Raw genomic sequence first — 55,333 nt, 5'->3', positions numbered from 1 at the left:
CAGCACGGTGGCGAAGCGTTCGCGGTTCACGTCCCCGTGCGACCGCGACAGGTCCCAGGCCGACCGCAGATCGGCCGCCATCTCGCTGCTCTGCCCCAGCCGCTGGTACGCCGCGGCGCGCCACATCAGTGCCTGCCAGCTGTGGCGGTGCGCCGAGGTGGCCCGGCACCGGGCGAGCGCATCGGTCAGCCTGCCCACGGCGCGCAGATCGCTGCCGCGCAGGCAGTCGGTGATGCCCATCGCGGCCAGGGTGATCGCCTCGCCGGTGAGGTCCCGCTCGGCCTGGCGGACCGCCAGCGCCTGCTCGAACGAAGTCTCCGCCTCGGCGTAACGACCCAGGCGGCACAGGACCTCCCCGGCCTCGTGCAGCGCCTGGCTCGCCGCCAGCCGCAGGCCGTGCCGGTCGTAGAGCGCCGCGCCGTCCTTGAGCCGGGCCAGTCCCGTCCCGAGGTCACCTGAGCGGACCAGCGTCTGACCCAGCGCCGTCAGGCAGTCGGCGACGCCGTGCTCGTCGCCGAAGCGGCGCCGCAGCTCGCCCGCCCGCTCCAGATAGGAGACGGCCTGGCCGAACGTGCCGCGGGCCCGGCAGACGGCGGCGAGGCACACCATCGCCTCCGCCTCGGCGTGCCAGGCGGCATCACGCACGGCGACGGCCCGCGACAGCTGGGCCAGCTCGTCCAGGTCGTCCCAGCTGTCGTCGGCCGCGAGGTACTGGTGCAGGCAGGAGAGCAGGAGCGGCACGAAGCGGGCGACGGCGGCGCGCTCGTCGGCCACCTGGCGCGCCAGCGTCAGCAGGTTGGCCCGCTCCTGATCCAGCCACGCCGTCGCCGCTAACGCGTCGGCGAACTCCAGCCGTGGGACGGTCTCGAAGAACCCGTCGTCGCGGGCCGGCCGGAACGCGGGGTGCACCAGTTCCCAGGCCCGGCGCGCCGTGCAGAGATAGAAGCACAGCAGGCGGTGCAGCGCCTCGGGACGGCCCGCGACGGTGAGGTCGCCGGCGAACAGCCGGACCAGGTCGCCGATCCGGAACCGGCCGGGCCCGGTCTGCTCGACCAGGCGCTGCTCGATCAGCTGGTCGAAGGCCGGCGCCGCCTGAGCGGATGGCAGGTCGCCCAGGGCGGCGACCGCGTTGAGCGTGAACTCGTCGATGCGGACCAGGCCGAGCAGCCCGAGCAGGGCCGCGGCGTCGCCGCCGACCGCGCGGAAGCTCAGCTCGACGCTGGAGCGGACGGCCAGATCGCCGAATGCGAGCGTATCGAGCCGGGTCCGCTCGTCGGAGAGCTGCCGGACCAGTTCGCCGATGCTCCACAGCGGCCGGGCGGCCAGACGGGCGCCGGCGATGCGCAGGGCGAGCGGCGACCGGTCGCAGAGCACCGCCAGGCGCGCGGTCTCTGCCGGCTCGGCCGCGATCCGCTCGGGTCCGCACACCGCCGCCAGTAGCTGCGCCGCGTCCTGCTCGGTGAGGCGGTTCACCTCGATGTGGACGGCGCGGTCGATCGTCGCGAGCATCCGCCGACTGGTGATCATGACGACCGTGCCGCCCCCGCCGACCAGCAGCGGGCGGACCTGCTCCGCGCTGGTCGCGTTGTCCAGCAGCACGATCATCTGGCGCCCTACCACGAAGGACCGGTAGCGCGCCGACGCCTCCGCCTCGCTCTGCGGCATCTGATCGGCCGGCACGCCGAGCGTCCGGATGACCCGTCGCAGCACGTCCACCGGAGCCTGGGGCTGCCCGCCGGGTCCGCCCAGGTCCACATAGATCTGGCCGTCGGGAAACGACGGCGCGATCTGGTGGGCGACATGGACCGCGAGCGCCGACTTGCCGACGCCGCCGGTGCCGTAGAAGGCGATGGTCGGCACGTCCGCCAGCGCGCCCGTCGCCATCGCGACCTCTCGGTCCCGCCCCACGAGGCGCGCCACGTCAGAGGGGAGCTCCCGCGGGCGGATCTCCGTCCCGTCGGCGGCCCTCGACTCCGCCAGGAGCGCCGGATCGCGGCTGAGCACAGCCTGGTAGAGGGCGGACAGCTCCGTACCGGGGTCGACGCCGAGATCGCGGACGAGCGCGGAGCGGGCCTGCTCATAGGCGTCCAGGGCGCCCGCGATGTCGCCGGTGCGGTAGAGGGAGACGATGAGCTGCTGCCAGAGCTGCTCCCGGAGCGGGTGCTCGTAAGTGAGCTGCCGCAGTTCCGGGATGAGCTGCGCGTTCTCGCCAAGCTGCTGCCGGGCCGCGACCAGCTCCTCGATGACGGTGAGCCGCTGCTGGTCCAGCCCGGCGAGGCGCGTCGCGAGCAGGCCGGACTGGCAGGTGTCCTCGCCCGCCGGCCCCCGCCATCGCGCCAGCGCCTCCCGGAAGGCGCTGACCGCCTGCCGCAGCTCACCACGGCTCATCGCGGCCCGCCCGGCCGCCGCGCGCTGGGTGAAGACAGCGAGGTCGAACTCATCGTCGGCCGCCGTCAGCAGATAGCCGGGCGGGCGACCGGCGAGCCGGCTGTCACCGTTGCCGTCGGTCAGCGTCAGGCGCAGCTGCGAGGCATAGGTGCGGATGTTCGCGATGGCCGAGGTGGGCGGATCACGTTCCCACAGGGCCGCGATGAGCCGGTTCACGGAGACGACTCGGTTGACGTCGAGCAGCAGCGAGGCGAGCAGCATCCGCTGTTTGACGGAGCCCGCGGCGACGGCGACCCCGTCCCGCCTGAGTTCCAACGGGCCGAGCAGGCGGAACTCCCAACCCATTCACGCCTCCCGATACGTCGCGAATGTCGATACTAGGCGTGCGGTGGCACGACAGGTTCCAGCCGCTTGACCACCAGGCCCCACAGCTGCTCATCGGTGAAGTAACCGCAGGTCCGGGAGTCGAAGCTGAGCTCGGCGTTGTCGCCGACCGCGACGAACCGGCCGGGGGGCACCGCCTGCTCGGCGGTGTCGCGCAGCGCCTCCACCGTGTCCCGCGGCACCTCGTCGCCCGGGACGGCGACCACCCGCTTGATCAGCCAGTCGCCGGTCACGCCGGCCCAGGCGTCATCGGCGACGACGGCGGACTTCGCCACGCCCGGCACGGTCCAGGTGGCGCTCTCCGCCAGCGACGGGCGCGCCACCATGACCACGTCACCGTTGCGTACGCCGTCAAGGGCAGTGCGGCGGACGAGCACGCGGTCGCCCGGGTGCAGCGCCGGAGTCATGCTCTGGCCGTGGACCGTCACCACGGTCAGCCGCCCGCGCATCCGCCGGATCACCAGCGCGACGCAGACGGTGACGATCAACAGTCCGGCACCGGCGATGGTCCACATCGTCCCAGCATGCCGCCGCGACATACAAAACAGATACATCCCTGGATGCGTAGCGCGATCGGCCGGTTCGTGTACGCCGCGGCGTTAGCGTCAGCTACCCGTACGAAAGGAGCTTCAATGATCAAGCTGATCGAGCGTATCAGTGACCGCATGACCGCCTTCGTCGTGCCGAAGGCCGACGCGGCAGCAGCATGCCCGCCCTGCTACGTGACCGGCTGCTACTGCAGCGGGACACGGACGCAGGGTTACCGCTACTGCTACGCCTACGACGGGTACAACTGCTACAAGGTCTACAACGGCTGCGCCAGCAACTACTACAACTGCAACTGACCGGGGCACGGCGTGGTGGCGGCGTGCACTCCGCCCCACCACGCTGCCCGGATACCCATGAGCCGTTGCGAAGTCCGGCGAGTTCGACGCCCGAGTACTGGCCGTGTCGCATCCGCCGCCAAAGTCGTCAAGATCATGCCGCGTGAGTGAAGCTCGTGATCTTTGAGCGCAATTGCCAGCCGAGACCCTCGTAGAGCGCACGTCCTTCCTCTGTCCCGTGGAGTACTGCGGTCACAGCCCCTTGGTCTTTGGCTGCCACCGTCAGTGCGTTCATCACCGCTGTGCCCAAGCCGCGGCGCTGATGTGCGGGCTCGGTGGCGACACGATCCACGACGGCGACACCGTCCACCACGGCGGTGTATCCCGCCGCGGCGACCTCGCCCTCGAAATGTACGCGCACGTTGATGACGCCCGCGTCGGTCGTGGTGCTGAGGTCGTAGCCGGCGGGCACGCTCGACGGGATCTGCCGCAGCGTGGTCGTCATGATCGGCTCTGGCGGCGTGCTTTGCCAGGCCGGCCCGAGCAGGGCGGCTACCGCGTCCTCGGCGGTGACAACGATGATCACACCGTGCGGAGCGGTCGCGGACGTCGCCGCGCTGCGCACCGCGTCGAGGTCGTCGCGAAACACCAGACAGCGGGCACGGGTCTTCGGCCGGACCTCGTCGATCCGCAGGCCCCAGGCGGTCTCGATGGGCACGGAGTTGCGCCTGACTGCGGCCAAACCCTTTGCCCAGCTGCGGAGTACGTCTGTCACTTCATGCGAGATCATCCGCACGAGAGTACTCGTAGGTCAGAGGGCCGCCACCCGTCCACCAACACGAACAGGAATAGGCGCAACCAGGAACGGCGGGGCACCCAAGTCTGACGCGGCGGCCGAATTCCACGCGCGTGGGCGAAGATAGGGCATGACGTCTGGATTCTCCGGAGGCGATCCGCTCGTGGAGCGGATGCGCCCGTTCGGCACGACCATCTTCGCAACCATGTCGGCGCTCGCCGTGAAGACCGGGGCGGTCAACCTGGGGCAGGGGTTCCCCGATACGGACGGGCCTGCGGAGATGCTGTCCGCGGCCGCGGCCGCGCTGCGCGGCGGGTTCAACCAGTACCCGCCGGCTCCGGGCATGCCCGTGCTGCGTGAGGCCGTCGCCGCGCACCAGCGGCGCTTCTGGGGGCTCGAGTACGACCCGGACGGCGAGGTCGTCGTCACCGCCGGGGCCACCGAGGCGATCGCGGCCGCGATCCTCGCGCTGTGCGAGCCCGGCGACGAGGTCGTCTGCTTCGAGCCGTACTACGACTCGTACGCCGCGAGCATCGCGCTGGCCCGGGCGACCCGCCGCCCGGTGACGCTGCGCCCGGGTCCGGACGGGCGCTACGCGTTCGACCCCGACCAGCTGCGCGCCGCGTTCGGCCCCCGTACCCGGCTGGTGCTGCTCAACTCGCCGCACAACCCGACCGGCAAGGTGTTCACCCGCGAGGAACTCCAGCTCGTCGCCGACCTGTGCCAGGAGTTCGGCGCGTACGCCGTCACCGACGAGGTCTACGAGCACCTGGTCTTCGACGACGCCGGCTCACCGCACGTGCCGCTGGCGACGCTGCCCGGCATGCGCGAGCGCACCCTGCGCATCTCCTCGGCCGGCAAGACGTTCTCGTGCACCGGCTGGAAGGTCGGCTGGGCCAGTGGACCGGCATCGCTGGTCTCTGCGGTGCTGCGGGTCAAGCAGTTCCTCACCTTCGTCAATGCCGGCCCGCTGCAACCCGCCGTCGCGGTCGCACTGAACCTGCCCGACACCTACTTCACCGGCTTCACCGCCGGCCTGCAGTCCCAACGCGACCAGTTGCGCGCCGGCCTGGCCGAGGCCGGTTTCGGCGTGCTCCAGGCCGAGGGCACCTACTTCCTCACCGCCGACATCCGCCCGCTCGGCGGCACCGACGGCGTCGACTTCTGCCTGGCCCTCCCCGAACGCAGCGGCGTGGTCGCCATCCCCTCCCAGGTCTTCTACGACGACAAGGACGCCGGCCGCCACCTGATCCGCTTCGCCTTCTGCAAACGCCCCGAAGTGATCACCGAAGCCACAACCCGCCTCAACCCCTGACCCGCCCACCCGCCCACCCGCGGCCCGCGGCCCGCGGCCCGCGGCCCGCGGCCCGCGGCGACGATCTTGCGCGGACTGTGGGTACGACACGCACCAATGCCGCGAAACGGCAGCAGTCCAAGCAAGATCGTCGTGATCATGGGCGGGCGCAGGTCGGCGTGTTCAAGGTCGTGCTTGTTCGATCGTGGTTCGGGCGGGCGATCGGCCGGCGGCGGTCAGGCGTTGTCGTCGGGCGCGGCCGGGGCGTCCATCTTGCGCCGCCATACCTCGTGGTCGTAGAGCAGGCTGGCGACGGCGTGCACCGCGATATAGATCATCGAGACCACCAGCAGGAAGAAGCCGAGGATCCACCCGACTGCGCCCGCCCCGCCGGAAGGGCTGGCGCCGGCGGCGAGCGCGAGCGCGATCAGGCCCGCGACCGCGAGGACCAACGCGGTCGAGCGGTAAATCTTGCTCGCGGCTGGATGCATCCGCTCCTCCTTCGACGACCGCAGCCTAGAACACCGGCGCTAAGGCAGGCCGTCCCACGCGAGTGACCGGCCCGCGCGGCTACGGGACGAAGGAGAGGAACAGGAACACGCCGAAGATGGTCAGGTGGACCATGCCCTGCATCAGGGTGGCCCGGCCGGGTGCGACGGTCAGCGTGGTGACCACGACCGTGATCACGAGCAGCACGATGTCCTTCGGGTCGAGGCCGAGCACGAGCGTGTTCTGGAGCCAGATCGAGGCGATGGCGATCGCCGGGATGGTCAGGCCGATGCTGGCCACCGCGGAGCCCAGGGCCAGGTTGAAGCTGGTCTGGATCTTGTTGCGGGAAGCTGCGCGGACTGCGGCGGCGGTCTCCGGCAGCAGCACCAGCAGGGCGATCACCACGCCGACCACGGCGCGCGGCGCGCCCGCGACGGCGACCACGTGCTCGATCGCCGGGGACTCGACCTTCGCCAGGCCGACCACGGCCACCAGGCAGAGCAGCAGCATGAACAGGCTGACCGCGGCCGCTTTGCGGCCGGGCCCGGCACCGTGGTCGTCGTCGCCTTCGGTCTCCAGCGGCAGGAAGTAGTGCCGGTGCCGGATGGTCTGCACGAAGACGAACGCCGCGTACAGCACCAGCGAGGCGGTGCCGGCGAAGGCGAGCTGCGGCCCGGAGTAGGTCGGCCCGGGACTGCTGGTGGTGAACGACGGCAGCACCAGTGCCAGGGCGGCGACGGTGCTGAGCGTGGCCAGGGTGGCGGTGACGCCTTCGACGTGGAACTCGACTTCGCGATGGCGCAGACCGCCGACCAGCAGGCATAGTCCGACCACGCCGTTGCACACGATCATGAACGCTGCGAAGACCGTATCCCGGGCGAGCGTGGAGGGGCCCTCCGGGCCGGAGGTCATCAGCATGATGATCAGCCCGACCTCGATCGCGGTCACCGCGACGGCGAGGATGAGCGTGCCGAACGGCTCGCCGACGTGGTGCGCGACGATCTCGGCGTGGTGCACGGCCACCACGACGGCGGCGACCAGTGCGATGCCGACGATCACCAGGCCCACGCCGCCGACCTTGTGGCCCCAGGCCGCCACGAGCACGATCACGCACAGCGGCGGGATCAGCGCCCACCACGACAGCGCGCGTGCGGCTTTGAGCATGTACCGAGGCTACGCGGACAAACCTCACCTACCGGCCATAATCCCTGCAACAGGGCAGTGGCTGTGCCCGTGCCGCGCGGTGGCACTAGATTCTGCGGGTGCTCTCACGATCCCTCGCCGCGGTGCCGCTGCGACTGACCGCCCTGGCCGCCGTGCTCGGACTCGCCGCCTGCGGCAGCACCGCGCCGAGCGCGGCCGGACCGTCCGATCCGGTCTTCGTGGCGCCCTCCGGCACGGTCGCGCCCTCATCGTCGGCGGCCGCGAGCCCCAGCGTGAAGCCGTCGCCCACCGCCGGGCCGTGCGGGGTGTTCCCGGCCGACAGCGTCTGGCGGGCGGACGTGTCGAAACTTCCCGTGCACCGCTCCTCGGGCACGCTCGTGAACAGCATCGGCGCGGCCGCGCACATGCACCCCGACTTCGGCGCGGGCCTGTGGGAGGGTGCGCCGATCGGCATCCCCGTCACCGCGGTCAAGCCCGGCCAGAAGACCGTCAAGGTCAGCTTCGAGTACGCGGGCGAGAGCGACAAGGGCCCCTACCCCGTGCCCGCCGACGCCAAGGTCGAGGGCGGGCGCAGCAGCGACGGCGACCGGCACGTCATCCTGTACGACGCCGCGGGGTGCAAGGTGTACGAGCTGTACGCGGCGTACCCGTCCGGCTCGGGCTGGCGGGCAGGCTCCGGCGCGATCTTCGACCTGCGCTCCCACAAGCTGCGACCCGCGGGCTGGACCTCGGCCGACGCGGCGGGGCTGTCCATCTTCGCCGGGCTGGTCCGCTACGAGGAAGTCGCCGCCGGGCGCATCACGCACGCCCTGCGCATCACCGTGCCGCGCTCGCGCGACACCTACGTCTGGCCCGCCCGCCACGCCGCTTCGAACTCCTCCGACGCCGCACTGCCGCCGATGGGTCTGCGACTGCGCCTGAAGGCGAACGTCGACACCTCCAAGATGCCCAAGCAGGCCCGGATCATCGCGGAGGCGATGAAGAAGTACGGCGTGATCGTCGCCGACAACGGCTCGCCCTGGTACCTGTCCGGCTCCCCGGACGACCGCTGGTCCAACGACGCGCTGCGCGCGCTGAAGAACCTGCAGGGCTCCGACTTCGAGGCCGTCGACACCGCCGCGCTGATGGGCAGCAAGAACTCCGGTGCTGTCCGCGGGTGATCTCGTGGCTCAGAGCACGGTCGTGGTGACCGTCGCGGGCAGGCCGAGGAAGCGGCCGTGGTGGTCGGCGGCGGCCCGCACGGCCGCGGCCCGGTCGGCGTCGAGCGGGGCGTAGACCAGCACCTCGATCGCGACGTCGGTGCGGCCGACGGTGCGTTTCCAGTGCCCGGCGACCTGGCTGTCGATGATCAGCACACCGTTGTAGACGGGCCGGTCCCACCGCTGCCCGCCGCCCACGCCGCCGACGTCGAGCAGGTGCTTGCTCTCGGTGTAGCCCACGATGTACTCGTCATACCCCTGCAGCAGGTGCGCGACCGGCCCGTCCGGAGCGGACGGCGGAGGCGGCTCCCCGGCGAACCAATAGGTCAGCCCGTCCACCTCCAGGCTCCGCACGTGACTGCGGACCATGTCCAGGCCGCGGCGGATCTCGGCCTGGGTGAGGCTGGACCACCAGCGGAAGTCCTTCACGGTGGCCGGGCCGTGGCTGGTGAAGTAGCGCAGGGTCAGCTCGGCGAGCGCGGCGTCGGGGTCGAGCACCCGGGCATGCGGCGCGCGCTCTGCCAGCAGCGCATAGGTGTGCTGCTTGCCCCGCATCGCCCCACTGCAGATCAGGCCGTTGAGCTCGGCGTTCATCAGGATGTACGCCATCCGGAAGCCCTCGGTGCCGATGCCCGCCGCCTGGAACAGCGCGGTCAACTCCTTGCGGGTGAGCTGCGTGCCTGCCAGCGCCTCGACCAGCATCGCGTCGCAGCGCCCGCGCAGTTGCTCGTCGAGGCCGAGCTGCCGGTAGTAGTAGGCGTTGAGCTGGTGCACCCGCGGGCCGGTCAGCGCCAGCACCCAGCCGATGTCGTCCGGGGTCAGGAAGTGCCAGGTCGGCCGCAGCGCGTGGGTCCGCAGCAGCGCGCCGTCGCCGAAGTCACGGTGCACCCCGTGCTCGTGGGCGTCCGTGATGCGCTCGCCGAGCGACCAGGTCGCCGGGCCGTAGTCCTGCGACTGCACCGCGCCCAGCCGGCCGACCACGTCCTGGGGCGTGGTGTCGGCAGGGGCGTGCAGGCCGAGGTTGCGCATCCGCCACGAGGCCAGAGCAAGTGCGTCCATCACCGCCGATGCTAACCGCGGCGTACGACAGGGTCGCCGCACCGGACCGCGCCCGCGCGTTCGACGTGGGCCAGCACGCCGAAGGTCAGCTCGTTGGCGGCCGCGACGGCGCGCAGGATCCGCCCGTCGTGCGGCAGCTCCTGCTGCGCGTTGTTGACCATGACGCAGCGGGGCATCCGCTTGGCGACCCGCAGCACGACCTCGTCGCCGACGTGCAGGGCCTGCCCCAGCCAGCCGTCCTCCAGCAGCGCGGACACGCCCGGCACATCGATCACGATGTTGGCGCGGAAGCGCCGCGGGTCGACCGGCCCGCCCAGCAGCGCGGCCAGGTGCCGCAGCGACGCGGTCGTCAGCACGTGCAGCGGACCCTCGTCGAAGTGCGACACGTCCTCCTCCGCGGTCAGCGTCACCGGCTCGCCGATGTGCCTGCTCAGCGCGGCATGCACCGCCGGGTCGTCGCCGCGCACCGACACGCCGGACGGGAACCCCAGCACCGGCACCGCGCCGTCGTACCGCGCGGTCAGCTGGAACAGTCCGTCCATCTGCCGGAACCGGCGGGTGCTCTTGCCGCTGCCGAAGCGGCCGTCCGCGCCGCGCACCGCCCACCGGCGATCCCCGGCGAGCCCGCGCGGCTGCACCACCGCCCCGGTGAGCGTCTCCCCCAGCAGCGACTTGACCGGGAAGCGCCGTAGCTCGCCGATCGTGCCGACCATCATGATCCGATCACCCGAGCAGTATGCCGCGCACGGCCGCGTGCGGCAGGATGGCGGGGTGGAGCTGGAGCCCTTTCTGCGTACGGCCGAGGCGCTGCTCGCCGTGCCGTCGACCGCCGACCGTCCCGACCAGCTGCACCGTGCGCTGGACCTGGTCCTCGACTCGGTCGGGCCGGGCTTCGCCGTGGAACGGTTCGAGTCGGCGGGCAAGCCGAGCGCGCTGCTCTACCGCGACACCGGGGCCGGTCGGCCGGAGTTCCGGGTGATCCTCAACGGGCACCTGGACGTGGTGCCCGCCGCCCCCGAGCAGTTCACGCCGCGCCGTGAGGGCGAGCGCCTGTACGCCCGCGGTGCGCAGGACATGAAGATCTCGGCGCTGGTGATGGCGCACGTGTTCGCCGAGCTCGCGCCGAGCCTGCCGTACCCGCTGGCGTTGCAGCTGGTCACCGACGAGGAGATCGGCGGGCGCAACGGCACCCTGCACCAGCTGGAGCAGGGGGTCACCGGGCAGTTCGTGGTGATCGGCGAGTTCAGCGGGCTGGAGATCGTCACCGATTCGAAGGGCATCCTGCAGGCGCGGCTGACCGCCACCGGTCGCGCGGCGCACAGCGCGTACCCGTGGCAGGGCGACAACGCCCTGCTGCGGCTGACGGAGGCGATCCGGGCGCTGCACGCGGCGTATCCGCTGCCGACGGCGGAGGCGTGGGCCACCACGGTGAACCTGGCCCGGCTGGACACCCCGAACACGGCGTTCAACCAGGTCCCGGCGCTTGCCGAGGCCTGGCTCGACATCCGTTTCCCGCCCGGCGAGCCGGGCTTCGACGGGCGCACCGCCGAGCAGATCGCCGCGCACCTGGGCGAGCTCTGCGGGCCGGGCGTCACGGTGGCGGTCGAGCACGCCGACGCCCCGCACCATGCCGACCGTGACCGGCCCGAGGTGCGGGCGCTGCAGCAGGCGGCGCGGGCGCAGGGCTACCCGGCCGGGTTCCTGCGCAAGCACGGCGCGGCAGACGGGCGCTTCTACTCCCAGCGCGGCGTCGACGCGGTGATCTTCGGAATCGGCGGGGCGGGCCTGCACGGCCCTGAGGAGTACGCCGACCTCACCACGATCGTGCCGTACCACCGGGCGCTGCACACCTTCCTCACCGCGATCTGATGGCCGACCGGATGCGGAAAGTGGCGTTGGTGACCGGGTCGGCGTCGGGGATCGGGGCGGCGACGGCGCGGCGGCTGGCCGCGGACGGCATGACCGTGGTGGTCCACTCACGGTCGAGCCGTGCGGCCGGGACCGCGCTGGCCACGGCACTCGGCGGGACGTACCTGCAGGCGGATCTCGCCGACAACGACGCCGCGGCCGGGCTGGTCCCGCAGGTGCTCGCCGCGCACGGGCGGCTCGACGTGCTGGTGAACAACGCCGGTATCAGCTGGCCGGTCCCGCACGCGGAACTGGACGCGCTGACCGCCGCGGACTGGCGGCGGCTGCTCGACGTGAACCTGATCGCGCCCTGGCTGCTGTGCACGGCGGCGCTGCCCGCGCTGCGGGAGTCGAACGGCTGCGTCGTGAATGTGACCAGCCACGCGGGCGTCCGCCCGAAGGGCAGCTCGATCGCGTACGCCGCCAGCAAGGCCGCGCTGAACCATGTGACCAGGCTGCTGGCCGCCGCGCTCGGCCCCGACGTGCGCGTCAACGCCGTCGCCCCCGGACTGGTCGACACCCCGCTGACCGCCGACTGGGCCGACGCGCACGCGCTGTGGAACACGTCCAGTCCGATGCGCCGCCCGGCACAGCCGTCGGACGTCGCCGACCTCATCGCCGCCGTGATCGGCAACTCCTACCTGACCGGCGAGGTCATCATGCTCGACGGCGGCCTGAACCTGCGCTGACCGGCCCCGTGGCGGTGAGGTGCCACACCGGCGTCGGCCGATGGCCATCGACGGACCGGCGTTGAGGGAAGATGGCAACGTGACCGACGTACCGATCCGCGATGACATGATCCGCCTGGGCCAGTTCCTGAAGCTCGCCTCGGTGATCGAGACCGGTGGCGAGGCGAAACTGCGCATCGCCGCCGGAGAGGTGACCGTGAACGGCGAGGTGGAGGTGCGCCGCGGCCGCCAGCTGCACCGCGGCGACGTGGTCGTCATCGACGGGGAACGCCTGCGCGTCGCCTGAGTCAGTCGTTCGCCGTCACCGGGGCGGCCGCGCTCGGCCGTGGTCGCGCAAGGTTGGTCGCCGCGGCGGCGGCCGCGAGACCGAGTGCGAGGCCGAGCAGCAGGCGCGCGCCGGTGGTGTGCAGCAGGAACGCTCCGGGCAGCTGTGACGCCACCGCCGCCGAGGCCGCGGTGACCGCGACCGCGACGGGCCAGAACAGTCCCGGCCGCACCGGCCGGGCCGGCGGCTCGCCGTGCCAGGCCCGCAGCAGGCGGTGGCGGCCCACGTGCACGGCCAGCGCCAGCGCCGCCAGCGCGCCGCCGGCGGTGGACGCCAGGTCCAGCACCGGCGCGGGTTCGGTGAGCCGATCCCAGACCAGGTGGCTCGCGGCGGCCAGCAGCGCCGACCCCACGCTGACCACCAGCGCGGGCCGGCCCGTGCCGAGCACCCCGTAGTCGCGCAGCGCCAGCGCGGCGGGCCGCCGGGGCAGGTGCGCCGCGACCACGGCCGCCGCACGGCGCACCAGCAGCGCCCCGGCCAGGGTCACCGGCAGGCAGAACAGCACCACGCCGGGCCACTGGTGCGACAGCGGGAACACCGGCAGACCCGAGCCGTCCAGCGCGTACGCCAGATCAGGCGAGGCCGCCCCGACCGTCAGCGCCACGCCGTCGAACCAGCGGGGACGCCACAGTTTCAGCGGCAGTGGCAGCGCGGCATGCGAGGGGAACGTCAGCGGCACCGCCGCAGGCTAACCTCCCGTGTCCCGCCACCACCGCCCGCAAACGGTTTGATCGCCAGGATGCGGCAGGTCAGGATGGCCGGATGAGAATTCGCACCGCGCTGCCCGACGACGCCCCGGCCGTGGTCGCGCTGCGCGCCACCGTGTACCCCTACCTGGTGCGCGGGGTCGCCTCCACGCGGCAGATGATCGCCGAGCCGCCGGACGGGGACTGGACCGCGTTCGTGGTCGAAGCCGGCGGGCAGGTCGTGGGCTGGGTCTCGGCGTTCCGGAACATCACCAGCTCCGAGGCCGGCCTCGGTGAGATCTCGCTGCTGCACGTGCATCCCGAGCACCGCCGCCGGGGCGCCGGCGGGCTGCTGTTCGACGCCGCCGCCGGGCACCTGTCCGCGCTCGGCGTGCAGCGGGTGCGCACCTGGGTGCAGGAGGAATCGCTGGACTTCGCCCGCGGCCGCGGCTTCACGCCCAGCCGCGAGCTGCGCTACTCGGTGCTGGAGACCCGGTTCGCACCGCCCGCCCCGGCCGCGCCGGACGGCGTCACCGTCGTGCCGCTGTCCGGGCTGGACGAGCATGTCCTCTACGCGGCGTACGTCGCGGCCAGCGCCGACGAGCCCGGCGACATCCCCTCGGACGCGATCTCGTTCGACACCTGGCGCTACGAGGTGTGGGACAACCTCGGCCTGGACAAAGACGCCAGCGTCGCCGCCGTGGACGGCGGGCAGGTCGTCGCGTTCACCCTGGTCAAGCGGGACGGGGAGCGGATGTGGTCGGACATGACCGCGACGCTGCCCGAGCACCGCGGCCGCGGCCTGGCCCGGCTCGCGAAGACGGTGGCACTGCACCGGGCCGCCGCCGGCGGCGTCACCGCGGCGTACACCTCCAACGACGAGTCGAACGCGCCGATGCTCGCCGTCAACGCGCGCCTGGGCTACCGGCCCGTCACCGTCCAGTGGTCCTGCCTGGGCACGCTGCCCGGCCCGGACGCCGCCTGATCGCACCGCCAACGCGGTCGCGGCGGCGAGTTGCACCGGCGCGACCGCGTTCCCCCGTCAGCGGCAGATCAGTTGTCGTACTCGTCGTGGCGGCGCCACCAGAAGCCGTCCTCGTTGCGCCCCAGCGGCGCGCGGTCGAGCCACTGGTACATGCCCCAGATCGCGTCCACACCGCGCTCGTAGGTCGAGTACGTGTGGTAGACGACGCCGTCGTCCAGCACGAACGCGCTCATGCCGGGCCCCTGCCGGCGGTAGGTCGGCCAGTCCGTGCCGACGGACGACGCGATCTGATTGAGGAACGGCAGTTCCTCGCCCGACGCCGACGGACGTACGTTCATCGAGCGGAAGTTGTAGTCGACCGCCCCGGACTGCCACTCCTCCTCGGTGTGCGTCACGTGGAAGTCGTGGTTGAAGTCGCCGCCGAACGACGACGCCCACGGGAAGCTCCAGCCCATCCGCTGCTTGTACGCCTGCAGTTTCGGCAGCGGAGCCTCCGACACCGCGTGCAGCGTGACGTCGTGGTTGGCGAGGTGCACGACGGAGCCGTCGAACCCGTCCGCGATCGCCGAGCAGGACGGGCAACCCGCCTCGTAGTCGGGCCCGAACATGAAGTGGTAGACGAGCAGCTGCGAGCGCCCGGCGAACAGGTCCACCAGGGACGCCGGGCCGCCGTCGGTCGCGAAGGTGTACTCCTTGTCGATGCGTACCCAGGGCAGCTCCTGCCGCTGGCGTGCCACCTCGTCGCTGCGCCGGGTCAGCGCCTTCTCGGCCTCCAGCAGCTCCAACCGGGCCGCGAGCCATTCCTGCCTGGTGCCTGTCTTGTGATCGATCATCGTGGTCACCTCTTCTGTCGTCAGTGGTGCGGATGGTGGTGGCCGGTGCCGTCCACGGCCGGAGCCGTCGGCGGGGTCAGCCCGGGGACCGCCGCGGGAGCTGCCGTGATCACGACGCCGAGGGCGACGATCGCCAGCGCCAGCGGCACGTCCACGGCGGCCCGCGCGGGCAGGAGCTTCTGTGCGACGCACAGCACGGTGATCACGCACATCCAGCCGACGCTCATGACCCCCACCGCGACCAGCACCAGCATCAGCCCGATACTCGAACCGACGCAGTGCAGGCCGTACCCGAACCCGGAGCCGGCGTGCTCCCCGCAGCGCTGCCGGAAGTGCCGCTTGACCGGCGTGAGCTCGTAGACGCCCGCCAGGATCACGACCACGCCGGCGGCCACCGGCCCATGCGGCCGGTACACCGCGTACACGGCGATCCCCACCAGGGTCCAGACGGCGAGGTACGACGCGACGAACAGCGTCGCCGCGCCCACGCCGCCACCGCCGTGCAGCCGCCGCACGACCGCCGGAACCGCGCCCGGCAGCATCATCGCCGCGATCATCGAGGCCCACACGGCGACGAAGAACGGGAACGGGCCGAGCGGGGTCGCCGAGCCCATGTCCATGCCGTCCATGAGCCCGATCATCACGATCCAGGAGACGGCGGCGAGCCCCAGTGTCACCGCCGTCGCGGGCTGCCGGAGCAGCATCGTGTCCCTCCCGTCTCTCATGACCCGCCGGATTCCGCATCCGGCGGGGCCGCGCCCCGCTCGGCGGCCTCGGCGATGCGTTTGATGGTCGCCAGGCGCCGGTCCCAGTCGGACGCGAGCGCGGACATCCAGCGCGCTGTCGCGTTGAGCGCCGCGGGCCGCACCTCGTACAGCACCTCGCGACCAGCCCGGCGACCGGCGACCAGACCCGCGGCGTCCAGCACGGCGAGGTGCTTGACCACCGCCTGCCGGGATATCGGCAGGTGCTCGGCGAGTGTCGTCGCGGTCACCTCGCCCAGCTCGGCCAGCAGGTCGAGCAGCTGACGCCGGGTGGGGTCGGCCAGCGCGGCCAGCACGCCGTCGACCGGCGAGACGTCGCCGTGCTGGTCTTCGGTCACACGGAGGACTCTTCGGCGCGTGCCTTGAGCGCGTCCAGCTCCAGCGGCCAGCCGCCGGAGTTTCCCTCCACCGCCCCGCGGCGCAGCTCCTCGGACCCGTTCAGCGCCGCGAACCCGCTCTCGACCACCCGGAGCCGCGTCTTCGCGCCCTCCGCGGTCAGCGTGAACTCGACCAGGGTGCTGTTGTCGGCGCGCAGCTCCTCGCCGGGGAACGCGCTGGCCCAGCGGTAGGCGAGGTACGTCGGCGGGTCGACCTTCTCCACGCGCACCGGGAAGTCGCCGTGCTCGGCGTTCTTCGCGATCATCTCCTCGCCCTCCCTGGCCACCGTGCCGGGCAGGCTCGCCTTGTCGGCCACCCAGAACCCGGGCTGCGCGACCAGCGACCACACCCGCTCCAGGGACGCCTCGATCAGGGTCTCGCGTTCGATCCGGTCCTCGCTCATGAGCAGACTCCTTCAACGCCGTCAATTGATGTGCAACTCCAGAGTTGCACATGATGGCGACGAGGCGCAACCCACGAGTTGCACTTAGCCGTCCATCGGGGCGTCGCACGTCGGTTCTACGCTGCGGGCCATGATCGAACGTCCGACCACCGAGTGGCGCCGCGCGGTGCGTGAGCAGCAGCAGGCGCTCGCCGCAGGCACCCTGTCACCCGACGAGGCCTACGCCGAACGGCTGTGGCCACGCGCCTTCACCGACGCGGTCGACGCCGCGCTCGCCGCGTACGAGGCCGAGGTGGCGGCGCTGCGCGAGCCTTCCGATGACGAGCTGTTCGCCGCAGCCGAGCACGTCGTGCTCGCGCTCAACGACATCGACGAGGAGCACGGCCACATCGAGACCGACGAGCGCGACGAACTCTGCGCGTACATCGAGGACGTGCTGACCGATGCCGGTGTCGACGTACGGGCGCTGTGCGCCCGCCGCGGCGAGGACCGGGAGGCGCTGACCGCCGGCCGGGACTGGTGACGATCAACGCACGCTGCCGGACTCCATGATCCGTTTTTGTGGACGCGGCGCTCGCGGCTCCAAGGCTCGTGCCGCGGCGCGCCTAGACGATGCGGGTGAGCGACACCGGACCTGGTTCGTCCGGTACGGGTGCGAAGTCGTAGCGCACCAGGCGGGGGCCGATCGCGAGCAGGGTGACCGAACTGGAGCCGTAGCGCAGGTCGTCGCCGAAGGTGTGCCGCAGGATCAGCGCCCGCGAGTCCTCACGATCGATCCCCTCCCCCGCAGCCAGCACCGGCCAGCCGCCCCAGCCCTCAGCGGGGTCCGGACGCGGGGTGGCCCGCAGCGCCGCGAGCAGGTGCGCGGCGCGGGGCTCGGCCGGGTCGTCGCCGCTGTTGACGATGACCGTGAACCCCTCCGGCAGCGCCGTGTCGGTCCGGGTCTCACCGTCCCACCCCACCATTGCCGCGCCGGAGATATCTGCCGTGATCAGGTAGAACGGATCGAAGGCGCGCAGGTCACCGGGCACGGGCAGCCCGGCCGCGGCGAGCAGCGGCAGGTCGCCGCGGGATCGGCGGCCGTGTTCGGCGGCCAGCCGCCCGCGCCCGTTGAGCACGAAGGCGGCCCGGCGGGCGGCCGGGTCGACGGCCAGCCAGGTGCCCCCGGCGACCAGGTCGATCCCGCCGAGCACGCCCGGGTGGCGCGGCCAGTGCTCGGCCGGCGGCTCCCAGGGCCGCATCAGCAGCTCGTCACGTACGGCCAGCACCAGCAGCGGCACCGGTGACGACGGCTCGAAACTGACGGCGACCGTACACATGATCGGCACTATATGCCGGGCCGGGCCGGGCCGGCCGATGCGGCGGGATCCGGCCCGCTGCGCTTGCCTTCGCGGTCTGCCGGACAGCGACGGAGGTCAGACGGTGGCGACGCGCGCGGCGGTGACGGCGACGGTGCTGTGCGGGACCGTGACGGTGCCGCCCATCGCGTCGACGGCGTCGCCGACGGCGGCCAGCACCTCGGCGAGCCGGTCCGCCGGGAGCCGGGTCAGGGCGCCGGAGGTGGCCAGCTGGTCCAGCCACTCCTCGCGGGTGTACGTCCGCTCGCCGTCGAACCGCCACTGCTCCGGCTCGTCGAATGCGCCGGCCAGCCGGATCCCCTCGGCGGCTTTGTCGAACATCACCTGGTAGCCGTCCAGCACGGACGCGCCGCCCGGCGGCATGGTCAACGGCGAGTCGGGCATGACGCGCTGAAAGACCTCGCGGGAGGCGTGAGCCAGCTCGGGCGGCGGCTGGAGCACGTGCCAGAACGGCGTCAGCCTGCCCCCCGGACGCAGCATCTGCGCCGCCTTGGCCACCCCCGCCACCGGGTCCACCCAGTGCCAGGCCATCCCCGCGATGACCGCGTCGAAACCGCGGCCGGCGGAATCCCAGTCCTCGAACGTCGAGACCTCGACCTGGACTCCGGTGCGCCGCGCGAACGCCGCCATCCGCGGGTCGGGCTCCACGCCGAGCACCGTGCAGCCGGCGGCCTGGAACTGCCGGGCTGCGATGCCGGTCCCGCAGCCGACGTCGAGGACGGCCGTGCCGGGACTCGCCGCGACGATCTGCTGCACCAGGGCCTCGGGATAACGCGGCCGGGCCCGGTCGTAGCGGTCGGGATCGGTGCCGAAGGACTCCGCCACCTGGCGGTGCCGGTGCGGCTCCGGCCCGGCGGGCTGCGGCTCACGCGATAGAGTGGGCATGTGCCCACAGTAGTGGGCACATGCCCACTCGACAACGGAGTGAGCCGACGAGACAGCGGGAAAGGGCGTTCGATGCCGACCGGGGTGGCCATCCGCGACGTACGCGAGCAGCTGTTCGACGCCGCCGACCGCATCCTGCTCCGGGACGGGCCGAGCGCGCTGACCAGCCGGGCGCTCACCACCGAGGCCGGTTGCGCCAAGGGCGTGCTGCACCGGCACTTCGACGACTTCGACGACTTCCTCGCCCAGTACGTCCTCGACCGCGTCGACCGCATGGTGCCGCAGGCGGCGGCGCTGCGCGAAAGCGCCGGAACCGGTGCCCTCGCCGACAACCTGGCCGACGTGCTGACAGCTGTGTTCAGGTCGGTGGCGGTGGCGATCGTCGCGCTCGTGACCTTCCGGGACGAGTTGCGGGCCCGGCTGCGGCAGACCTGGCCGGCCGGCGTCCCGGTGCTGACCGAGGCCGCAATCATGATCGCCTCGTACCTGCGCGCTGAGCAGGATCTCGGCCGCATCGCCCCCGACGCCGACGCCGACACGCTCGCCGCCATGCTGATCGGCTCCGCGCATCTGCTCTTCGCCGACCGCACCGGCGCCCCGCCGGACGCCGATGCGGTCCGCAAGGTCGTGGACGGCGTCATCGCACCGTTCGCCCGCTAGCAGCTGCCGCGACCAGGCCGCCACCGCGGTCCTCGCCATCGTCGACACTGCACGCAAGCCGGTCCGGCCCGCCCTGGGCAGCAGCTGCGTCACCGACATCGAGGCGAAGCGCAAGGAGGTCGGCGACGACCTCGACCGGTGGCGCGAGCTGTCCGCGTCCACAGCTTCGCCACCACCGGCTGACGGCTGGGCATCAATCCGCCGGCCGCCGGGCGTGTCGTCCGGCGCGGTGGCGCCAGCCTCTACATTGGTCGCATGTGGTCGAATGCGCTCAGTTTCGGGGGCGGTGTGCTGGCGGCGGTGCTGGCCGCGTCCGCCGCCCTGCGCGTCAACAGGACGAAGATGGCCGGCGACACGAAAGCCCGCTGGGAGGCGGTCCTCTTCGACAAGAGCGCCCAGCTCGCCGAGGCCGCGCGGAGCCTGCGCCACCATTCGGAGCGTTACCGCCACAGCAGCGACAAGGACGCCCGGAAGCAGCGCATCGACGACGCGCAGGAGAAGCTCCGGATCGCCATGGAGCAGTTGCGGCTCGTCGGCAACCGGCGGGTACAGGTCGCGGCCCGGGTGGTCATGCACCACGCGTACGCGGTGGCCGTGCAGGGCGTCGACAACCGGGATCCCCGCGCGGACCGGTACACCGACACCCCGCCGATCGCCCGGCTCAACGACGCGCTGCAGGAGTTCTACCGCGCCGTGCGCCAGCAGCTGCGGGCCGCCGACCCCGAGGACGTCCTGCACGACGACGACCTGGCCCGGATCGCCGACGGCCTGCAGCCGCTGACACCCGAGCAGCGCTCCTCGATCGTGTGAACGCCCCGCCGGAACACCGAGCGGAGGGAGCGAGATGGACCTGCAGCTGACCCGGCTCGGCGGCATCGACCCGGCCGCCATCATCTCGCTGATGAACCACCGCTCGGTACGCCGCCACATGCCCCTTGCCGCGGGCGACTTCGGCGCGGTGGAGTGCGCCGCGTTCGTGGCAGCCAAGGAGCAGCTGTGGCGCGAGCACGGGTACGGCCCGTGGGCCTTCCTCGTCGACGGCGAGTTCGCCGGCTGGGGCGGCCTGCAGCCCGAGGACGGTGACGCCGACCTGGCCCTGGTCCTGCATCCGCGGTTCTGGGGCCACGGCGCGGCGATCTGCGACCGGGTGCTGGACGAGGCGTTCGGCACCTTCGGGTTCGGCTCGGTGACCATCCTGCTGCCACCCAGCCGCCGCAGCGCCCACGGCGTCGCCCGGCTCGGCTTCCGCACCGACGGCGAGACGAGCATCGGGGACGACCGCTTCCTGCGCTACCGGCTGCACCGCACCGATCGGCCCCGACGTTGAGGCATCAGCGCACGTAGCGTACGAGCCAGTCGCGGGCCAGGGCGGCGGCCTGCTGGAGGGTGCCGGGCTCCTGGAACAGGTGGGTCGCACCGGGCACGATCTCGACGGCGTGCTCGCAGGTCAGCTGGGCGGCGGCGCGTTCGTTGAGCTCCAGCACGGTGTGGTCGAGACCGCCGACGATGAGCAGCGTCGGCGCGCGTACCTCGGCGAGGTGGCCGCCGGCCAGGTCGGGGCGGCCACCGCGGGAGACCACGGCTGCGACGTCGGCGTTGCCGTTCGAGGCGGCCCACAGCGCGGCGGCCGCGCCGGTGCTCGCTCCGAACAGGCCGACCGGCAGGCCGTGCGCGGCGGGCCGGGCGCGCAGCCAGGACAGCACCTCGGTGAGCCGCCCGGCGAGCAGCCCGATGTCGAAGACGTTGCCGCGGTCGTTCTCCTCTGACTCGTTGAGCAGGTCGAACAGGAGGGTGCCGAGTCCGGCGTCGCGCAGCAGGCGGGCGACGTACTGGTTGCGGGGGCTGTGCCGGCTGCTGCCGCTGCCGTGCACGAACACGACGATGCCGGCGGCCTGCGAGGGTATGGCCAGGTGGGCCTGGAGCGCGGCGCCGTTCACGGGGATGACGACCTCGGCCGCTGTTCCGTTGTCTCCGGACGTTCCTTCGTCCACCTCTCCATCCTTGCTCGCCCGGCGGCCCGCCGCTCGCGTTGAGGACAGATGGCGCATCTTTACCTTCCTGAAACTTGCACGTAATCTGGGTCACACTTTGCAAGAATTTTCAGTCGCCGCTCCCCCGGCCACCACCCCCGTTCCGGGAAGGAAGACCATGCGTCGCCTCTGGAGGTCCGTGCTCGCCGCCGCGCTGGTGGCCGCCGGGTTGTCCCTCGTCTCCCCCACCGCGCCCGCCCAGGCCGGGATCGACACCCTGACGCTGGGCGGCCGCTACTCGGGCGCCAATGTGAACTTCCGGGTGTACTCCTCGCGGGCCACCCGCATCGCCGTCTACGTCTACTCCGCCGCCACCGGCGCGCAGGAGAAGGCGTCCTACCTGCTGACCAAGGGCACCGGGGACGTCTGGGCGACCACGGTCAGCGTGGCGACGCTGCAGGCCGCGGGCGTGACCGGCACCGTCTACTACGGCTACCGGGCCTGGGGTCCGAACTGGCCGTACAGCGCGAGCTGGACGAAGGGGTCGTCGGTCGGGTTCGTCGCCGACGTGGACGCCGCCGGCAACCGGTTCAACCCGAACAAGCTGCTGCTGGACCCGTACGCGCGGGAGATGAGCCACGACACGGCGCTGCCCGACGGGGTGGCGGGCGACTACTCGTCAGGCCCGGCCAAGCGGGCCGTGGACACCGGCACGATCGCCCCCAAGGGCATCGTGCTGGCCGCCGACAGCACGAGCGTCGGCACCAAGCCCACCAGGGCCTTCAAGGACGACATCGTGTACGAGGTGCACCTGCGCGGTCTGACCAAGGCCGACACCTCGATCGCGGCCGCCGAGCGGGGCACCTACAAGGCCGCGGGACAGAAGGCGGCCTACCTGGCCACGCTAGGGATCACGGCGGTGGAGTTCCTGCCGCTGCAGGAGACCCAGAACGACGCCAACGACACCAGCCCGAGCAGCACGACCGGCGACAACTACTGGGGCTACATGACCGAGAACTACTTCGCCCCCGACCGGCGCTACGCGTACGACAAGACGCCGGGCGGTCCGACGAAGGAGTTCAAGGCCATGGTGAAGGCATTCCACGACGCCGGCATCAAGGTGCTGGTCGACGTGGTCTACAACCACACCGCCGAGGGCGGCGCGATCAGTGACAAGAACACGTACAACATCTTCTCCTGGCGAGGGCTGGACAACCCGGCCTACTACTCGCTGACCTCCGACATGCAGGGGTCGATGGACAACACCGGGCTCGGGCACAACTTCAACACCCGCAACCCGACGGCGCAGAACCTGATCGTGGACTCCATCGCGTACTGGAAGAACACCCTCGGCGTCGACGGCTACCGGTTCGACCTGGCGTCGGTGCTGGGCAACACCTGCCAGCACGGGTGCTTCAGCTACAGCCGCACCGACGCGAACACCGCGCTCAACCGCCTCACCGCCGAGATGCCGGCCCGCCCGGCCGGCGGCGGCGCGGGCGTGGACTGGATCGCCGAGCCGTGGGCCATCGGCACCGGCACCTACCAGGTCGGCAACTTCCCGGGGGCGTGGTCGGAGTGGAACGGCATCTACCGCGACACGCTGCGCCGCGACCAGAACAAGCTGGGCGTCGACGCGGTCACCCCGAGTGACCTGGCCACCCGCTTCGCGGGGTCGTCGGACCTGTACGGCGACGACGGCCGCAAACCGTGGCACTCGGTCAACTTCATGGTGGCCCACGACGGGTTCACCCAGAAGGACCTGTACTCGTGCAACGGCAAGAACAACGGCCAGGCCTGGCCGTTCGGGCCGTCGGACGGCGGCAGCGACGACAACATCTCCTGGGACCAGGGCGGGGTCGCCGCCGACCAGCGCAAGGCGGCCCGCAACGCGTTCGCGTTCCTGATGCTGTCGGGCGGCACGCCGATGATGACCGGCGGCGACGAGACGCTGCGGTCGGTCAACTGCAACAACAACCCGTACAACGTCGACTCGTCGGCGAACTGGCTGGACTGGTCGCTGACGACCGACGAGACGAACTTCAAGACGTACACGTCGCGGATGCTCGCGTTCCGCAAGGCGCACCCGGCGCTGCGACCGGCGAACTTCTACACCGCCGCCGACGGCAACGCCAACGGGCTGGGGCAGCTGGAGTGGTTCACCCCGTCTGGCGTCGCGCCTGACGGCGCGTACTGGGGCAACGCGAACAACCACGCACTGGCGTGGCGCATCGACGGCACGGAGTTCGGCGACAGCGCGAGCGCGCTGTACACCGCCTACAACGGCTGGTCCGGCGACGTGATCTTCACGCTGCCCGCCCCGCCGGCCGGAAAACAGTGGTACCGGGTCACCGACACGGCCCCGTGGGCCGAGGGCGCGAACCAGGTCGCCGCGCCGGGCGCCGAGGCCGCCATCGGCGGGGCCGGGACGGCGTACACGCTGCGCGGCCGCGCCGTGCTGCTGCTCATCGCGAAGTGAGGTGACGCCGGTCCCGTCCCGCCCGGGACGGGACCGGCGTCAGCTGCTCGGGAAGGCGAACGACGACGTCACCGCCCGGTGATCGGTGCCCGGGGTGCGCTGCACTCCCGCATCGGTGGCGGTCAGGCCGCGGTAGAGGACCTGGTCGGGGCGCAGCACCGGCAGCGCGGACGGCCAGGTGAGGCCGAACCCCCACCCGGCGTCGGCCTGCGCGTCGCGCAACAGGGCGGACAGCGGGGCGAAGGACCGGTCCTCGGTGGACGTGTTCAGGTCGCCGAGCACGAGCACCCGGCTCGCGTCGTCGGCGCGCACCGCGTCGGCCAGGGCCTGGATGTTGCGGTCGCGGGCGGCGGTCTCGTTGAGGCGCGCCGAGCGCAGGTGCGCGACGTACACGGCGACGTCGCCCTGCGGGGCCTCGACCACCGCGCGCAGCCCGCGGATCCAGCTCGTTTCGCTGTCGAGGCTGCTCACCCGGCCGATCGGGTGCTTGCTGAGCAGGCCGACCGTGCCCCTGACCGCGTGGTACGGGTAGGCCGCGCGCAGCCGCCGCGCGGCCGTCGCGGCGACTCCTTCGGTGGCCTCCTGGATCGCGATGAGGTCGGGCCCGTCGGCGGCCAGCGCCTCGACGGTGGCCGCCGGATCGGGGTTGTCCGCGTAGAGGTTCTGCGAGACCACCCGCAGCTCAGCCGGACCGCTTTGGGGCGGCAGCAGCGCGCCGCCGAACTGCGCCGCCCAGACGGCAGCAGGCAGGACGACCGCCAGCAGCGCCGCCCGTGAGCGGGAGGCCAGCGCGGCGAGCGCCAGCACCGGCACCCCGCAGCCGAGCAGGGGTGCGACGGAGTCGAGCAGGCTGCCCACGCTGCGGACGTTGGGCACCAGCCGGTGCCCGGCCAGCACCGCCGCCAGCGCGAGCGCGGCCATGACGACCAGCGCCGCGTACCACCGGGGGCGGTGCTGGCCGGGGCCGGGCGTACGGGTGTGCGGGGCCGCCTTCACCAGATGAGTCGTCACTGTCCGTACGCTACCGGCGGGACGGCTGGATCCCCCTCTCGTGCACGGGTTCTGCCGTGTGACAAGAATCAGGCCACGGTTAACGGTGTCTTAACACAGCTCTCGCTATACAGAGGTGCACACGGGCCGATCCGTCGATCGAGTCCGGTCGACGGCGACCGCACGGTGTGCGATCACCGAGCGTGAGCGCGACGCGGGTCATCTGTGACGATAAGTCTGATAAACCTCATACGGTGGATATGCCGATTACATAGCATCGGCTGCATGAGGCCCGTGATCGTCGGCATCGTCACCGCCCTGGTGCTCTGCGCGGCGATCTTCCTGGGCAGCAGGGGGCTGCACAACTTCGACTCGGCGCTCGCCCCGTACGCCATCGCCAGCGTGTTCCTCGCCTTCGGCATCGCGTACCGCTACATGGTGTGGATCTCCTCCCCCGGCGCCCGGCGGCTGTTCCGCAAGGGCTGGGGAGCGGCGCTGTCCTGGCAGAACCTGCGGCGGACGCCGACCGCGCTGCCCCGCATGATCGCCACGTATCTCGGCTTCCAGAAGTTCCTCGGCGCGCGCTCGCGCTCGCGCTGGGCGGCGCACCAGCTGATCTTCTGGGGCTGCCTGCTGGCCGCGGCGATCACCTTCCCGCTGACCTGGGGCTGGTTCACCTTCACCGCGAACACCGGGGCCGGGCCGCAGTACACCATGAACATCTGGGGTTTCGGGGTGGTGAAGTTCGACGCTCTGTCGGTGCTCGGCTGGCTGCTGTTCCACGGGCTCGACCTGGCGGCGGTGCTGGTCATCGCGGGCGCGACCTACTTCCTGATCCGGCGCATGCGCGACCGCGAGGCGAGCACCGGCCAGCGCTTCGGCTACGACCTGGTGCCGCTGCTCGCGCTGATCATCATCTCGGTGACCGGGCTGCTGCTGACGTTCTCCAGCGTGTTCCTGCACGGCGGCGGCTACGAGTTCCTGGCCGTGCTGCACATGGCCGCGGTGGTGCTGACCCTGCTCTACCTGCCGTTCGGCAAGTTCTTCCACATCGCCCAGCGCCCGGCGGCGGTCGGCATGCAGCTGTTCAAGTACACCGGGCACGGCGAGATCAGGCAGTGCCGCAACTGCGGCGAGCCCATCGACACCACGGCGTACGTGGACAACCTGCGCGCCACCATGCGGGACCTGAAGCTGGACTTCGACTCCCTCGCCGAAGTCTGCCCGCGGTGCAAGCGGCTGCGGCGCGGGCAGGCCTACCGCACGACCGTGAAGCCGGGGTTCTGACATGACCATCCCCCTCGACCCGAACATCACCCCGCCGGGCACCGGCCGGTTCCGCGACGCGGGCGGGCTGCCGGCCGACAAGTGGCGGGCGATCCGGGGCGAGGAGACCCTCGTCCCGACGCACTGCTGCTTCTGCGGCGTGCAGTGCGGCATGTACCTGCGGGTGCACGACGGCAAGGTGTTCGGCGTCGAGCCCCGCGACCACGACATCAACCGGATGCGGCTGTGCCCGAAGGGCCTCAACGCCTACCAGCAGGTCAATCATCCGGACCGGTTGACCGCGCCGCTGTACCGCAAGAGCCGCGCCGACGACCTGCGGCCGGTGTCCTGGGAGCAGGCCCTCGACGTGACCGCCGAGCACATCCAGCGCATCCAGGCCGAGCACGGCCGCGACGCGTTCGGCATGCTGGGCGGGGCGAGCCTGTTCACCGAGAAGACGTACCTGGTGGGCAAGTTCGCGCGGGTGGCGCTGCGGACCCGGCACGTGGACTACAACGGCCGGCTGTGCATGGTCAGCGCGGCCGGGGCGAACAAGCTGTCGTTCGGCATCGACCGGGCGGCGAACCCGTTCGCGGACTGCCTGCTCACCGACTGCCTGCTGATCGCCGGCTCCAACGTGGGCGAGTGCTTCCCGGTGATGACGCAGTACCTGTGGGGCGCGCGCGACCGCGGCGCGAAGATGATCGTGGTCGACCCGCGGGAGACCAGCATCGCCCGCACCGCCGACATCCACGTCGCGCTGCGGCCGGGCACCGACGCCGCGTTCTTCAACGCCGTGCTGCACGTGATCGTCACCGAGGGCCTGACCGACGAAGCATTCATCGCCGAGCACACCACCGGCTGGGACGAGGTGCGGGCGGCCGCCGCCGAGTGCCCGCCGGAGCGGACCGCCGAGATCTGCGGCATCCCCGCCGAGCAGGTCTTCCAGGTGGCGCGGATGTTCGCGACCGCGGGCAAGGCGATGGCCTGGCACGCCCGCGGCATCGAGCACCACACCCAGGGCGTGGAGAACTGCCTCACCGTGATCAACCTGTGTGTGGCCACCGGCAACCTCGGCAAGCCCGGGGCCGGCTACGGGACCATCACCGGGCAGGGCAACGGGCAGGGCGGGCGCGAGCACGGCCAGAAGTCGGACATGCTGCCCGGCGGCCGCAACATCAGCGACCCCGTGCACCGGATGCAGGTCGCGAACATCTGGGGCATCGACGTCGAGGACCTGCCGCAGGCAGGCACCTCGATGATGGAGATGGTGCACCAGATGCGCCGCGGCGAGATCCGCGGCCTGTTCGGCATGTGCAACAACCCGTTCGTGTCGCTGCCGAACTACCACGTGGTCAAGGAGGGGTACGACGCCCTGGAGTTCCACGCCCAGTGCGACTTCTTCCTGTCCGAGACCGCCGCCAACGCGCACCTGGTGCTGCCGGTGACGAGCTGGGCCGAGGACGACGGGGTGATGGCCAACGCCGAGGCCCGGGTGGTGCGCCACCGCAAGGCCCAGGAGCCGCTGCCCGGGGTGCGCACCGACACCTGGGTGCTGTGCGAGCTGGCCAGGCGGCTCGGCGCCGGGGACAAGTTCGAGTTCGCGAACTCCGAGCAGGTGTTCGAGGAGCTGCGGATCGCCTCGCGGGGCACGGTCAACGACTACTACGGCATCACGTACGCGCGGCTCGACGAGACCGGCGGCATCGCCTGGCCCTGCCCCGACCTGGACCATCCGGGCACGCCGCGGCTGTTCGAGGGCGGGCGCACGTACCACGCCGACGGCAAGGTCCACCTGCAGGCGGTGCGCTGGCACCCGCCCGCGGACCCCTATGACGACACGTTCCCGATGTCGCTGACCACGGGCCGGACCGTGGCGCACTTCCTGTCGGGCAACCAGACCCGGCGGCTGGGCGGGCTTGTCGAGCAGACGCCGCGGCCATGGGTGGAGGTGCACCCCTCGCACGGGTTCGCCAACGGCGACGCGGTCACCGTGGTCACCCGGCGCGGTGCCGCGACGTTCCCGGCGCTGGTCACCGAGGCGATCCGGCCCGACACGGTGTTCGTGCCGTACCACTGGCCGTACCCGGTGGCGGCCAACGAGCTGACCATCGACGCGCTCGACCCGCGCTCCAAGATCCCCGAGTACAAGGTGTGCGCCTGCCGGATCGAGCCGGCCGACGCGGTCACCGTGGTGCCCGCGCCGCCGATGCCGCCGGGGCGGGAGCCGTACGCCGACACCCAGCGCTCGCGCGGTGAGCTGCAGCCACCCACCTCGTCGCAGGGAAGGGGCACGTCACAGCCATGATGGGACGCACCATCGTGATCGATCCGGGCCGCTGCATCGGCTGCCAGGCCTGCGTGTCGGCGTGCCGGGAGTGCGACTCGCACCGCGGCAAGTCGATGATCCATCTGGACTATCTGGACCAGGGCGGCAGCGTCGCGTCCAGCCCGACGGTGTGCATGCACTGCGAGGATCCCGTCGCGCCGTGCGCGCAGGTGTGCCCGGCCGAGGCCATCCTGGTCACCCCGGACGGGGTGGTGCACGACGCGGACAAGAGCCGCTGCATCGGCTGCGGCAACTGCGTCAACGCCTGCCCGATGGGCGTGCCGAAGATCGACCTGGAAGCGAAGCTCCAGTTCAAGTGCAACCTGTGCTACGACCGGACGTCGTACGGGCTGGCCCCGATGTGCGCCACGGTGTGCCCGACCGGTTCCATCTTCTACGGCACCCTCGAAGAGCTGCGCGCCGAGCGGCCCGGCGTCGAAGTCGCCAGCACATTCGACTTCGACGGGTCGATCATCTCCACGGGCGTGGCGATGGTGGTCCCCAAGGGACGGCCGGATCAGCCGCTGCCCGGCGGAGCCGGCGAGCACGCGCGGGTCACCGGCAGCCCGCAACCGGCCGGGCACCTGGAGCCGTCGGCGGACAACGTGCTCGGGGAGCCACTGTGAGCGCGAGGAGCACAGCGCAGCGGAGCCCCGCAGTCGCGAACGAAAGGCCGGCACTGTGAGCGTCGATGAGCGGGCCCCGCACACCGAACAGGAGGTCGCGGCGCTGCGGGAGCGCATCGCGGCGGACTCGCTGACCAGCCGCCGCGACTACCTGCGCCTGGCCGTCACGATGTCCGGCGGCCTGGCGGCGGGCGGCATCGCGGTCGCTTCGGGGATCTTCCACCGGCACGGCGAGGGTGCAGCCCCGCCGAAGCTGGTCGCCGAGCAGTTGCCGCCGGGCCGGTCGGTGGCGTTCAGCTACCCCGGCGAGGAGGACCGGGCCGTCGCGCTGCGGATGGCCGACGGGACGCTGGTCGCGTACTCGTCGATCTGCACGCACCTGGCCTGCGGGGTGCTGTGGCGGGCCGACCGCGGCGAGCAGGGCGAGCTGTACTGCCCCTGCCACGAGGGCGTGTTCGACCCGCGCACCGGCGCGGTGACCGCCGGGCCGCCGCCGCGACCCCTGCCCCGGGTGCTGCTGGAGGAGCGCGACGGCGGCATCTGGGCCGTGGGCACCGCGCTGTCAGGCGAACAGGAGCAGTCATGACCGACGCGCGCTACCCGCAGATCAAATCCACCAGCGGGTACGGCGACCCGCGGGTGCGCAGCACCGGCCCGGGACCCGGCGCGGGTGGCGAGACCGACCCGGAACGCTCCTCGATGCTGTCCGGGCGGCTCGCGCTGGTGCTGTCCATCCTGGTCGGCCAGCTCTGGGCGATCGGAGTCGGGCTCAACGCGTGGATGCAGGGCCAGACGACGGTCGCCTGGTGGGCGGCCGCGTTCGGAGTCGCCTCGTTCCTCGTCGCGCTGTGGGCATGGCGCCTGGGCGAACGGCGCGACCGGTGAGCGCCCCGGCCGCCACGGAGCGAGTGCCGCGGGGGGCGTACGTCAACCTGATCCTCGCCGCGCTGGGCTTCCTGCTCACCGCGTGGGCGTGGGGGCTGATCTCGCCGCTGTCGGCAATCTACAAGCAGCAGCTCGGGCTGTCCTCGGTGCAGCAGTCCATCCTGGTCGCGGTGCCGGTGCTGGTCGGCTCGCTGGGCCGGATCCCGGTCGGCGCGCTCACCGATGTGCTCGGGGCACGGGTCATGCTGCCCGCGATCGCCTTCCTGACCATCCTGCCCGTGCTCGCGCTGACCGTGGCCGGCGGCTCGTACTTGGCGATGCTGGTCGTCGGGTTCTTCCTGGGCATCGGCGGCACCCCGTTCGCGGCGGCGATCCCGCACGGCAACGGCTGGTTCCCGCCGTCGAAACGCGGCCTGGCGCTCGGTGTCATCGGCATGGGCATGGGCGGGACCGCCATCGCCGCGCTGCTGACCAAGCCGATGCGCGAGATCGGGCCCAACGCCCAGTTCTACCTGTGCGCGGTGGTGCTGGCGGTCTACGGCGTCGTCGCCTGGCTGGTGCTGCGCGAGCCGCCCGGCCGCACGGTGCCTGCCGAGCCGTTCTCCCACCGCTTCACCGAGGCCGCCCGCCAGCCGATGACCTGGCCGCTGTCCGCGCTGTACGCGGTCACCTTCGGCGGGTACGTCTCCTTCGCCGTCTACCTGGTCACCTACCTGCAGAGCCAGTACGGCCTGGAGCAGGGCGACGCCGCGCTCAAGGCGGCCGGGTTCACGCTCGTCGCGGTGCTGTTCCGGCCGCCCGGCGGCTGGCTGTCCGACCGGGTCGGGGGTGCCAAGGTGCTGGCCTGCTGCCTGGCCGTGCTGGCCGTGATGGCGGCCTGGCAGTCGTTCGCCCCGCCGCTGTACCCGTGGGCGACGATCACGTTCCTGATCATGGCGGCCATGCTGGGCGCCGGGGCAGGTGCGGTGTTCTCGCTGCTCGCACAGGTGGTGCCGCGGCCGAAGGTGGGTGCGGTGACCGGCATCGTCGGTGCGATGGGCGGGCTCGGCGGGTTCGTGCCGCCCCTGGTGATGGGCGCCGTCTACGGCGCCACCGGCCGTTACACCATCGGATTGCTGCTGCTCGCCTTGGTGGCGCTGGCCGCGCTCGCCTACACGTGGACCCAGCGCAACCGCCGGCCGCCGGTGGACGCGACAGTCCCACCGAAGCTGAATACGCGATAAAACCTCCCGAAAGGTGCGTCGCGGCTACGCTCAGAACACATACCTACGGGTCCGCACGGTCCTCCGCGACCTGATGAGACCGTGGCGACCTTCGCTCTCCGCCGCGCCCGGGACCCGCCCCTCCCAAGGAGATGGTGCACATGCCCACGGCGACCGACCAGTTCTTCGCCGACCTCGCCCAACGCGGCGAGGAGCCGTTACTAAGGCGCAGCTCAGGCAGTATCCGGTTCGACATCGGCGCGAAAGGCAAGGTCCAGCGCTGGTTCGTGACGATCGACCACGGCACGTTCGCCGTGTCGCGGCGCAACCAGAAGGCCGACTGCTCGGTCGAGGCCGACACCGACGTGTTCGAGAACATCGTCACCGGCAAGGACAACGCGTTCGCGGCGCTGCTGCGCGGAGCGCTCGAAGCCGGCGGCGACCCGGAGCTGCTGCTGCTCTTCCAGCGCGTCTTCACCGGCCCGATGCGCAGCACCCACCCTTCGGCGGTCGGCCGTGGCTGAACAGGTGCGCATCCTCAACGGCAACACCTTCGTCGTCAGCGACGACCGGGGCGACATCGAGGCGTCCCGCACCGACCCGTCCGGGCTGTTCGCCTGGGACACCCGGTTCCTGTCGACCTGGGTGCTGACCGTCGACGGCCAGCGGCTGGGCACCCTGTCCGTCGACGACCTGCAGTACTTCGAGACCAGGTTCTTCCTCGCCCCCGGCGGCGGCACCGTGTACATCGACGCACAACTGTCCGTGATGCGGCAGCGCACGGTCACCGACGGCTTCAAAGAGCGGCTGGCGGTGCTCAATCACGGCGAGAAGGCCGTCGAGCTGACCGTGCACATGGAGGCGGGCAGCGACTTCTCCGACCTGTTCGACGTCAAGAACAACGAAGGCAAGAAGGGCGAGCTGTACCACAGCGTCGAGCGCGACCGGCTGGTCTTCGGCTATCGACGCGACACCTTCCACCGCGCCACGGAGATCACCTCAGAACCGCGCGCGAAGATGGACAAGCACGGCCTCACCTACAAGATCCGGGTCGAACCTCAGGTGCCCTGGACGTGTGAGCTGCACGTCACGCCGATCCTCATCGGCCGCGACGGCAAGCGCACCCGGCTCGGCGGCCCCAAGGCGGCCGAGGACATGGGCGAGGACCTGGACCGCTGGCTGGAGGGCGCACCGAAACTGGAGTGCGAGTGGGAACCGCTGCGGCGCACCTACCGGCGCAGCCTGATCGACCTGGCGGCGCTGCGCTTCTCCCCGCTGACCTCGGCCGGGCGCAGCCTGCCCGCCGCTGGCCTGCCCTGGTTCATGACCATGTTCGGCCGGGACAGCATCTTCACCAGCCTGCAGGCACTGCCGTTCGCGCCGGAACTCGCCGCCACCACGCTGCGGGAGCTGGCGGCCCGCCAGGGCAGCCGGTTCGACGACTTCCGCGACGAGGACCCGGGCCGGATCCTGCACGAGATCCGCTACGGCGAGTCGGCGGCGTTCCAGGAGCAGCCGCACAGCCCGTACTACGGCAACGCCGACGCCACCGCGCTGTTCGTGGTGCTGCTCGACGAGTACGAGCGCTGGACCGGCGACAAGGCGTTGGTACGCGACCTGGAACTGGAGGCCCGCGCCGCGCTGCGCTGGGTCGACGAGTACGCCGACCTGCTCGGCAACGGCTACGTCTGGTACCAGCGGCGCAACGAGAAGTCGGGCCTGGAGAACCAGTGCTGGAAGGACTCCTGGGACTCCATCTCCTACTCCGACGGCAGCCTGCCCGGTTTCCCGCGCGCCACCTGCGAGCTGCAGGGCTACGCCTACGACGCCCGGATGCGCGGGGCGCGCCTGGCGCGGTTGGTATGGAAGGACCCCGACTACGCGAACAAGCTGGAGAAGCAGGCCGCGGACCTCAAGCGCCGGTTCAACAAGGACTACTGGGTCGCCGACGGCGAGTACTACGCGCTGGCGCTGGACACCGAGGGCAAGCAGGTCGACGTGCTGACCTCGAACATCGGCCACCTACTGTGGAGCGGCATCGTCCCGCAGTCGCGCGCCCGCGCGGTGGCCCGGCACCTGATGGGGCCCCGGCTGTTCTCCGGGTGGGGCGTGCGCACCCTGGCCCTGGGCGAGAAGCGGTACAACCCGATCGGCTACCACGTCGGCACGGTGTGGCCGTTCGACTGCTCGTTCATCGCCTGGGGCCTGCGCCGCTACGGCTTCAAGAAGGAGGCGGCGCAGATCGCCGCCGGCATCCTCGACGCGGCCGAGTACTTCGACGGCCGCCTGCCGGAGGCGTTCGGCGGCTACCCGCGCGAGGCGACCAAGTACCCGGTGCAGTATCCGACGGCGTGCAGCCCGCAGGCCTGGTCGACGGGCGCTCCCCTGCTGCTGCTGCGGACCATGCTGGGCCTGCAGCCGCTGGAGGACAGCCTGGTCGTCGACGCGGCGCTGCCCATGGGCATCGGCCAGATCGAACTGCTGGGCATCCCGGGCCGCTGGGGCCGGGTCGACGCGTTCGGCCGCGGGCTGCTGCACACCGACCGCCAGGGCCGGGGACGTCCCGAACTCGGCACCGCCGCCAAGCGGAAGCGATCCGCGGCGACGGTATGACCGGGGCGGTCGGCCACCGCCGGGACGGTCGGCCGCCTTGCCGATTCACGCTCGCCGCGACCCGGCCCGTGCCTACGATGCAGGCACGGGCGCGGGGCGGGCGGTCACAACGCTGCTTGGGAGGCATGACATGAGCCAGACCGATGACGTGAGCGAGTTCGAGGAAATGGGCCCGATCGACTACGTGGTGATCGAGTTCCCGGGCAACAAGATGACCGGCGAGGGCATCCCGCTGCTGCTGGACCTGGTGGATCGCGGCGTCATCCGCATCCTCGACCTCGCCTTCATCCGCAAGGACACCGACGGCACGGTCACCGCCGTGGCCGTCGAGGACATGGACGCCACCGGCGCACGCGAGTTCGCGGTGTTCCAGGGCGCGGCGTCCGGGCTGCTCGACCGGGACGACCTGAACGAGGCGGCCAACGCGATCGAGCCGGGCAACTCGGCCGGCCTGATCCTCTACGAGAACACCTGGGCGGCGCCGCTGGCCAGGGCGTGGCGCCGCGGCGGGGCGCAGATGGTCGCCAGCGGCCGGATCCCGGTGCAGGCGCTGCTGGCCGCGGCGGAGTCCGGCGCTTAGCGCATTACCGAAACGGGGGATGACCATGGGACTGCTTCGAGGGGTCGCGCGCACGGCGGTGGTGGCCGGCACGGCGACGGCGGTGTCCAACCGCGTGTCGCGGCGGCAGGCCGGCCGGTGGGCGAGCCAGGAGGACGAGCAGGCGGCGCAGCAGCAGGCGTACGCCGATCAGGCCGCGTACCAGCAGCAGCAGGCTTACCAGCAGCAGCTGGCCCAGCAGCAGGCGTATCAGCAGCAGGCCGCGCCGCAGGCGCCCGCCGGGGGCGGGATGGACGCCAAGCTCGCGCAGCTGAAGACGCTCGCCGATCTCAAGGCCTCGGGCGTGCTGTCCGACGCTGAGTTCGAGCAGCAGAAGGCCGCGATCCTGGCCGGCTGACCGCCGGCCCGGCCCGGGTGCACGCGCCGGGTCCGGCGGGTGCGCCCATGCGAGAGAGCGAGTCACCGTGACCGGTGCTCAGAAGACCGTGCCCGTTGCAGAGCCGTGGTACGGCAGGACGGTGCCGGAGGTCGCGGAGTCGTTCGGGGTCACCGTGGACCGCGGGCTCACCGCGGCGGAGGCGGCCGACCGGATACGCGAGCACGGGCCGAACCGGCTGACCGCCACGAAGAAGGAGTCGGCGGTCGCGGCGTTCCTGCGCCAGTACCGCGACTTCATGCAGCTCGTGCTGCTCGCCGCGGCGGTGGTCAACCAGCTGGTCACCCGCGAGTGGGGCACCACCCTGGTGCTGGCCGGGCTGACCGTGTTCAACGCGGTGGTCGGGCTGCGCCAGGAGGCCAAGGCCGAGGAGAGCGTGCGGGCGCTGGCCCAGATGCTCAAGACGGTGGCCCGGGTGCGCCGCGACGGTCAGGCCGTCGAGGTCGACGCCGCGCAGCTGGTGCCCGGCGACGTCGTGCTCATGGAGGCGGGCAACCTGGTGCCCGCCGACGGGCGGATCTGCGTCGCGGCGACGCTGGAGATCGAGGAGGCGGCGCTGACCGGCGAGAGCCTGCCGGTCGGCAAGAGCCCGGACCCGGTCGCCGGGCAGGACGTGCCGCTGGGCGACCGGGTCTGCATGGCGTACATGAACACCTCGGTCACCCGCGGCCGCGGCGAGATGATCGTGACCGCCACCGGCATGGGCACCGAGATCGGCCACATCGCCCACCTGCTGGCCGGCACCGAGCAGGACAAGACGCCGCTGCAGAAGCAGCTCGACAGCCTCTCGAAGATCATCGCCACGATCGCGGGCATCGCCCTGGCCCTGGTCGTGCTCATCGGCCTGGCCCGGGGCGAGTCGTTCGACACCCTGTTCATCACCGGCGTCGCGCTGGCCGTCGCCGCGATCCCGACCGGCCTGCCCGCGGTCGTCACCGCGCTGCTGTCCATCGGCACCCGCGAGATCGCCCGCCGCAACGCGATCGTCAAACGCCTGCCCGCCGTGGAGACGCTCGGCTCGACGTCGGTGATCTGCTCCGACAAGACCGGCACCCTCACCCTGAACAAGATGACGGCACGCGAGCTGGCCATCCCCGGGCAGAACCGGTTCACCGTCAGCGGCGAGGGCTACCGCACCGACGGCGAGATCAGGCACGTCGGCGGCGAGCGCTTCGACCTGGACCCGTACCTGCTGCCGATGGCGCTGTGCGCGGACGCCGTGCTCGACGGCGAGAACCTGATCGGCGACCCGACCGAGGGCGCCCTGATCGTGCTCGCCGCGAAGGGCGGGCTGGACCTGGACGAGACCCGCCGCGCCTACCCCCGCATCGCCGAGGCGCCGTTCGACTCCGACTACAAGTTCATGGCCACGTTCCACCGGATGACCGGCGACGACGGCGAGCCGGTGGTCCGCTGCTACGTGAAGGGCGCGCCGGACGTGCTGATCGCCCGCGCCACGACGTACCGCAGCCCGGACGGGACCCTCACGGCCGTCACCGACGCCAACCGGCACCTGGCCGAAGAGGCCAACGACCGCATCGCGGCGGCCGGCGAACGGGTCATGGTGGTCGCCCGGCGCGACTTCGACCCGGCGTCGTTCGACCCGTCCGCGAACCTGATCGAGCAGGTACGCGACCTCACGCTGCTGGCCATGGTCGGCATCGTGGACCCGCCCCGGCCCGAGGCGAAGGCCGCGATCGCCGAGTGCCGCAGCGCCGGCATCCGGGTCCGGATGATCACCGGCGACCACGCGACCACCGCCGCGGCCATCGCCAGGGAGCTGGGCATCGAGGGCCGCGCCGTCACCGGCACCGAGTTCGCGGCGATGAGCGACGAGGAGCTGCTGGCGCAGCTGCCGCAGCTCGGCGTGATCGCCCGGGTCGCCCCCGAGGACAAGCTGCGGCTGGTGCGCCTGCTCAAGGCCAGCGGCAACGTCGTGTCGATGACCGGCGACGGCGTCAACGACGCCCCGGCGCTCAAAGCCGCCGACATCGGGGTGGCCATGGGCATCACCGGCACGGAGGTGTCCAAGGAAGCCGCGGTCATGATCCTCACCGACGACAACTTCGCCACCATCGTCAAGGCCGTCGAGTACGGCCGCGGCCTCTATGACAACCTGCTCAAGTACCTGCGGTTCCAGATGTCGACGCTGGTCGCGTACATCGCGATCTTCATCGGCGCGGGCCTGCTGAACATCGCCGCGGGCACGCCGCTCAACCCGCTGCAGATCCTGTGGATCAACATGGTGATCGACATCCCGATCGCGATCGCGCTGGGGTTCGACGAGCCGACCGCCGGTCTGATGCGCCGGCCACCCCGCCCGGTGGGCACTCCGGTGCTGTCCAGGGCCAACTGGGTGCGGCTGTGCGTGCAGGGCTTCGTGATGACGGTCGGGTCGCTGTGGGCGTACCAGATCGGGCACGCGCACGGCGGGGCGGTCGCCGGCGCCACCATGCTGCTGACCACGCTGTCACTGTTCCACCTGGTAGCCGGGCTGCTGTCGCGCGACCAGCACGGCACGATCTTCGACCGGTCGGCCATCCCCGGGCGCGCGCAACTGCGCCGCTACGGCTTGGCGCTGCTCGGGATCATCGTGGTCACCCTGCTCGACCCGCTGGAGCGCATCTTCGGCACCACGGGCCTCAGCCTGCGGCTGTGGTGCACCGCCATCGCGATCGCGCTGACCCTGCTGGTCGTCGAGGAACTCATCAAGGTCGTGATCCGCCACCGCGCGCCGAGTCCCGCGGCGCCCCGGGTCGAGCCGGTGGCCGACAAGGTCGCCGCGTAGGTCTCGACCGCCGGTGTGGGGTCTCCCCCACACCGCCTGCGCACGGGCATCAGCGCGGCGGTGCCACCGGCGCCGGGCTGCTCCACCGCTCGGCGATCGGGATCGCCGACAGCCCGTGGGCCAGCACGCTCAGCAGGACCGTGGCCATGATGAGGCTGACCGCCAGCTGCGCGGGCACGCCGGTGAGCTGCTGCGCGCCGATCAGTGCGAAGATCACGCTGGGCAGCCCGCGCGGGCCGAGCCAGGACAGCAGCCACACCTCGCGCGGGTAGCGGCGCAGCCCGACCAGGCTCAGCGCGACCGGCAGCATCCGCACGACGGTGAGGCTCAGCAAGGCGTACAGCAGGACACGCCAGGTCGCGAGGTCGGCCAGGGTGCGCGGGATCAGCGAGCCGAAGGCGAACCAGACCCCCGCCGACAGCAGCGCGACCACGTCGTGCGAGGTCTGCAGGTGTTTCTCGGGCAGGTCCCGGTCGACCGCCCGGACGGACAGACCCGCGACGAACGCCGCGACGATGCCGTTGCCGTGCAGCGCATGGGTCGCCTCGAAGACCAGCACCCCGATCGCCAGGTAGGCCAGCCGCTCCGACCGCGCCGCGCTCCACCCCCGCCGTCGTGCCCACCGGAGCAGCCATCCCGCGCCCGCTCCCGCGGCCACGCCCACCACCAGCGCGATCACCAGTTCGGCGATCGTGTGGCCGAGCACGGCGCCGGGGCCGCGTTCGGTTCCCGCGGCCGCGGCCGCGGCGGCGAAGAAGACCACGAGCGGAGCCGCCAGGCCGTCGTTGAGACCGCTCTCGACCGTCACCGCCGTGCGCAGTTCGTGCGGGATGCGCTCGTCGCGCACGAGCACGGACGCCAGGCTCGCGTCGGTGGCGGTCAGCGCGGCCGCGACCAGGGCGATGACCCATACGCTCGCGTGCGGGAACAGGGCCGTGCCGGCCACGACGCCGGCCAGCACGGTCAGCGGGAAGCCGACGAGCAGCAGCCGCAGTGGCAGGCGGCCCGCCGACCACAGGCGGCGCAGGCTGATCTCGGTGGCGTCGGTGAACAGGATCAGGGCGAGCGTGAGCTGCAGCAGGTGCTGCACGGCCGGCGAGAACACGTCCACGTGGACCGGCGCGTCGTCGCCGCCCGCCAGCAGCAGGCCCGCCAGCAGCAGCGCGATCGGGACGGTGACGCTGTACCGCGCCGCGCGCGCCGACACCGCCGCCCAGGCGATCAGCACCACCGCCAGGCCGATCAGCCCGTACACGGGCACCCCACGGCGGGAGCGGGTGATCTGCCCGGAAATGTCACCGATTCATTGTGTCATCCGAGGTGGACACCCGCAGGCGACGTCACGGCCGGGCGACCGGGATCTCCATGGTCACGTCAGCAGCCACGGGCTGGGCCGGAGCACTCGGCGCGGCGGGGACTGCGGTCCCGCGGCGGCCGAGGTCCTTGAACCGCAGCGCGGGCCTCTCCACGGCGAACCAGCTCGCCGCCGCGAACGGCACGACCGCCACCAGGGTCGCGGCGATGTAGCCGACCACGCCCCAGGCGGTCGCCCCGGCCATCGCGAGCAACTGCTGCAGCGGGAACGCGTAGATGTACACGCCGTACGAGATGTCGTTGCGCCGCCCGACCTTGTGCAGCGGCAGCCGCCCACCCAGGTACATGGTGAGGTAGCCCAGCGGCAGCGCCGCGAACGCCTTCACGGTGCCGGTCGCCCACAGCACGCCGAGCACCGCGGTCGCGGCCGCGGCCAGCCACCACACCGACGGGATGACGTCGGCGTAGCGCTTGAGCACCGCCCCGGCCAGGAAGAACCCGCCGAGCCGGAAGCTCATCCCCACGATGCCGGGCACGTCCGCGTCGGTGAGCTCGAACGCGGCCGTGCCCGCGGCGAGGACGCCGAACACCGCGAGGGTCACCCAGCGCTCGCGGCGCGCGTAGCCGAACGACAGCAGCACGCCGACGCCGACGTAGCAGGCGAACTCGTACATGAGCGTCCACAGCGACAGGTTCCAGGTCGCGTCGTAGGGCGCGGTCACCAGCGTGGTCTGGATCTTGTGCTGGACCTCGACCAGGGTCGCGTTGGCGAACACGTAGCGCAGCGCCGACACCGGGTCCCAGGCCGCTCCGGCGTCGAACGCCAGCGACATCGGCGCGATCACGAACGCGGTGACCGCGAGCGCCGCCCAGTAGCCGGGGTAGATGCGCACCACCCGGTTCCACAGGAACTGCCGCATGTCCAGCCGCAGCCGACTGCCCGTGATCAGCCAGCCGGAGATCGCGAAGAAGCCGGCCACCGCCCAGCCGCCGATCTCCAGATCGCCCCACTTGTAGGGGTCGCGCCACCCGGCCACCTGCGGCGCGTGGGACACGATCACCGCGGCCGCGAACAGCAGCCGCAGGGCGTTGAGGGAGTTGCGGCGCGGGTCGATCGCGCCGGACAGTGGCGTCACGGACGCAGACTCTAACTTGCGGCGTCGGCCGCACGCCATCGGCCGTTCACCGTCGTACGCACCCTCCGACAGGGTCCGTGGCCGCGCCGTCAGCGGCGTCACCAGGGCAGATCCGGTGGCGGCCGCCCACGGCACGGTGCCGTGGGCGGCTGCCGCCGGTGCGGGTTCCCGACAGTCAGCCGTACGTGGGGTGCTGCGGCCACCCGTCCGGGGAGTCCTCCCAGTCCTGCATCCGGCCGTACGGGGCCAGGTCCATGATGCTGTTGGTGAAGACCAGCCGGTCGACCCCGCGGGAGGTGGTGTTGTAGGTGCGGTAGACGTCGTCGCCGTCGCGCAGGAACACGCTGAGCATGAAACCGCCGCCCGCGCCGCAGTCGTCGGAGAACGACGTGCCGTGCGACGACACGAACGGCAGCGTCCAGCCGCGCTCGGCCTTGTACGCCTCGATCTGCGCCAGCGGCATGTTGGACACCGTCAGCCAGGTGATGCCGCGGTCGGCCAGCAGGGGCAGCGCGTGCACCGGCACGCTGTCGGTGAACCAGGTGCAGCCGGGGCAGTAGTGCTTGGGGCCGCGATCCATGAACTGGTAGACCACCAGCTCGTCGCGGCCGTCGAAGAGGTCGAGCAGGCTGCGGGCGCCGTCGGGGGTGTCGAACGTGTACGGCTTGTCGAACTTCACCATCGGCAGGCGACGACGCCGGGCGGCCAGCGCGTCCTGCGCTCGGGTCAGTTCCTTCTCCGCCTTGAGCAGGTCGTCACGGGCCTGCTGCCACTGGTCGGCGGATACGATCTCCGGTTTGTCCATGCCGTCCATCCTGCACCCGGAGTCCGACAGATCCGCTTCCCAACGGTTCAGCCGTGGCCGAGCAGGCGGCCGATCGCCCGGTGGTCGTGGAAGTCACGGGTGTGCGTGATGCGGCCGCCGCTGATCCGGAACGTCTGGATGTTGGCCACGTCGGCCGTCTGCCCGGTGTCGGTGTTGGTGAGCCGGTAGCCGTACTCGGCGATCAGCACCCGCGGATCGGCGGTCTCGTGCAGCACCACGTCACGGACCGTGAAGCGCAACGGCAGCCGTTCGGCCCGGGACAGATGCGCGGCGATCTGGTTCCGCCCCTCCAGGCGTACCGGGGCGGGTGTCGCGAACGGCATCTCAACGACGGCGTCTTCGGTGTACTGGTCGATCAGCTCGGCCCACCGGCTCTCCTCGATGAGCCGGACGCGCCGGTCGAACAGTTCTCGCGGGGTGAGCATGGCGGGCTCCCCTCGGCCAGGGCATAATCGGAGTGATCACTCCGGGTAGTAGGACTATACGGACTGATCACTCCGTTTGTCGAGGGAGCCTGATGGTCGACGAGAAGCCGCTGCGGGCCGACGCGCGCCGCAACCGCGCCCGCGTGCTCGACGCCGCGTCGGCGGTGTTCGCCGAGCACGGCACCGCGGCGAGCACCGAACAGATCGCCCGCGCCGCCGGGGTCGGCCCCGGCACCGTGTTCCGGCACTTCCCCACCAAGGAAGACCTGCTGACCGCGGTCTACCTGGACCGGCTGGAACACCTGGCGGCACAGGCGGGGGAACTCGCGACCGCGCCCGAGCCGACGGCCGCCCTGCGCGGATTCTTCCGGGGCGCGGTCGAGGGGTCGGCCGCCAAGAACGCGCTCGCCCAGGCCCTCGCCGGCGCGGGCATCAGCCCGGCGGACGCGGCCTCGGGTATCGGCGCCCGCCTGCGCGCCGCCCTCGGCGTACTGCTGGAGCGGGCGCAACGCGACGGCGGGGTGCGCCCCGAACTGACCGTCACGGACCTGATGAGCCTGCTGATCGGGGCGTCGCGGGCGACAGAGCCGCTCGCTGCCGACCCGGCGGCCCGGGATCGGGTCGTCACCGTCATCCTCGACGGCCTCAGCGCTTCCCGCTGACCGGTCAGCTCGCGGAGTCGGGCACCGCCAGCTCGGCGGCGTGCGGCATCTCGTGGCCGACGGGGACGACCACGACCGGGCAGTTGGCCTTGCCGATGCACTCCTCACTGACCGAACCGAGCACGGTGTGCATCAGCCGGCTGGTCCCGTGGCTGCCGAGCACGAGCAGGTCGGCGTTCGCGGCCGCGGCGGCGAGCACGTCGGCGGGCCTGCCCTCGACCACCTCACCCGCGATGGCCACACCCTCGCGCTGGAACGACGGCAGCGCGCCCAGCTCCCGGTCGAGCATGTCGCTGGTGACCTCGCGCGCGGCCGAACCGATGATGTCGTCGTCGGTCTCGTCCCACCGCCAGGCCGCCACGGCCTGCACGGTGCCGCCCCGTCCGGCCGCCTCGTGCACCGCCCAGCGGAGCGCACGCCGACCGCCCTCGGAACCGTCGACCCCGACCACGATCCGGAAGTTCGTCATCCGCGCCCCCTACCCCTCGACCGGTCGGCGCTAACGCGCCCTGGCATGTCAATGTGTGAGCCGTACCTTCTCCCTGGTCGCGTGCTGGATGTCACCGGCGGCGACGACCAGCAGGCGGTGGCCGAGGTCGGACAGCGCCCGTGCCACGGCGAGCTCGTCGCCGATCTCGGGGATGTCGTGGTCGTCGGGGTTGAGCTTGGCCCGGCCGACGCCGATGAGCCGGTCGCCGATCTCGTTGTCGAGCAAACGGGCCTCGGCGTAGGTGCGGCCCTCGTCCTCGCCGACGAAGACCTCGATGTTCCAGCGCTTCATGGTGGTCATTGCGGGTGCCTGCCTTCCAGGATGTGGGCTGAGCCCTCCAGCAGCGCCACGACCTCCTCGTCCGAGGTCTGCCGGAAGTCGGCGTAGCGCTCGCCGACGGCCATGAACAGCTCCGGGGTCTCCAGGCAGACCACCTCGTCGGCGACCGAGGCCAGCTCGGCGGCGGTGTCCGCGGCAGCCACCGGCACCGCCAGCACCACCCGGGACGCACCCCGGGCGCGGGCGATCTCGCAGGCGGCGCGGGCGGTGGCACCGGTGGCCACGCCGTCGTCGACGATCACGACGGTGCGCTCGGCGAGCGACTCGGCGTCGCGGCCGTGCCGGAAACGCTGCACCCGGCGCTCCAACTCGATCCGTTCGGCCTGCTCCACGCGGTCGAGAGCCTCGGGCGTGACGCCCGCCGCCGCCAGCACGCTCGGGTTGAGCACCCGGACGCCGTCCTCGCCGATCGCGCCCATGGCCACCTCGGGCTGGTACGGCACGCCGAGTTTGCGCACCACGAGCACGTCCAGCGGGGCGTTGAGGGCGCGGGCGACCTCCACCGCGACGACGACGCCGCCGCGGGGCAGCCCGAGCACGACCACGTCGGCATCGTGGAGCCAGGTCAGGCGCTGCGCCAAGCGGTGTCCTGCGTCCGTGCGGTTCTGGAACATGGTGGCACCCTCCCCCACCATGGTCGTCCCGTTGGGCCCGCCGTGACCAGGACTTCCGTGACTCAGACGGTGGTTTCCGGGTGTTCGGCGCGGTATGCGGCGACGGCCGTCGGCAGGGTGTGGAAGATCCGGTCCCGGCCGACCGCCTCCGCCAACCCGAATGACACCATTTCGTCCATCAGTTCCTGTTTGACATGGGCCATGCCGAACACGATGTCGCGCTGTGCCAGCTCGTTGCGCAGCTCCTCGACCGCCTCCATGGCGGTGATGTCGACCTCGACGATGGCTTCGGCGTTCAGCACGAACCACTTCACGTCCGGGGCCTGGCTGACCGAGGCCAGGGCCCGCCGCCGCAGGTCCTGGGCGTTGGCGAAGAACAGCGGCGAGTCGTACCGGTAGATCATCAGACCGGGCACGGTGCGCGCCTGCGGGTAGTCCTCGATGTCGTGCATGCCGGCCACCCCGGGCACGATGCCCAGCACCGCGTCGTGCGGCCGGGCGACCCGGGCCAGCATCTCGGCGACCGACAGCGCCACCGCGGCCAGCACGCCGTAGAGGATGTCGAACAGCAGCACCCCGCCGAACGCGGCCAGGGCCAGCAGCAGCTCGCTGCGCCGGAACGAGGCCAGCTTGCGGAAACCGGGCAGGTCGATCAGGCGCAGGGCGGCGTACACGATGATCGCGCCCAGGGCCGCGGTCGGGAACGCCGACAGCACCGGGCTGGCGAACAGCAGCGTGCAGACGACCAGCACCAGGGCGGTCAGCGAGTACACCTGGCTGCGCGCGCCTGCGGCGTCGGCCAGCGCGGTGCGGCTGCCGCTGCTGCTGACCGGGAAGCCGCGCAGCACACCCGACCCGAGGTTCGCCACGCCGAGCGCGAGCAGCTCCTGGTCGGCGTCGACCTCCTGGCGGTGGCGGGCCGCGAACGCGCGGGCGGTGAGCATGTTGTCGGTGTAGCCGACCAGCATCACGCCCACCGCCGGCAGCAGCAGGTCGGTGAAGTCGGTCAGGTCGGGCAGGGCGAACGGAGGCAGCCCCGACGGGATCTTCCCGATGGTCGCGATGCCGTAGTCCTGCAGCCCGAACAGCGCGGTCGCCGCCGTGGCCAGCAGCACCGCCAGCAGCGGACCGGGCAGCTTCGGGAACTGCCGCTGCACCAGGTAGAGGAAGGCCAGCACCAGCGCGCCGAGCACGACCGTGCCCAGGTGGATCTGGCCGATGCCCTTGAGGAACGCCCAGACCTCGCCCAGCAGGGTGCCGCCGTCGACCGGGACGCCGGTCAGCCGCTCCAGCTGACCGATGATCATGATGATGGCGACGCCGGCCATGTAGCCGACCAGGATCGGCTTGGACAGCAGGTCGGCCACGAAACCGAGCCGGATCGCCCAGCAGACCAGGCACAGCAGGCCGACGATGACGGCCAGGCCCGCCGCCAGCGCGGCGTACCGGCCCGGGTCGCCCGCGGCCAGCGGGCCGATGACGGTGGCCGTCATCAGGGCGGTGGTGGACTCCGGACCGACGGACAGCTGCCGCGACGAGCCGAGCAGGGCGTACAGCGCCAGCGCGGGCAGGGCCGCCCAGAGCCCCGCCACGGGCGGCAGGCCGGCCAGGCCGGAGTACGCCATCACCTGCGGGATCAGGTATGCCGCGACCGTCGCCCCGGCGAGCACGTCCCCGCGCAGCCAGGTGCGGTCGTAGGCGCGCAGGGTCACCACACCGGGCGCCTGCGGGATCCATCGTGGTCTGTCGGCCATGGTCACTTGTACCTTATGGCGCACCGCCGCGAAACCCCGGCGTTCCCCTCCGATCGTGATCCGCTACGGTCGTGCCGGTCCGACGACGACGGAGGTGCCTGGTGGGCGGCCGGTCCTACATGCTCGCGACCCGTGTCCCCATGCCGCGGGACGGGTTCGACGCGTGGCTCGCCACGCCCCTGCCGGACCTCGACGTGATCGTGAACCCGGACGAGGTGTGGCGCGGCTGGGCCGGCGGCGACGTCACGCCTGATTGGGAGCTGACCGCGATCGCCGATTCGCCGGCCGCGGTCGCGGTCTACCTCGCGAACCGGGCACGGACCCCGTTGGAGCTGCTCGCGGCGCGGGCGGTCGGTGGTTTCACGCTCGCCCGGCACCACGGCGGCGCGCTGGAGATCTACCTGTACGACTACCACGCCGACGCCTACGGCACCTTGACCGACCTGCTGATGCTGGCCGGGGCGGGCCGGTTCGCCGACGGCGACGCCGAGGTCCCGGTCCTGTACTGGGGCGGCGACCTCCACCCCGGCCTGCCGTTCGACGACGGCTCGGTGCTGTCCGTGCTGCTGGTGGGGCGCACGGCGGCCCGATTCACCGCCGCGTACCCGTTCGGGGCGCTGGTGGAGCGGCTGCGGCCGGTCGAGGAGGCGTTCCTCGGCGCCGTCGTCGACCCGGACGGCGACGATCCGGGCTGGGACGCCGCCGAGGTGCTCGATCCGGCCGTCGCCGCCCACGTGGCGAGCTGATCACCCCGTCGCGCGCGGGACCACCAGCACCGGGCAGTACGCGTGGTGCAGCACCTGCTGACTGACCGAGCCGAGCAGCAGCCCGGTCAGGCCGCCGCGCCCGTGCGCGCCGACGACGACGAGCTGGGCCTGCTTGCTCAATTCGATCAGCACCTTGGCGGGCCGGCCGCGTACCAGGTGTTCGCGGGTGCGCACGTCGGGGTGGTCCTTGCGGACCTGGGCCAGGGCCTCCTCCAGCAGGTGGCCCTCCTCCTCGGCGACGGTGGCGCTGTCGTGTTTGTGGTCGTGGTGCTCGCCGTGCGCGTGCCCGCCGGCCCGGGTCCAGCTGTGCACCGCGGTGACCTCCGCCTTGCGCATCTCGGCCTCGGCGAACGCGGCCTCGATGGTCGGCGTGGAGTCGGGCGAGCCGTCCGCGCCGACGACCACGGGGCCGGACTCGCGTGGCTCGCCGCGTACGACCAGCACCGGTGTGCGGCCGTGCGCGGTGCACTGCACGGCCACCGAGCCGACGAGCAGGCCGGTGAACCCACCGAGCCCGCGGTCGCCGATGACGAGCAGGTCGGCGTCGCGGGCGGCGCGCAGCAGCACCGGCGACGGCGCGCCGGTGATCAGGTCGGTGAGCACGGACACCGACGGGTCGGTCTCGTGGGCGGCGGCGGCCGCCTCGGCGAGGAAGCGCTCGGCGTCGTGGCGCAGCCCGCCCTCGCCCGGCCCCGCCTCGGACGGGCCCATCTTGACGTGCATCAGCGGCCAGATGAACGCGTGCACGATACGCAGCGGCAGGTGGCGCCGGGCGGCCTCACGGGTGGCGATGCGCACCGCGGCCAGCGAGGACGGCGACCCGTCCACGCCGACCACGACCGGACGGGCGCCCCCGTCCTCGGTGTTCATCGCCGGTCCGGCTCCGGCGTCGAGACTGTTCATCGGCTCAGGCCCGCCCCGGCCAGGTCCAGTCGGTGATGTCGGGCGCGTCCTGGCCGTTGGCGCGGGTGTAGTCGCGGGCGCGCTGGCGCGCGTCGGTCATGTACTGGCGCAGCCCGGCCGCCGTCACGCCGAGCCCCGGCACCCGGTCGATGACGTCGATGACCAGCCGGAACCGGTCCAGGTCGTTGAGCATCACCATGTCGAACGGCGTGGTCGTGGTGCCCTCCTCCCGGTACCCGCGCACGTGCATGTTGCGGTGGTTGGCGCGCTTGTAGGTGAGCCGGTGGATCAGGCTCGGGTAGCCGTGGAAGGCGAAGACGACCGGCCGGTCGGTGGTGAAGATGGCGTCGAACTGCGGGTCGGGCAGGCCGTGCGGGTGTTCGGTGTCGGGCTGCAGCCGCATCAGGTCGACCACGTTGACCACGCGCACCTTCAGCGCGGGCAGGTAGCGCTGGAGCAGGTCGACCGCGGCCATGGTCTCCAGCGTCGGCACATCGCCGGCGCAGGCCATCACCACGTCCGGCACGCCGCCCGCGTCGTTGCCGGCCCAGGCCCAGATGCCCAGGCCGCGGCGGCAGTGCAGGGCCGCGTCTGTCATGTTGAGCCAGGACGCCTGCGGCTGCTTGCCGGCCACCACCACGTTGACGTAGTCGCGGCTGCGCAGGCAGTGGTCCATCGTGGACAGCAGCGTGTTCGCGTCCGGTGGCAGGTAGATCCGGGTGATCTCGGCCTTCTTGTTGACCATGTGGTCGATGAAGCCCGGGTCCTGGTGCGAGAAGCCGTTGTGGTCCTGCCGCCACACGTGGCTGGACAGCAGGAAGGTCAGCGACGCGACGGGCCGCCGCCACTCGATGCCCCGGGTCACCTTCAGCCACTTGGCATGCTGGTTCACCATCGAGTCGATCACGTGGATGAACGCCTCGTAGCTGGTCAGCAGGCCGTGCCGGCCGGTGAGCAGGTAGCCCTCCAGCAGGCCCTCGCACAGGTGCTCCGACAGCACCTCGATGACCCGGCCCGTCGGCGCGAGGTGGTCGTCGCCGGCGTAGATCCGCGCGTCGAACTCGCGGTCGGTCACCTCGAACACCGCGCCGAGCCGGTTCGAGTTGACCTCGTCGGGGCCGAAGAGCCGGAACCGGTCGGGGTTGGACCGGATCACGTCGCGCAGCCAGACGCCCAGCACCCGGGTCGCCTCCGCCTGCGGCACGCCGGGTTGGGGCACGTCGACGGCGTACCCGCGGATGTCGGGCAGGACCAGGTCGCGCAGCAGCAGGCCGCCGTTGGTGTGCGGGTTCGCGCTCATCCGGCGCGAGCCGCGCGGGGCCAGCGGCGCGAGGAAGCCCATCGGCGCGCCGGTCGCGTCGAACAGCTCCTCCGGTCGGTACGAGCGCATCCACTGCTCCAGGTCCGCCAGGTGCTCGGGATTGTCCCGGACCTGGGCCAGCGGCACCTGGTGCGCCCGGAAGGTCCCCTCGATCGGCACGCCGTCGACGACCTTCGGGCCGGTCCAGCCCTTCGGGGTGCGCAGCACGATCATCGGCCAGCGCGGGCGCTCGCCGTCGGCGCCCTGGCGGGCGTGCGACTGGATCGCGGCGATCTCGTCCAGTGCCATGTCGAGGGCGTACGCCAGCTCGTGGTGCACCCGCACCGGGTCGCTGCCCGACACCAGGATCGGGTGGTAGCCGAACCCGTGCAGCATCGACATCAGGTCGGCCTCGGGGATGCGGGCCAGCACCGTCGGGTTGGCGATCTTGTACCCGTTGAGGTGCAGGATCGGCAGCACCGCCCCGTCGGTGACCGGGTTGAGGAACGTGTTGGCCAGCCAGCTGCACGCCAGCGGCCCCGTCTCGGCCTCGCCGTCGCCGATCACGCAGGCGACCAGCAGCCCGGGGTTGTCCAGCGCCGCGCCGTAGGCGTGCATCAGCGAGTAGCCGAGCTCGCCGCCCTCGTGGATGGAGCCCGGCACCTCGGCCGCCACGTGGCTGGGGATGCCGCCCGGGAACGAGAACTGGCGGAACAGCCGGCCCATGCCGTACTCGCTGCGGTCCACGCTCGGATACAGCTCGCTGTAGGTGCCCTCCAGCCAGGTGTTCGCCACGATCGCCGGGCCGCCGTGGCCCGGACCGCAGATGAAGATCGCGTTGAGGTCCCGGTTGGTGATGGTCCGGTTGAGGTGCGCCCACAGCATGTTCAGTCCGGGGCTGGTCCCCCAGTGGCCCAGCAGCCGCGGCTTGATGTGCTCGGGCCGCAGGGGCTCGCGCAGCAGCGGGTTGGACATCAGGTAGATCTGGCCCACGGTCAGGTAGTTGGCCGCCCGCCACCAGGCGTCGAGCCTGCTCAGGTCATCGTCGCGCAGGTGCGTCACACCGGCGGTGTGCCCGGCGCCCGGTCGCTCTGTCACCGTCATGTGCCGATCCTCGCCCGCCGGCGGCTCCCATGCAGGCATATTGTCCGCTTTCCTAGCACGTCTTCGCAGCTCAGCCAGCGAGCTTCCGGGGGGCACGAGCGCGTGCCGCCCGGCCCGGCTGCCGGCCGCTGCGCGGCGCGGCCCGGACTATGCGTATTCGCCCTGATATGACCGGCTGGCTGCTATAGCGTGGCCTGAAGCGCGGGAAGAGGAGGAGCGATGGTGGCTTCCCATCTGCCGGATGCCGTGCAGGGACCGGGCCGGGTCGATGTGGTGCTCAACGTCAACGGGGCCACCCACGTGGTGCGGATCGAACCACGGGTCAGCCTGCTGGACTGCCTGCGCGACCATATGAACCTCACCGGCGCGAAGAAGGGCTGCAACCAGGGCGCCTGCGGCGCGTGCACGGTGTGGGTGGACAAGCGGCGGGTGGTCGCCTGCCTGACCCTGGCCATCGCCTGCGAGGGCCGCGAGATCACCACCATCGAGGGCATGGCCGACAACGGCAGCCTGCACCCGATGCAGAAGGCGTTCCTGACCGAGGACGCCTTCCAGTGCGGCTACTGCACCCCCGGGCAGATCATGTCGGCGGTGGCGCTGCTGGCCGAGGGGCATGCCGGCTCCGACGCGGAGATCGGCGAGTGGATGAGCGGCAACATCTGCCGGTGCGCGGCGTACCCGAACATCCGCACGGCCATCCGCGACGTGCGCGACGGCGTGGGAGGTGTACGCGGTGCGACCGGTTAGCTATTCGCGGGTCTCTGACGTGGCCACCGCCATCGCCACCGTCGCCGCCGACCCGACCAGCGCGTACCTGGCCGGCGGCACCACGAAGATCGACATGTTGCGCATCTACGCCGAACCGTCGCAGCGCCTGGTCGACATCAACGACCTGCCCATCGACCACATCGAGGTGCAGCCCGACGGCGCGGTGCGGGTCGGCGGCCTGGCCCGCATGAACGACGTCGCGCTGGCCCCGGTCGTGCTGGACCGCTTCCCGATGCTGTCCGAGGCGCTGCTGCTGGGCGCGTCGGCACAGCTGCGCAACATGGCCTCGATGGGCGGCAACATGCTGCAGCGGGTGCGCTGCTCGTACTTCCGCGACGCCGAGGCGAGCTGCAACAAGCGCGAGCCGGGCACCGGGTGCAGCGCCATCGCCGGGGTCAACCGCGGCCACGCCGTGCTGGGCGCCAGCCCGCACTGCATCGCCACGCACCCGTCGGACGCGGCGGTGGCACTGGTCGCGCTCGACGCGATGATCCACGTGCAGAACTCCGGCGGCCACCACGCCATCGCGATCGACGACTTCTTCCTGCTGCCCGGGGACACCCCCGAACGCGAGCACCCGCTCAACCACGGCGATCTGATCACCGCGATCGAGGTCCCGGCGCTGCCCGCGGCCCGCAACTCGCTCTACCTGAAGGTGCGCGACCGGGAGTCGTACGAGTTCGCGCTCGCCTCGGCGGCCTGCGCGCTGACGGTCACCGACGGCGTGGTCGCCGAGGTGCGGCTGGCGCTGGGCGGCGTGGCCACCAAGCCGTGGCGGGCCCGCAAGGCCGAGCAGGTGCTGCACGGCGCGCCCGCGACCCGGGAGACGTTCGCGCGGGCCGCGCAGGCCGAGCTGGCCGACGCGGTGCCGCAGACCATGAACGGCTTCAAGATCGAGCTGGTACAGCGCACGATGATCCGGGCGCTGGAGACCCTCACCGCGCGAGGAGCAGCCGCATGACCGCCGCGATCGGGCAGCCGCTGGACCGGGTCGACGGGCACGCGAAGGTCACCGGCGCGGGCCGCTACTCGGCCGAGATCGCGCTGCCCGGCCTGGCGCACGCGGTGCTGGTCACCTCGCGCATCCCGAGCGGCCGGGTGGAGCTCATCGACACCTACGACGCCGAGCGGGCCGAGGGCGTGCTCGCCGTGCTGCACCACCTGAATCTGCCCAAGGGCGGCTCGGTGCCGCCGCTGCTGCCGTCGCTGTTCGGGGCGGCGGCGTCCGGGCAGACGTTCTTCCCGATGCAGGACGAGGTGATCCACTACGCCGGGCAGCATCTGGCCATGGTCGTCGCCGAGACGCTCGACCAGGCCGAGCACGCGGCCCGGCTGGTGCGCGTCACCTACCAGGAGACGGCGTCGATCACCACGGTCGAGCAGGGGCGCGACCGGGCGTACGAGGCGGAGAAGATCTTCGCGGGGTTCATCCCGGGCCGGATCGCCCGCGGCGACGCGGCGGCGGCGCTGGACCGCGCGCAGGTGACCGTCGAGAACACGTACTACTGCGCGGCCAACCACCACAACCCGATCGAGTGCTCGGCGACCACGGCGGTGTGGGAGGGCGACCGGCTCACCCTGTACGACGCCACCCAGGGCCCCAACGCCACCCTGCACACCGTCGCCGAGCTGCTCAACGTGATGCCCTCGCACATCCGCGTGGTCACCGACTACGTCGGCGGCAGCTTCGGCTGCAAGGCGATGATCTGGGACCATCCGGCGCTGGCCGCGCTCGCCGCGCGGGCGGTGCACCGCCCGGTGCGGCTGGCGCTGTCCCGCGAGCAGATGTTCAGCTCCGTCGGGCACCGCGAGGAGCAGGAGCAGCGGCTCACGCTGGGCGCCGACCGCGACGGCAGGCTGACCGCGATCCGCCACCACAAGCTCTCCCCCACCTCGCACTTCGACGACTGGGCCGAGCCGTCGCTGGGCGTGGCCTCCCAGATGTACGCCTGCCCGGACTACGAGGGCGTCTACCGCCTGATCAAGGCGAACACCATGACGCCGACGTTCACCCGCTGCCCCGGTGAGGCGTCGGGCATGTTCGTCATGGAGACGTCCATGGACGAACTGGCCGAGAAACTCGACCTGGACCCCCTCGAACTGCGGCTGCGCAACTACGCCGAGACCGATCCGGGCAGCGGCAACCCGTGGTCCAGCAAAGGCCTGCGCGACTGCTACCGGCGCGGCGCGGAGCTGGCCCGCTGGTCCGAACGCGACCCGCGGCCCGGCACGCAACGCGACGGGAACTGGCTGCTCGGCTGGGGCATGGCCAGCTCCGGGTATCCGGTGACCCCGCCCGGCAACCCGCAGCGGGCCCGCGCCCGCATCTTCGCCGACGGCAGCGCCGTGGTGCAGTCCAGCTTCTCCGACATCGGGACCGGTTCGGCGACCGCGATGACCCAGGTCGCCGCCGACGGCCTGGGCGTGCCGCTGGAGCGGATGCGCGTCCAGTACGGCGACAGCGACCTGCCCAACACCGCCGCCGCCGTCGGCTCGGCCGGGGCCGGCATGGTCAGCGCCGCCGTGCACATCGCCGCGACCGCGCTGCGCGATCAGCTCATCGCGCAGGCCGTCGCCGACGAGCACTCGCCGCTGCACGGCGCCGACCCGAGGCAGGTCGTGGTCAGCGACGGCCGGATGGCGCTGCGGGACCGCCCCGGCACCGGCGAGACCTACGCCGAGCTGCTGCAGCGCTCGTTCATGCCCGACGCGGAGGCGCTGGGCACGTGGAACCCGCCGGGCATGGACACCCCGTACGGCACGATGACGTTCGGCGCGCAGTTCGCGCAGGTGGCCGTCGACCCCGACCTGGGCCTGTGCCGGGTGCGGCAGCTCATCGGGGTGTTCGACCCCGGCCGGGTGCTCAACCGCAAGACCGCGCACAGCCAGCTGATGGGCGGCATGCTCTGGGGCATGAGCCACGCCCTGCTGGAGGGCACGATCATGGGCCCGGACGGCCGCTGGGCCAACGCGAGCCTCGGCGAGTACCTGGTCCCGGTGAACGCCGACGCGCCCGACGTGGTCATCGAGACGATCGAGACCACGGACACCGTGGTCAACCCGCTGGGCGTCAAGGGCGTCGGCGAGGTCGGCATGGTCGGCACCGCCGCCGCGATCGCCAACGCGATCTGGCACGCCACGGGCCGCCGGCACCACCGGCTGCCGATCACCATCGAATCCCTGCTGTAACCGGAGGGCCGCCGGTGACCGAGCCCGCTCCCGTGCCCGACGACGAACCTGTCTCGGTGCTGTTCACCTGGGCGGTCGTGCCCGGCCGGGAGGCCGATTTCGAACGCTGGCTCGAAGAGGTCAACGCGGCGTCGGCGCGCTTCCCCGGCCACCAGGGCGTGACCTGGTTGCGCCCGCGGGACGCCCCGAAGGACGTCGAGCCGCGTTACCACTGCGTGCTGCGGTTCCGCAACGGCCGCGACCTGAGCCGCTGGCTGACCTCGCCGGAGCGCGAGGTGGTCGTACGCCATCTCGCGGGCATCGCCGTGGAGGCCGAGCCGCGGGAGACCACCACCGGCATGGAGACCTGGTTCAGCCTGCCCGGCCGCCCGGTGCTGCCCCCGCCCCGGTGGAAGATGGCGATCGTGTCGTTCCTCGGGGTCTACCCGTGCGTGCTGGTGTTCCAGCTGCTGGGCGCGGAGCATCTGAGCGAACTGCCGCTGCCGATGGTGGTGCGCGCCGCGATCCTGCCGCTGCTGCTGGCCCCGATCCTGACCTATCTGGTCATGCCCTGGCTGAGCCGGACCCTGCGCGGTTTCCTCTACGACCGCCGCTGACGGGGGCTCCTCCCCCGCCGGCGCAGGAGCGCGCACCGGACTGCGCGGCGGCGCGCTGCGCCATATCCTGTTCCGCGGCACGGGGGTCGGCCGCACATGTTCACCGCGATACGCCGTCCCCTTCGGAACCATGGGCGCGCGGGCGTCCCGACCACGGAGGCGACCATATGAACGGCCCACTGCGGCACACCCGGCGCAAGGCGATCATGGGCGGGTTGCTCGCGGCGGCGGTCGCCGCGACCGCGCTGGCCGCTTGCGCCTCGCCGCAGCCTGCCGGGACGGCCCCGTCGGGGGCGCCTTCCACCGGACCGTCGCTGTCCACCCTCGGTGAGACGCCGCAGCAGCTCGCGGGTGGCTGGCAGGTCGTCGCCGCGGGCGACCGCCTGCTCGACCGGGCCCGCAAGGCCTACGTGCCGCTGAAGCTGCCGGCGGACGCCATCCTCGACCCGACCGGCCGGCGGCACGCCGTCGGCGGCGGGAGCCTGCGCGTCGCCGACGTCGCCGGGGGCAAGGTGATCGCAGTCGACCGGTACATGATGCTCGGCTTCTACGGCGGCCTCAATCCCTGGTCGGCCGACGGCGACCGCCTCGTCGCCACGATCAACCGCAAGGACCCCTTCGCGGTCGGTTTCGCCGTGGTCGACATGACGACGGGCAAGACCACCGAGCACTGGATCAGCCACACCAGGTACGACTGCAGCACCTGCTCCTTCGTCTTCACCCGGGACGGCAAGGAGGTCGCGATGCCGATCGCGGACCGGTCCCGGGGCGAGGCGGCCGAGCTGGTGCAGAGCCTGCAGCTGTTCGACGCCCGGACGGGCGAGCCGACCCGCTCCCTGCCGGTGAAGGGCATGCCGCAGAGCCCGTTCGCCTGGTCGCCGGACGGCAGCCGGGTCGTGGCGCGCCCCGACCAGATCAAGCCGGACAACGTCCAGCTGATCGACACCGCCACGGGTGAGGCGAAGCCGTTCCCGTACCTCGCGGTCTGGGCGACGGGCGACGCGCTGCTGGCCGAGTCCGGCAACAGCGTGCTGACGCTGCGCCCGGACGGGACCGTGCTCGCCGACGCGAGCCTCGCCGCCCCGCTGCGCGCCCCGGTCGTGCTCGGACCGCCCGCCTCCTGACCTTCGTCACGCAGAGTCCCGGCAACCGCACGGAAACAGGTCGTTTCGGACGGCGCGGACGGGGTAGGTGCGAGCCGATGGAGAGGAGCACGAGATGAGCTGGGCCGACAAGCCGAACTGGAACGACATGCCACGGCGGGCCGGCACGGCCGAACCGGCCGACTTCGACGGCGACTTCGCCGATCTTCGTCTGCGCGGCCGGCACCTCATCGCGGAGCTCGTCCGGTTGTCCCGGCAGCTGGCGGACCTGCAGAAAGCGATCAGGTCCCGCCGCGGGGCACCGGGCAGACCGCAGGGCAGCGTCTCCGGTGGAGAGCCGCTGAACTGAGCCAGGGCCGTGCCCTCACCGAACGCCGTCGGGGGAGGGGCCGGGCCGGCGGGGGCGGGGGCGACGCCCGCGCCGGGGGG

57 protein-coding genes (1 of these 57 only partly in view) are annotated in these 55,333 nt (G+C 72.0%); 31 read left to right on the top strand and 26 right to left on the bottom strand.

Going from position 1 to position 55,333, the window contains the following annotated elements:
* Positions 1–2,733, bottom strand: partial view of an AfsR/SARP family transcriptional regulator gene (locus F6W97_RS03395; protein WP_155368596.1) — the 5' portion only. It extends 69 nt beyond the left edge of the window; only the first 2,733 of its 2,802 coding nucleotides appear in the window; the start codon lies at positions 2,731–2,733; its stop codon lies off the left edge, out of view.
* 32 nt (positions 2,734–2,765) lie between these two features.
* The gene (locus F6W97_RS40435; RefSeq protein ID WP_230686373.1) at positions 2,766–3,287 is read right to left on the bottom strand and encodes a S26 family signal peptidase; all 522 of its coding nucleotides are present in this window, start codon (positions 3,285–3,287) and stop codon (positions 2,766–2,768) included.
* Positions 3,288–3,437: 150 nt separating this feature from the next.
* Between F6W97_RS40435 and F6W97_RS03385 the strand changes: the two genes are divergently transcribed.
* Complete coding sequence (locus tag F6W97_RS03385; protein ID WP_155368595.1) at positions 3,438–3,617, top strand: hypothetical protein; 180 nt, start codon at positions 3,438–3,440, stop codon at positions 3,615–3,617.
* A gap of 133 nt (positions 3,618–3,750) precedes the next feature.
* Here F6W97_RS03385 and F6W97_RS03380 read toward each other — a convergent pair whose 3' ends face one another.
* A complete protein-coding gene (locus F6W97_RS03380) occupies positions 3,751–4,386 on the bottom strand; it encodes a GNAT family N-acetyltransferase (protein WP_155368594.1) in 636 nt (211 codons plus the stop codon).
* A gap of 136 nt (positions 4,387–4,522) precedes the next feature.
* On the opposite strand from F6W97_RS03380, the gene F6W97_RS03375 reads away from it, so the two are divergent.
* Positions 4,523–5,707 carry a pyridoxal phosphate-dependent aminotransferase gene (locus tag F6W97_RS03375; RefSeq protein ID WP_155368593.1) on the top strand — a complete coding sequence of 395 codons (1,185 nt, stop codon included), beginning with the start codon at positions 4,523–4,525 and terminating at the stop codon, positions 5,705–5,707.
* A gap of 215 nt (positions 5,708–5,922) precedes the next feature.
* Here F6W97_RS03375 and F6W97_RS03370 read toward each other — a convergent pair whose 3' ends face one another.
* Both F6W97_RS03370 and F6W97_RS03365 read right to left on the bottom strand, forming a co-directional pair.
* Positions 5,923–6,177 (bottom strand): hypothetical protein, encoded by a 255-nt coding sequence (locus tag F6W97_RS03370; RefSeq protein WP_155368592.1) that lies wholly within the window; start codon positions 6,175–6,177, stop codon positions 5,923–5,925.
* 79 nt (positions 6,178–6,256) lie between these two features.
* Positions 6,257–7,339 carry a calcium:cation antiporter gene (locus tag F6W97_RS03365; RefSeq protein WP_155368591.1) on the bottom strand — a complete coding sequence of 361 codons (1,083 nt, stop codon included), beginning with the start codon at positions 7,337–7,339 and terminating at the stop codon, positions 6,257–6,259.
* Between the two features lie 98 nt (positions 7,340–7,437).
* Between F6W97_RS03365 and F6W97_RS03360 the strand changes: the two genes are divergently transcribed.
* Entirely contained in the window at positions 7,438–8,499 is a 1,062-nt protein-coding gene (locus F6W97_RS03360; protein WP_230686372.1) for a hypothetical protein, read from the top strand.
* A gap of 9 nt (positions 8,500–8,508) precedes the next feature.
* Here the strand turns inward: F6W97_RS03360 and F6W97_RS03355 are convergent, their stop codons facing one another.
* Together F6W97_RS03355 and F6W97_RS03350 are read right to left on the bottom strand one after the other, a co-directional pair.
* The gene (locus F6W97_RS03355; RefSeq protein WP_155368590.1) at positions 8,509–9,597 is read right to left on the bottom strand and encodes a winged helix DNA-binding domain-containing protein; all 1,089 of its coding nucleotides are present in this window, start codon (positions 9,595–9,597) and stop codon (positions 8,509–8,511) included.
* Positions 9,598–9,608: 11 nt separating this feature from the next.
* The gene (locus tag F6W97_RS03350) at positions 9,609–10,313 is read right to left on the bottom strand and encodes an MOSC domain-containing protein (protein ID WP_230686371.1); all 705 of its coding nucleotides are present in this window, start codon (positions 10,311–10,313) and stop codon (positions 9,609–9,611) included.
* Between the two features lie 55 nt (positions 10,314–10,368).
* Between F6W97_RS03350 and F6W97_RS03345 the strand changes: the two genes are divergently transcribed.
* Genes F6W97_RS03345 through F6W97_RS03335 form a run of 3 tightly spaced genes read left to right on the top strand, consistent with a single transcriptional unit; the run spans position 10,369 to position 12,480 of the window.
* Positions 10,369–11,466 (top strand): M20 family metallopeptidase, encoded by a 1,098-nt coding sequence (locus F6W97_RS03345; protein ID WP_230686370.1) that lies wholly within the window; start codon positions 10,369–10,371, stop codon positions 11,464–11,466.
* Positions 11,467–11,495: 29 nt separating this feature from the next.
* A complete protein-coding gene (locus F6W97_RS03340) occupies positions 11,496–12,194 on the top strand; it encodes an SDR family NAD(P)-dependent oxidoreductase (protein ID WP_230686369.1) in 699 nt (232 codons plus the stop codon).
* Positions 12,195–12,234: 40 nt separating this feature from the next.
* Positions 12,235–12,480, top strand: a complete 246-nt coding sequence (locus F6W97_RS03335) for an RNA-binding S4 domain-containing protein (protein ID WP_155368587.1) — start codon at positions 12,235–12,237, stop codon at positions 12,478–12,480.
* A 1-nt stretch (position 12,481) separates the two neighbouring features.
* On the opposite strand, the gene F6W97_RS03330 is transcribed toward F6W97_RS03335, so the two are convergent.
* Positions 12,482–13,198, bottom strand: coding sequence for a DUF4184 family protein (locus tag F6W97_RS03330; protein WP_155368586.1), 717 nt, complete (start codon positions 13,196–13,198; stop codon positions 12,482–12,484).
* Positions 13,199–13,281: 83 nt separating this feature from the next.
* Here F6W97_RS03330 and F6W97_RS03325 point away from each other — a divergent pair, with 83 nt between their 5' ends.
* Positions 13,282–14,190: a GNAT family N-acetyltransferase gene (locus F6W97_RS03325; protein ID WP_155368585.1), complete on the top strand. Its 909-nt coding sequence runs from the start codon at positions 13,282–13,284 to the stop codon at positions 14,188–14,190.
* Positions 14,191–14,258: 68 nt separating this feature from the next.
* Here F6W97_RS03325 and F6W97_RS03320 read toward each other — a convergent pair whose 3' ends face one another.
* Genes F6W97_RS03320 through F6W97_RS03305 form a run of 4 tightly spaced genes read right to left on the bottom strand, consistent with a single transcriptional unit; the run spans position 14,259 to position 16,568 of the window.
* Positions 14,259–15,023 carry a DUF899 domain-containing protein gene (locus F6W97_RS03320; RefSeq protein ID WP_155368584.1) on the bottom strand — a complete coding sequence of 255 codons (765 nt, stop codon included), beginning with the start codon at positions 15,021–15,023 and terminating at the stop codon, positions 14,259–14,261.
* A gap of 20 nt (positions 15,024–15,043) precedes the next feature.
* Positions 15,044–15,727 carry a DUF2182 domain-containing protein gene (locus F6W97_RS03315; RefSeq protein WP_196278954.1) on the bottom strand — a complete coding sequence of 228 codons (684 nt, stop codon included), beginning with the start codon at positions 15,725–15,727 and terminating at the stop codon, positions 15,044–15,046.
* A 17-nt stretch (positions 15,728–15,744) separates the two neighbouring features.
* Positions 15,745–16,125 carry an ArsR/SmtB family transcription factor gene (locus F6W97_RS03310; RefSeq protein ID WP_155368582.1) on the bottom strand — a complete coding sequence of 127 codons (381 nt, stop codon included), beginning with the start codon at positions 16,123–16,125 and terminating at the stop codon, positions 15,745–15,747.
* Positions 16,122–16,568 (bottom strand): SRPBCC domain-containing protein, encoded by a 447-nt coding sequence (locus tag F6W97_RS03305; protein WP_155368581.1) that lies wholly within the window; start codon positions 16,566–16,568, stop codon positions 16,122–16,124. The genes F6W97_RS03310 and F6W97_RS03305 overlap by 4 nt, the downstream gene beginning before the upstream one ends.
* A gap of 130 nt (positions 16,569–16,698) precedes the next feature.
* Between F6W97_RS03305 and F6W97_RS03300 the strand changes: the two genes are divergently transcribed.
* Positions 16,699–17,091 carry a hypothetical protein gene (locus tag F6W97_RS03300; RefSeq protein ID WP_155368580.1) on the top strand — a complete coding sequence of 131 codons (393 nt, stop codon included), beginning with the start codon at positions 16,699–16,701 and terminating at the stop codon, positions 17,089–17,091.
* 82 nt (positions 17,092–17,173) lie between these two features.
* Here F6W97_RS03300 and F6W97_RS03295 read toward each other — a convergent pair whose 3' ends face one another.
* Both F6W97_RS03295 and F6W97_RS03290 read right to left on the bottom strand, forming a co-directional pair.
* Positions 17,174–17,887, bottom strand: a complete 714-nt coding sequence (locus F6W97_RS03295; RefSeq protein WP_155368579.1) for an NRDE family protein — start codon at positions 17,885–17,887, stop codon at positions 17,174–17,176.
* Between the two features lie 96 nt (positions 17,888–17,983).
* Positions 17,984–18,811 carry a class I SAM-dependent methyltransferase gene (locus F6W97_RS03290; RefSeq protein ID WP_155368578.1) on the bottom strand — a complete coding sequence of 276 codons (828 nt, stop codon included), beginning with the start codon at positions 18,809–18,811 and terminating at the stop codon, positions 17,984–17,986.
* A 72-nt stretch (positions 18,812–18,883) separates the two neighbouring features.
* Between F6W97_RS03290 and F6W97_RS03285 the strand changes: the two genes are divergently transcribed.
* From F6W97_RS03285 to F6W97_RS03275, 3 genes are all read left to right on the top strand, one after another.
* On the top strand, positions 18,884–19,471 hold the full coding sequence (locus F6W97_RS03285) for a TetR/AcrR family transcriptional regulator (protein ID WP_155368577.1): 588 nt from the start codon (positions 18,884–18,886) through the stop codon (positions 19,469–19,471).
* 255 nt (positions 19,472–19,726) lie between these two features.
* Positions 19,727–20,281: a hypothetical protein gene (locus tag F6W97_RS03280; protein ID WP_155368576.1), complete on the top strand. Its 555-nt coding sequence runs from the start codon at positions 19,727–19,729 to the stop codon at positions 20,279–20,281.
* A 34-nt stretch (positions 20,282–20,315) separates the two neighbouring features.
* Positions 20,316–20,798 (top strand): GNAT family N-acetyltransferase, encoded by a 483-nt coding sequence (locus F6W97_RS03275; RefSeq protein WP_155368575.1) that lies wholly within the window; start codon positions 20,316–20,318, stop codon positions 20,796–20,798.
* 4 nt (positions 20,799–20,802) lie between these two features.
* Here the strand turns inward: F6W97_RS03275 and F6W97_RS03270 are convergent, their stop codons facing one another.
* Positions 20,803–21,462, bottom strand: a complete 660-nt coding sequence (locus tag F6W97_RS03270) for a dienelactone hydrolase family protein (protein ID WP_230686368.1) — start codon at positions 21,460–21,462, stop codon at positions 20,803–20,805.
* Positions 21,463–21,619: 157 nt separating this feature from the next.
* On the opposite strand from F6W97_RS03270, the gene F6W97_RS03265 reads away from it, so the two are divergent.
* Positions 21,620–23,920 (top strand): isoamylase, encoded by a 2,301-nt coding sequence (locus F6W97_RS03265; RefSeq protein ID WP_155368573.1) that lies wholly within the window; start codon positions 21,620–21,622, stop codon positions 23,918–23,920.
* A gap of 39 nt (positions 23,921–23,959) precedes the next feature.
* Here F6W97_RS03265 and F6W97_RS03260 read toward each other — a convergent pair whose 3' ends face one another.
* Complete coding sequence (locus tag F6W97_RS03260) at positions 23,960–24,931, bottom strand: endonuclease/exonuclease/phosphatase family protein (protein WP_230686367.1); 972 nt, start codon at positions 24,929–24,931, stop codon at positions 23,960–23,962.
* A 264-nt stretch (positions 24,932–25,195) separates the two neighbouring features.
* Between F6W97_RS03260 and F6W97_RS03255 the strand changes: the two genes are divergently transcribed.
* From F6W97_RS03255 to F6W97_RS03205, 11 genes are all read left to right on the top strand, one after another.
* Positions 25,196–26,197 (top strand): MFS transporter, encoded by a 1,002-nt coding sequence (locus F6W97_RS03255; RefSeq protein ID WP_155368572.1) that lies wholly within the window; start codon positions 25,196–25,198, stop codon positions 26,195–26,197.
* Between the two features lies 1 nt (position 26,198).
* Entirely contained in the window at positions 26,199–28,484 is a 2,286-nt protein-coding gene (locus F6W97_RS03250; RefSeq protein WP_155368571.1) for a molybdopterin oxidoreductase family protein, read from the top strand.
* A complete protein-coding gene (locus F6W97_RS03245) occupies positions 28,481–29,131 on the top strand; it encodes a 4Fe-4S dicluster domain-containing protein (protein WP_155368570.1) in 651 nt (216 codons plus the stop codon). Before F6W97_RS03250 ends, F6W97_RS03245 begins: the two co-directional genes overlap by 4 nt.
* A 55-nt stretch (positions 29,132–29,186) precedes the next feature.
* A complete protein-coding gene (locus tag F6W97_RS03240) occupies positions 29,187–29,717 on the top strand; it encodes a QcrA and Rieske domain-containing protein (RefSeq protein ID WP_230686366.1) in 531 nt (176 codons plus the stop codon).
* The gene (locus F6W97_RS03235) at positions 29,714–30,016 is read left to right on the top strand and encodes a DUF6755 family protein (protein WP_155368569.1); all 303 of its coding nucleotides are present in this window, start codon (positions 29,714–29,716) and stop codon (positions 30,014–30,016) included. Before F6W97_RS03240 ends, F6W97_RS03235 begins: the two co-directional genes overlap by 4 nt.
* On the top strand, positions 30,013–31,239 hold the full coding sequence (locus tag F6W97_RS03230) for a nitrate/nitrite transporter (RefSeq protein WP_230686365.1): 1,227 nt from the start codon (positions 30,013–30,015) through the stop codon (positions 31,237–31,239). Before F6W97_RS03235 ends, F6W97_RS03230 begins: the two co-directional genes overlap by 4 nt.
* Positions 31,240–31,379: 140 nt before the next feature.
* The gene (locus F6W97_RS03225; RefSeq protein WP_196278953.1) at positions 31,380–31,742 is read left to right on the top strand and encodes an SCP2 sterol-binding domain-containing protein; all 363 of its coding nucleotides are present in this window, start codon (positions 31,380–31,382) and stop codon (positions 31,740–31,742) included.
* The gene (locus F6W97_RS03220; protein ID WP_155368566.1) at positions 31,735–33,831 is read left to right on the top strand and encodes an amylo-alpha-1,6-glucosidase; all 2,097 of its coding nucleotides are present in this window, start codon (positions 31,735–31,737) and stop codon (positions 33,829–33,831) included. The genes F6W97_RS03225 and F6W97_RS03220 overlap by 8 nt, the downstream gene beginning before the upstream one ends.
* Positions 33,832–33,961: 130 nt before the next feature.
* Positions 33,962–34,411, top strand: coding sequence for a DUF6325 family protein (locus tag F6W97_RS03215; RefSeq protein WP_230686364.1), 450 nt, complete (start codon positions 33,962–33,964; stop codon positions 34,409–34,411).
* Between the two features lie 25 nt (positions 34,412–34,436).
* Positions 34,437–34,787, top strand: a complete 351-nt coding sequence (locus tag F6W97_RS03210) for an SHOCT domain-containing protein (RefSeq protein ID WP_155368565.1) — start codon at positions 34,437–34,439, stop codon at positions 34,785–34,787.
* Between the two features lie 67 nt (positions 34,788–34,854).
* Complete coding sequence (locus tag F6W97_RS03205; protein ID WP_330164952.1) at positions 34,855–37,614, top strand: cation-translocating P-type ATPase; 2,760 nt, start codon at positions 34,855–34,857, stop codon at positions 37,612–37,614.
* Between the two features lie 49 nt (positions 37,615–37,663).
* On the opposite strand, the gene F6W97_RS03200 is transcribed toward F6W97_RS03205, so the two are convergent.
* From F6W97_RS03200 to F6W97_RS03185, 4 genes are all read right to left on the bottom strand, one after another.
* The gene (locus F6W97_RS03200) at positions 37,664–38,869 is read right to left on the bottom strand and encodes a cation:proton antiporter domain-containing protein (protein ID WP_196278952.1); all 1,206 of its coding nucleotides are present in this window, start codon (positions 38,867–38,869) and stop codon (positions 37,664–37,666) included.
* 85 nt (positions 38,870–38,954) lie between these two features.
* Positions 38,955–40,064, bottom strand: coding sequence for an acyltransferase family protein (locus F6W97_RS03195; protein ID WP_196278951.1), 1,110 nt, complete (start codon positions 40,062–40,064; stop codon positions 38,955–38,957).
* A gap of 175 nt (positions 40,065–40,239) precedes the next feature.
* Positions 40,240–40,869 (bottom strand): DUF899 domain-containing protein, encoded by a 630-nt coding sequence (locus F6W97_RS03190; protein ID WP_155368562.1) that lies wholly within the window; start codon positions 40,867–40,869, stop codon positions 40,240–40,242.
* A gap of 47 nt (positions 40,870–40,916) precedes the next feature.
* A complete protein-coding gene (locus F6W97_RS03185; RefSeq protein WP_155368561.1) occupies positions 40,917–41,315 on the bottom strand; it encodes a nuclear transport factor 2 family protein in 399 nt (132 codons plus the stop codon).
* 92 nt (positions 41,316–41,407) lie between these two features.
* Here F6W97_RS03185 and F6W97_RS03180 point away from each other — a divergent pair, with 92 nt between their 5' ends.
* Positions 41,408–41,977 carry a TetR/AcrR family transcriptional regulator gene (locus F6W97_RS03180; protein ID WP_155368560.1) on the top strand — a complete coding sequence of 190 codons (570 nt, stop codon included), beginning with the start codon at positions 41,408–41,410 and terminating at the stop codon, positions 41,975–41,977.
* A 4-nt stretch (positions 41,978–41,981) separates the two neighbouring features.
* Here the strand turns inward: F6W97_RS03180 and F6W97_RS03175 are convergent, their stop codons facing one another.
* The 4 genes from F6W97_RS03175 to F6W97_RS03160 form a co-directional block, all read right to left on the bottom strand.
* Entirely contained in the window at positions 41,982–42,446 is a 465-nt protein-coding gene (locus F6W97_RS03175) for a universal stress protein (RefSeq protein WP_155368559.1), read from the bottom strand.
* 48 nt (positions 42,447–42,494) lie between these two features.
* The gene (locus F6W97_RS03170; RefSeq protein ID WP_155368558.1) at positions 42,495–42,767 is read right to left on the bottom strand and encodes a DUF1876 domain-containing protein; all 273 of its coding nucleotides are present in this window, start codon (positions 42,765–42,767) and stop codon (positions 42,495–42,497) included.
* Positions 42,764–43,420, bottom strand: a complete 657-nt coding sequence (locus tag F6W97_RS03165) for a phosphoribosyltransferase (protein WP_155368557.1) — start codon at positions 43,418–43,420, stop codon at positions 42,764–42,766. The genes F6W97_RS03170 and F6W97_RS03165 overlap by 4 nt, the downstream gene beginning before the upstream one ends.
* A 62-nt stretch (positions 43,421–43,482) precedes the next feature.
* Positions 43,483–45,174 carry a SulP family inorganic anion transporter gene (locus tag F6W97_RS03160; RefSeq protein ID WP_155368556.1) on the bottom strand — a complete coding sequence of 564 codons (1,692 nt, stop codon included), beginning with the start codon at positions 45,172–45,174 and terminating at the stop codon, positions 43,483–43,485.
* A 101-nt stretch (positions 45,175–45,275) separates the two neighbouring features.
* Between F6W97_RS03160 and F6W97_RS03155 the strand changes: the two genes are divergently transcribed.
* A complete protein-coding gene (locus F6W97_RS03155; protein ID WP_155368555.1) occupies positions 45,276–45,920 on the top strand; it encodes a hypothetical protein in 645 nt (214 codons plus the stop codon).
* Here F6W97_RS03155 and F6W97_RS03150 read toward each other — a convergent pair whose 3' ends face one another.
* Complete coding sequence (locus F6W97_RS03150) at positions 45,921–46,811, bottom strand: universal stress protein (RefSeq protein ID WP_155368818.1); 891 nt, start codon at positions 46,809–46,811, stop codon at positions 45,921–45,923. It lies immediately after the preceding gene.
* A gap of 37 nt (positions 46,812–46,848) precedes the next feature.
* Positions 46,849–49,248 (bottom strand): phosphoketolase family protein, encoded by a 2,400-nt coding sequence (locus tag F6W97_RS03145; RefSeq protein WP_155368554.1) that lies wholly within the window; start codon positions 49,246–49,248, stop codon positions 46,849–46,851.
* A 219-nt stretch (positions 49,249–49,467) separates the two neighbouring features.
* Between F6W97_RS03145 and F6W97_RS03140 the strand changes: the two genes are divergently transcribed.
* The 6 genes from F6W97_RS03140 (at position 49,468) to F6W97_RS03115 (ending at position 55,253) form a co-directional block, all read left to right on the top strand.
* Complete coding sequence (locus F6W97_RS03140) at positions 49,468–49,995, top strand: (2Fe-2S)-binding protein (protein ID WP_155368553.1); 528 nt, start codon at positions 49,468–49,470, stop codon at positions 49,993–49,995.
* Complete coding sequence (locus tag F6W97_RS03135) at positions 49,982–50,977, top strand: FAD binding domain-containing protein (protein WP_155368552.1); 996 nt, start codon at positions 49,982–49,984, stop codon at positions 50,975–50,977. The genes F6W97_RS03140 and F6W97_RS03135 overlap by 14 nt, the downstream gene beginning before the upstream one ends.
* Positions 50,974–53,205 carry a xanthine dehydrogenase family protein molybdopterin-binding subunit gene (locus F6W97_RS03130; RefSeq protein WP_155368551.1) on the top strand — a complete coding sequence of 744 codons (2,232 nt, stop codon included), beginning with the start codon at positions 50,974–50,976 and terminating at the stop codon, positions 53,203–53,205. Before F6W97_RS03135 ends, F6W97_RS03130 begins: the two co-directional genes overlap by 4 nt.
* Positions 53,206–53,219: 14 nt before the next feature.
* Positions 53,220–53,801, top strand: coding sequence for an antibiotic biosynthesis monooxygenase (locus F6W97_RS03125; RefSeq protein ID WP_196278950.1), 582 nt, complete (start codon positions 53,220–53,222; stop codon positions 53,799–53,801).
* A 167-nt stretch (positions 53,802–53,968) separates the two neighbouring features.
* A complete protein-coding gene (locus tag F6W97_RS03120; protein WP_155368550.1) occupies positions 53,969–54,925 on the top strand; it encodes a YncE family protein in 957 nt (318 codons plus the stop codon).
* A 94-nt stretch (positions 54,926–55,019) separates the two neighbouring features.
* Complete coding sequence (locus F6W97_RS03115) at positions 55,020–55,253, top strand: hypothetical protein (protein ID WP_155368549.1); 234 nt, start codon at positions 55,020–55,022, stop codon at positions 55,251–55,253.
* Positions 55,254–55,333: the final 80 nt, after the last annotated feature.

It is taken from the genome of Catellatospora vulcania (assembly GCF_009720385.1).
Taxonomy (GTDB): Bacteria; Actinomycetota; Actinomycetes; order Mycobacteriales; family Micromonosporaceae; genus Catellatospora; species Catellatospora vulcania.
The sequence above is the reverse complement of the archived record's forward strand: the minus strand, read 5'-3'. Positions and strand labels throughout refer to the sequence as shown.

Coding starts and splice junctions, on each gene's coding strand:
- F6W97_RS40435 (WP_230686373.1), bottom strand. CDS start 3,287: ATGTGGACCATCGCCGGTGCCGGACTGTTGATCGTCACCGTCTGCGTC.
- F6W97_RS03385 (WP_155368595.1), top strand. CDS start 3,438: ATGACCGCCTTCGTCGTGCCGAAGGCCGACGCGGCAGCAGCATGCCCG.
- F6W97_RS03380 (WP_155368594.1), bottom strand. CDS start 4,386: ATGATCTCGCATGAAGTGACAGACGTACTCCGCAGCTGGGCAAAGGGT.
- F6W97_RS03375 (WP_155368593.1), top strand. CDS start 4,523: ATGACGTCTGGATTCTCCGGAGGCGATCCGCTCGTGGAGCGGATGCGC.
- F6W97_RS03370 (WP_155368592.1), bottom strand. CDS start 6,177: ATGCATCCAGCCGCGAGCAAGATTTACCGCTCGACCGCGTTGGTCCTC.
- F6W97_RS03365 (WP_155368591.1), bottom strand. CDS start 7,339: ATGCTCAAAGCCGCACGCGCGCTGTCGTGGTGGGCGCTGATCCCGCCG.
- F6W97_RS03355 (WP_155368590.1), bottom strand. CDS start 9,597: ATGGACGCACTTGCTCTGGCCTCGTGGCGGATGCGCAACCTCGGCCTG.
- F6W97_RS03350 (WP_230686371.1), bottom strand. CDS start 10,313: ATGATGGTCGGCACGATCGGCGAGCTACGGCGCTTCCCGGTCAAGTCG.
- F6W97_RS03335 (WP_155368587.1), top strand. CDS start 12,235: ATGGCCATCGACGGACCGGCGTTGAGGGAAGATGGCAACGTGACCGAC.
- F6W97_RS03325 (WP_155368585.1), top strand. CDS start 13,282: ATGAGAATTCGCACCGCGCTGCCCGACGACGCCCCGGCCGTGGTCGCG.
- F6W97_RS03320 (WP_155368584.1), bottom strand. CDS start 15,023: ATGATCGATCACAAGACAGGCACCAGGCAGGAATGGCTCGCGGCCCGG.
- F6W97_RS03315 (WP_196278954.1), bottom strand. CDS start 15,727: ATGCTGCTCCGGCAGCCCGCGACGGCGGTGACACTGGGGCTCGCCGCC.
- F6W97_RS03305 (WP_155368581.1), bottom strand. CDS start 16,568: ATGAGCGAGGACCGGATCGAACGCGAGACCCTGATCGAGGCGTCCCTG.
- F6W97_RS03300 (WP_155368580.1), top strand. CDS start 16,699: ATGATCGAACGTCCGACCACCGAGTGGCGCCGCGCGGTGCGTGAGCAG.
- F6W97_RS03295 (WP_155368579.1), bottom strand. CDS start 17,887: ATGTGTACGGTCGCCGTCAGTTTCGAGCCGTCGTCACCGGTGCCGCTG.
- F6W97_RS03290 (WP_155368578.1), bottom strand. CDS start 18,811: ATGCCCACTCTATCGCGTGAGCCGCAGCCCGCCGGGCCGGAGCCGCAC.
- F6W97_RS03285 (WP_155368577.1), top strand. CDS start 18,884: ATGCCGACCGGGGTGGCCATCCGCGACGTACGCGAGCAGCTGTTCGAC.
- F6W97_RS03280 (WP_155368576.1), top strand. CDS start 19,727: ATGTGGTCGAATGCGCTCAGTTTCGGGGGCGGTGTGCTGGCGGCGGTG.
- F6W97_RS03275 (WP_155368575.1), top strand. CDS start 20,316: ATGGACCTGCAGCTGACCCGGCTCGGCGGCATCGACCCGGCCGCCATC.
- F6W97_RS03265 (WP_155368573.1), top strand. CDS start 21,620: ATGCGTCGCCTCTGGAGGTCCGTGCTCGCCGCCGCGCTGGTGGCCGCC.
- F6W97_RS03255 (WP_155368572.1), top strand. CDS start 25,196: ATGAGGCCCGTGATCGTCGGCATCGTCACCGCCCTGGTGCTCTGCGCG.
- F6W97_RS03250 (WP_155368571.1), top strand. CDS start 26,199: ATGACCATCCCCCTCGACCCGAACATCACCCCGCCGGGCACCGGCCGG.
- F6W97_RS03245 (WP_155368570.1), top strand. CDS start 28,481: ATGATGGGACGCACCATCGTGATCGATCCGGGCCGCTGCATCGGCTGC.
- F6W97_RS03235 (WP_155368569.1), top strand. CDS start 29,714: ATGACCGACGCGCGCTACCCGCAGATCAAATCCACCAGCGGGTACGGC.
- F6W97_RS03225 (WP_196278953.1), top strand. CDS start 31,380: ATGCCCACGGCGACCGACCAGTTCTTCGCCGACCTCGCCCAACGCGGC.
- F6W97_RS03215 (WP_230686364.1), top strand. CDS start 33,962: ATGAGCCAGACCGATGACGTGAGCGAGTTCGAGGAAATGGGCCCGATC.
- F6W97_RS03210 (WP_155368565.1), top strand. CDS start 34,437: ATGGGACTGCTTCGAGGGGTCGCGCGCACGGCGGTGGTGGCCGGCACG.
- F6W97_RS03190 (WP_155368562.1), bottom strand. CDS start 40,869: ATGGACAAACCGGAGATCGTATCCGCCGACCAGTGGCAGCAGGCCCGT.
- F6W97_RS03185 (WP_155368561.1), bottom strand. CDS start 41,315: ATGCTCACCCCGCGAGAACTGTTCGACCGGCGCGTCCGGCTCATCGAG.
- F6W97_RS03180 (WP_155368560.1), top strand. CDS start 41,408: ATGGTCGACGAGAAGCCGCTGCGGGCCGACGCGCGCCGCAACCGCGCC.
- F6W97_RS03175 (WP_155368559.1), bottom strand. CDS start 42,446: ATGACGAACTTCCGGATCGTGGTCGGGGTCGACGGTTCCGAGGGCGGT.
- F6W97_RS03170 (WP_155368558.1), bottom strand. CDS start 42,767: ATGACCACCATGAAGCGCTGGAACATCGAGGTCTTCGTCGGCGAGGAC.
- F6W97_RS03165 (WP_155368557.1), bottom strand. CDS start 43,420: ATGTTCCAGAACCGCACGGACGCAGGACACCGCTTGGCGCAGCGCCTG.
- F6W97_RS03160 (WP_155368556.1), bottom strand. CDS start 45,174: ATGGCCGACAGACCACGATGGATCCCGCAGGCGCCCGGTGTGGTGACC.
- F6W97_RS03150 (WP_155368818.1), bottom strand. CDS start 46,811: ATGAACACCGAGGACGGGGGCGCCCGTCCGGTCGTGGTCGGCGTGGAC.
- F6W97_RS03145 (WP_155368554.1), bottom strand. CDS start 49,248: ATGACGGTGACAGAGCGACCGGGCGCCGGGCACACCGCCGGTGTGACG.
- F6W97_RS03140 (WP_155368553.1), top strand. CDS start 49,468: ATGGTGGCTTCCCATCTGCCGGATGCCGTGCAGGGACCGGGCCGGGTC.
- F6W97_RS03130 (WP_155368551.1), top strand. CDS start 50,974: ATGACCGCCGCGATCGGGCAGCCGCTGGACCGGGTCGACGGGCACGCG.
- F6W97_RS03120 (WP_155368550.1), top strand. CDS start 53,969: ATGAACGGCCCACTGCGGCACACCCGGCGCAAGGCGATCATGGGCGGG.
- F6W97_RS03115 (WP_155368549.1), top strand. CDS start 55,020: ATGAGCTGGGCCGACAAGCCGAACTGGAACGACATGCCACGGCGGGCC.